Genomic DNA, 56,487 nt, shown 5'->3' with positions numbered 1-56,487 from the left:
ACCGAGCCCCGTCCTCGAGGTCCTGGATCACCGGGCCGGCGTAGGGGCCGGCCGCGAACGCGGAATACGAGGCACCGGTGATGATCCGCAACCGGGCCCCGAGCAGCTCGGCCTCGCCTGCGGCCCAGGTGACGGCGGCTGCAGCAGCGGGCGACCCGTCATACCCGACGACAAGGTCGCTGTGGCGTTCGGTGGTCTCGCGCCTGGACATGTGGGGCTCCTTCCGGGTTGCTTTGATCTATCACCAGCCTGTCGGCAGCCGGCTCGAGGGCACAGGGCCTGAGGTCCTGCTTCTGCCAGGTGTGCCCCGACGGCCGGGACGAGCAGTCCCCAGAGCCATGGACGTCCTTCTCAGCCTGCGAGAGCCCCGTGACGCCGGGGAGTGTCTGCATCGGCCGCCCGCAGGCCGTCGGAGACGAGACGTTGTCCCGTCGCGATCGTCTCCTCCAGGGTCGTCGCAGCCGTGTCGGGTCGGCCGGACTCGAGCGACCACTTGGCGGAGGCCATGCCCTGGATCAGGGAGTCATTGACCTGGACGGCCTGCCGGTGACGCAGTTGGGCGATGGCCAGGCACTGACGCTCCTCGTCGGCGCGCTTGAGCCGATCGGCGGCATCGCCCACCAGCACGCCCAGGAAGAGGAGCGGGCCGATGCGGGACAACCACCCCATCAACGACAGGTTCACACCGTCGATCCAGGCCCACAGCCCGATGAGGCATGCGGCGACGAGACCTGCGACCAGACCGACCCGGGTGCCGAAGGTCAGCGCCAGGAGGCTGATCGGGAAGACGAGCAGGATCAGCAGAGCATCGCTCGCGTCACCGAAGAAGAGGCGGACCACGAACACTGCCATGAACATCGCCGCGCTGGCGCCCACCGTGAGCGGTGGGCGCTCGCGAAACCATGGGCCGGGGCTCTGCTGCTCCGCTTCAGAGGTGTGCTGGGTGCTCATTTCTGTAGTCTGGCCGGTCGCGGCCGGGAGTGGAGGGGCCCAAGGTCCCGTCATGGGGTTCAACCGCGACCGCTGGTCACGTCGAGCACTGCTACGCCGGTCACCCGCCCCTCCCACAGGTCGTCGAGGGCTTCGTTCGCCCGGTCGAAGGGGTATGACGTGACCTGCGGCCTGATCCGCAGTGCGGCGGCCAGCCGCAGCAGCTCGGCACCGTCGGCTCTGGTGTTCGCGGTGACGGACGTGACCGTCTTCTCCAGGAACAGGTGTCGTCCGTAGTCCAGCGGGGGCACGTCGCTCATGTGGATGCCGGCCAGCGAGAGCGTCCCGCCACGGTCGAGTGCCTCGAGGGCCACCGGCACCAGTTCTCCGGCGGGTGCGAACACGATGGCGGAGTCCAGTGGGACCGGTGGGTGGTCGTCGGCAGCGCCGGCCGAGAGCGCGCCGAGCTCCAGCGCGAGCGCGCGAGCCGAGTCGCCACGGGTGAGAACGTGCACCTGTGCCCCCTGGGCGATGGCCAGCTGGGCCGTCAGGTGCGCACTCGCTCCGAACCCGTAGAGCCCGAGCCGGCCCCCGGGCGGCAGCCCTGCCCGCCGCAGAGCGCGGTAACCGATGATGCCGGCGCAGAGCAGGGGCGCCAGGTCGGCACTGGCCAGCTCGTCCGGTAGGGCGTAGGCAAAGGCCGCGGGAGCCACCGTGTAGTCGGCGTAACCCCCGTCCTCGTCCCACCCGGTGAATCGTGCCGCGGGGCAGAGGTTCTCGGCACCGGAACGACACCAGCGGCACTGCCCGCAGGTGCTCCGGAGCCAAGCGATCCCGACCCGGTCGCCCACGGCGAAACCGATGGTTGCCGGGCCGAGGCCGACGACCGTGCCGACGACCTCGTGGCCGGGGACGACGGGCCACCGGTGGCGCGGCAGGTCGTGGTCGGTGACGTGCAGGTCGGTGCGGCAGACCCCGCAGACCTCGACCCGCACCAGGAGCTCACCGGCGGCGGGGGACGGGACCGGGCGGGTGCCGGCGCGCAGGCGAGGGCCTCCTGGGCCCTCGCCGGTGGTCTCCCACACCCGCATCATGGTCGGGAGCTGTCGCCCCGCCTCGGCGCTCATGAGCGTGTGCGACCACTGGTCCCCGGCTCACCGGAGCTGCCGGTCACGGTGCCACCTGGCACGGCGAAGCGCATCCCGGAGATGCTGTCCGGCTCGATGCGGACGTAGCGCGGCTTCGGTGCGTCGTGCCACGGGAAGACGGGAAGACTCAGTGCGTCGAGGACGTCACCCATCTCGAGGATCTCGTGGGCGCGGCCCTTGACGACGACGCTCCACGCGGAGCCGGAGGCGACGTCATACCCGTCCACCTCGAAGGCGACCAGTCGGCCGATCGCGGAGGCGAGCTTGGTGCCCTCCGCCGTGCGGAAGACGATGGTGCCGTGGTCGACGACGTGGTTGACGGGGAAGATGTCCGGGTGGTCCTCGACGACGACCGCCAGGCGGCCCACCACGCTGTCTCGCGCCAGAGCCAGGGCCTGGGAGGTCGACAGCCGGGTGGCCGAGCCGATCTCTGAGGTACTCATGCCTCCACCATCGCCCCTCCCAGCCAGACGCGGCAGGGCAAAAGGTCCTACATGTGGGTCAGCGCAGGCCCTTGCCGGAATGCCTCTGCACGGCGAAGACGGCCGCCTGGGTGCGACGCTCGAGCCCCAGCTTGGACAGCACCGACGTGACGTAGTTCTTCACCGTCTTCTCGGCCAGGAACATGGCGTCACCGATCTGGCGGTTGGTGAGGCCCTGGGCGACGTGCTCCAGGATGCGTTGCTCCTGAGGAGTGAGCTGGCTGAGCAGCTCGTCCGGACCCTCCTTCGGCGACCACTTCTTGCGCAGCTGTTCGGCCCGGTCCTCGTCCAGCAGGTTCTCACCGGCCGCGACCCGTCGGATCGCGTCGATCAGGCCGTTGCCCTTGATGTCCTTGAGCAGGTAGCCCGAGGCGCCGGCGAGGACCGCCGTCGCCAAGGCCTGCTCGTCGTCGTATGACGTGAGGATGAGCCCCTTGATGCCCGGGTCCACCGACCGCACGTCCCGGCACGAGTCGATGCCCGAGCCGTCGGGCAGACGGGCGTCGAAGATGGCGACGTCGGGCCGCAGCGCCGGGATCCGGCGCGTGGCCTCCGCCGCCGAGGCGGACTCGCCCACGACGATGATGTCCGGAGTCGTCTCGAGCAGCTCACGCAGACCCCGGCGGACGACCTCGTGGTCGTCGAGCAGAAACACGCTGATGGTCACCTACAGCTCCTTCACTGGTCCACGACATCATCGTGCCTCGGATGCCGTCGTGTCAGGGCCTAAGGTCCTCCCGTACCTGTGGCCGCGCTCCCCGGCGGCCGGCAGGTCGCTCCGCTCATTGTCGCCGCTCATCGTCGCCGCTCTAGTGATCGCGCTCCGCGGGCACCGTCCACGCCAGCACGGTCCCGGCGGGCGCGGCGGGATTGATCTCGAAAGTCCCCGCACGAGAGGCCGCCCGGCTGCCGAGGTTGACCAGGCCGCTGCGTGCGCTGGCGGGGTCCATGCCCACTCCGTCGTCGGTCACGACGATGCGGACGTGGTTGTCGCACCGCAGGTGCACACGCACGGAAGTCGCACGGGCGTGCTTCACGATGTTGGCCAGGGCCTCGCGGACCACGGCGACGAGGTCAGCCGCCAGGGAGTCGGTCAGGCCTGCCAGCCGTCCCTCGATGAGCAGGGTGGGCTCGAAGCCGAGGAGCTCCGAGGCGTCACCGATCAACCCGGCGATCTCGTCGCGGATCGTGCCGGCCGGCATGCGGTGCAGCTCGTAGATCGTGTGCCGGATGTCCTTGATGGCTCCGTCGAGGTCGTCGACCGCGTCGTCGAGTCGCTCGCGCACGGTCGGGTGGACGGCCAGGCGAGCGGCAGACTGGAGCGAGAGCCCGGTCGCGAAGAGCCGCTGGATGACATGGTCGTGCATGTCGCGGGCGATCCGGTCCCGATCCTCCAGGAGGGCCAACAACGTCTGGTCACGCTGGGACCGGGCGGCGAGCAGGGCGAGTCCGGCGTGCTGCCCGAACTCGAGCAACGGCTTGACGACCTCGGCGTCGGACGGGTCGTGTCCGGGGTCCCAGACCACGACCAGGAAACCCAGGTGGTCCCGGCCGGGCCCGAGGGGCATGATCGCGAACCTGCCGACCGATCGTCCGGCGAGGATCTCGACATCCTTCGACACGGCGGGGTCTCCATCCGTGTCATTCGTCCCCCGGACGAACGGGGAGGTGATCGCGTCCCAGGTCGCGGGATCGATCCTGTTGCCCACGCCGAGAGACGCCGACCAGCCGGCCGCGGAAGCCCTGGCAGGTGAGACGTCCGGCGTCTGCCGGGCGCGCACGACGAGGGCGCCGTCCTCGTCATACAACAGCACGAAGGCGAGGGGCGCGTAGGCGCGTTCGCCTGCGAGCGTGACCATCTTGTCGAGCGCTGGCTGCTCCTGCGGGCCGGAGAGCAGGGTCTGGGTCAGCTCGGCCACCGCGTCGGACCAGGCGCGAAGTCGCTTGCTCGAGGCGTAGAGGCGTGCATTCTCGATCGCGACTCCCGCCGCCGCGGCCAAGGCGGACAGCAGCGTCTCGTCCTCCTCGGAGAACTCCCTCGCGCCCTGCTTCTCGGTGAGGTACAGGTTGCCGAAGACCTCGTCGCGCACGCGCACCGGCGCCCCGAGGAAGCTGTGCATCGGCGGATGGTGGGGCGGGAAGCCGTAGGACTGCGGGTGCTCGGAGATCTCACGCAAGCGCTGCACCCGCGGCTCACGGATCAGCAAGCCGACGATGCCGTGCCCCTGCGGCAATTCACCGATGGCGCGGCGCTCTTCGTCGGTGACGCCGTGGGTGACGAACTCGGCGAGGTACTCGCCATCGGGGCGAAGGACGCCGAGCGCCCCGTAGCGGGCGCCGACGAGGGAGCATGCGGACTCGACGATGCGCGTGAGCACCTCCGGCAGCTCGAGGTCAGAGCTCACGGCGAGGACGGCATCCAGCAAGGCGGCCATGCTCTCGCGCGAGTGGTGCTCCCACCCGCTCGGGCCCTCGTCTTCGCCGGTCATGGAGCGATCGTAGGACGAACGTGGTCAGAGGGACGATGGCGCGGACGGTTCAAGCCCGGTGCGCTGCCGTGAAGGGCCCTCGACGCTCGGCCGGGACGTTGGTCCCGACTTGGGATGAGGGGCCTTTGGTCCCTGCTTGCGGTGCTCCCCAGCGGCCAACATCTGAAGTGCCCGAAGTTCGGGCGGCACTACCAGAAACGGAGATCGGGCCATGAGCACCCACGTCAACCGCATCAACTCCGCCGCGGCCCCCCAGCCCGCGGCCCCCCACATCGCAGCTCCCGCCGTGAGGGCGCAGGCCGAGCCGGTTGCCGCCAGGAGCGCACTGCGCCACGTGGCCGCCGCCCTGCGCCTCAGCCTTGGCTGGGTGTTCCTGTGGGCCTTCATCGACAAGCTGTTCGCCCTCGGCTTCAGCACCGGACGCAACCCGGAGACCGGGGTCGTCGACCGGTTCGGTCCCGACGCCTGGATCAACGGAGGTTCGCCCACCATGGGGTTCCTCAAGTTCGGCACCGACGGACCGCTGGCCGGGTTCTACCAGGGCTTCGCAGGGGCAGCATGGGCCGACTGGCTGTTCATGATCGGCCTCGCCGGCATCGGCCTCGCGCTGATGCTGGGCATCGGAATGCGTCTCGCCGCCGCCGCCGGCACCCTTCTGCTGGTCCTGATGTGGAGCGCCGTCCTCCCGCCGGCCAACAACCCCTTCATCGACGACCACCTGATCTACGCCCTCGCGCTGATCGCCCTGGCTCTCATGGGAGCCGGACGCACCTGGGGCTTCGGCAAGGTGTGGGAGCGCATCCCGTTCGTCCAGCGTCACCCCGTGCTGAAGTAACAGAGCACACCCCCCGGGCCGGAGGAAGCCATGCTTCCCCCGGCCCTCGTCCTGCCCGGGGTGGGCCCCGTCGGGCTCGAACCGACGACCAGCGGATTAAAAGTCCGATGCTCTACCAACTGAGCTAGAGGCCCGGGGACGGGAACCAGCTGGGAGCCCGAGGCATCCCTCGGGAGAGCCGGTCCACGGTCCCGCCGGTGAGCAGCCTACGGCAGGTCGATGGGCTGCTCGCCAACCCCTGTGCCTCCGATGGGGACGCTCAGGCGGTCACCGTGATCTCGTGGACCTCGTCGGCACGGTGACCTGCCCGCTCGTGGATCCGCTGCACCGCCTCGGCACTGGGTGCCTCCGACAGGCAGAAGACGTGGCCGGTCGCCGGATCGGCCCACGCGTGCTTGAAATCGACGCCTTCGTCGTCCTGGATGTCCAGGTCGGCCTGGTGGGCGGCGTGGAGCTGCTCGGCGGTCACTCCAGCCATCGTCGTGTGCACATCCATGAACTGCGGCATCTCGCACTCACCTCTCCTGGCAGTCGAGCGTTCACGGTCCGTCGGCCCGCGCCCTCAACGGTAGACCTTGCAGCCGGGCCCGGGGACGCCTTCTCCCAAACAGGTGGACCGCCTGGCCCGGCCCGGTCCGCTGGTCGCGAGTGGCGCCGGCCGGCCTGGATCACGATCTGGTCAAGACGGCATACAGCAGCCTGTTCCTTCCGTACTCTTCGCCTCAGTCACACTTCTTCGCCGTGGGGGTTTCACCGCAATGCGCCGCATGCTGCCTGTCTCCGTACTGTCTCTTTCCGTGCTCGTGGCACTGTCCGCCACGGGCTGCGCCCAGGTGTCCGACGCGCTCAGCGGACCGGCACCCACGCCGGTCAAGGTGAAGGTGTCCGGTGGAGACCGGCTCTCCCTGAAGCAGGCGCGCGCAAGCGTGCTGACCGAGCGTGACCTGCCCGCACGCTGGACGGCCGTGAAGGCATCGCCCGATCGGTCCGACGCCGAGGCCAAGCCAGAGGTTGGACGCACAGCCTGTGAACGCGCGTTCCTCAAGGTCAGCGCCGACCAGAGCGCCGCACCGACAGCGGAGGCCAAGGGCGAGTTCCGCTCCGGCACAGGTCTTTTCACGATCGCGCTGCGGACCGAGGTCTCCTCCTTCACGCGCGGGAACCAGGCCGCCGACGTGCGGCGGGTTGAGAAGGTGCTGCAGAAGTGCCCGAACATCACCATGAAGGACGGCGGCCAGACGATGAAGGTCACGGTGTCGCCACTGACCTTCCCGACGCTGGGGGAAGAGACGCTCGCGACCCGGATGACGGTGAGGTCTCGCGGGCAGAAGGTGACGCTCGACCTCGTGGCCGTCGGGATCGGGCACAACGTGGTGACCTTCTGGGCCGCCGGCCTGAAGCCGCTCGCCACCCCCGCACTGGAGCAGATCGCTCGGGCCGGGGTCGCCAGGATGGCCGCGACGTCCGAGCCGAGCTGACTCAGGCGGCGCCGACCCGCTCGGCGCTCGCTCCGCGACGGTGCTGTATGACGGTCACAGCCACCCCGACCGCGAGCCAGACCGCACCCACCACCTGGGCCCGACCGCTTGCCTCGACCAGGACGACGACCAGGATCGCGGCGCCGACCAGGGGTGCGACGAGGTGCTTGCCGAGGTGGCGCTGGTCCCCGAGCCGGCGCACCCAGAAGTAGCCGACGACGGAGCCGTGCAGCAGGATGAAGGCGCAGAGGGCTCCGACGCTCACGACGGAGACCAGGGTGTCGAGCCCGTCCGGGCGCCGCGCGGCCCAGACGGCGATCAGCACGTTGAGGACCGCCGCCACCAGCACGCCGACGGCCGGGACGCCGGTCCGCTCGTCGACCTTGGACATGGCCCGGGGCAGCCGACGCTCGCGGCTCATGTCCATCAGGATGCGGGAAGCAGCCGCCTGGCCGACCATGGCCGAGAAGGCTGCGCCGGCCGCCTTGGAGAGGGCGAGCAGGGTCGAGAGCCAGCCGGCGAGCTGGACGTCGACGAGGTGGTAATAGGCCTCGCCCTGGCTCGCCGGGTCGGCAGCGAGCTCGTCAGGAGTGACGGGGGACAGGACGGACCCGACATACGTCTGGGCGGCGAAGAGCAGGCCCGCGATGACGAGGCACGTCAAGGTGGCCCGGCCCACGAGTCGGCTGCTCCCGGTGGTCTCCTCGGCGAACGTCGCGATGGCGTCGAAGCCGAGGTAGGACAACACGGCCACCGACACGGCGCCGAGCACGGCCGCGATGGAGAAGCCGCCCACTCCGGTGAAGGGTGACAGCCAGTCGCGGGTCGGGCCGTCGTGGGCCAGCAGCCAGACCCCACCGACCAGCACCATGCCGAGCACGACGACCTCGGCGAGCACGGTCAGCGCGGCGACCCGGGCGGCCACACGGACACCGGCGAGGTTGAACCCGGTGGTGAAGACCACGGCCATCGCGGTCCAGCCCCACGTGGGGATGGCAGGGAGGAAGGAGTGCAGGGCGATGCCGGTGAACAGGTAGGCGACGCTGGGGATGAGCAGGTAGTCCAGCATCACCATCCAGCCGGTGAGAAAGCCGGTCCGCGGCCCGATGCCGGCGCTCGCGTAGGCGAAGACCGAACCGGCGCGAGGCACCTCCCGAGACATCTGGGCGTAGGAGTAGGCCGTGAAGGACATCGCCAGTGTCGCGACGAGGTAGACCACCGGCACGGCGCCGTGGCTCTCGGCGTCCAGCGGTCCGAAGATGCTGACCGCCGCGGCCGGGCCGATGAAGACCAACCCGTAGACGATGAGGTCGGCGAAGCTGATCCGGCGCCGAAGCCCGGTGCCTGCAGACTGCTGTGGCGGCGCCACGTCCATGCGGCTCCCTTCCGAGGGAATGTTCTGATGGTAGGAGAGGTTCAGGTGACAGGTAGTTGAAACATCAACCATATAACCTACGATGAGGAGCGTTTCATGCAGTTCGGCATCTTCACCATCGGCGACGTGACGGCCGACCCCACGACGGGCCGGACTCCGACGGAGGCCGAGCGCATCAAGGGTGCCATCGCGATGGCCAAGAAGGCGGAGGAGGTCGGGCTCGACGTCTTCGCCACCGGAGAGCACCACAACCCGCCGTTCGTCGCGCCGGCGAACCCGCCCGTGCTCCTGGCCAACATCGCCGCGCAGACGCAGCGGCTCGTCCTGTCGACCTCGACGACGCTCATCACGACCAACGACCCGGTGCGGATCGCCGAGGACTACGCCTACCTGCAGCACCTCGCCGACGGCCGCGTCGACCTGATGATGGGCCGGGGCAACACCGGACCGGTCTATCCCTGGTTCGGCAAGGACATCCGAGACGGCATCCCGCTCGCCATCGAGAACTATGCGCTGCTGCGGGGGCTGTGGACCGAGGAGAACGTGACCTGGGAGGGCAAGTACCGCAGCCCGCTGCAGTCCTTCACCTCGACGCCCCGCCCGCTGGACGGCATACCCCCGTTCGTCTGGCACGGTTCGATCCGCAGCCCGGAGATCGCCGAGCAGGCCGCCTACTACGGTGACGGCTTCTTCCACAACAACATCTTCTGGCCGATGTCGCACACCAAGCAGATGGTGCAGCTCTACCGCCGCCGGTTCGAGCACTACGGCCACGGCTCGGCCGACCAGGCCATCGTGGGACTCGGCGGGCAGGTCTTCATGCGCCCGAACAGCCAGGACGCCGTGCGTGAGTTCCGGCCCTACTTCGACAACGCACCGGTCTACGGACACGGCCCTTCGCTCGAGGAGTTCATGCGGCAGACCCCGCTCACCGTGGGCAGCCCGCAGCAGGTCATCGACCGCTACATGACCATGCGCGACCACGTCGGTGACTACCAGCGCCAGCTGTTCCTGATCGACCACGCCGGCCTGCCGCTCGAGCTGGCGCTGGAGCAGATCGAGATCCTCGGGACCGAGGTCGTCCCGGTGCTGCGCAAGGAGCAGGACGCGCTGCGGCCGGCGCACGTGCCGGAAGCCCCGACCCATGAGTCGCTGCTGGCCGCACAGCGAGAGGATGTCCTCGACACCGACGACGCATTCGAAGGAGCGACTCTGTGACCGAACGCACGCTGACCGTGGTGTCCGCCGGGTTGCGCCAGCCGTCGTCGACGCGGCTGCTGGCCGACCGATTGGCGGCCGCGACGGTCCAGGCCCTGCAGGAGCAGCAGGTCGAGGTCGCCGAGCAGGTGGTCGAGGTGCGCGACCACGCGCACGCCGTGACGGACCACCTGCTGACCGGGTTTCCGTCCGGCGACCTGCAGGCGGCGCTCGACGACGTCGTGCGAGCCGACGGGTTGATCGTCGTGTCACCGATCTTCTCCGCTTCGTACAGCGGGCTGTTCAAGTCGTTCTTCGACGTCCTGGACCCCGACTCGCTCACCGGCAAGCCGGTGCTTCTCGGTGCGACGGGAGGCACCGCCCGACACTCGCTCGCGCTCGAGCACGCGCTGCGGCCGATGTTCAGCTACCTGCGCGCGGTGGTCGTTCCCACCGCGGTGTATGCCGCGTCCGAGGACTGGGGGGTCGGAGAGGGCTCCGGCTCGGGGCTGGTGAGCCGGATCGACCGTGCCGCTGGCGAACTCGCTGAGCTGATGGTGCAACGGCCTGCCCTGGCACCGGCTGACCCGTTTGCCGACCCCACCCCGTTCGCGCAGCTGCTGGGCGACTGATCTGGTTCACCCCGCCTGCCAACGGATCTCGCCGCCGACGACGGTGGCCAGCGCGCGAGTGTCATGGATGCGCCCGGGTTCGTGCGCCATCATCTGCTCGTCCAGGATGTCGGTGTCCAACGCGACGAAGTCCGCCAGTTTCCCGGCCACCAGGCTCCCCTTGCGGCGCTCGTCACCGTCGGCGTAGGCGGACCCTGCGGTGTGTCCCCGCAGCGCCTCGACCATCGTCAGCCGCTCCTGCGGCTGCCAACCGCCTGCCGGTGTGCCGTCGGGACGCCTACGGGTGACTGCGGCATACAGGGCAAACATCGGACTCGGCTCGGCCACCGGCGAATCCGGGCCGAAGGGCGCATCCGATCCCAGCGCCAGGGCAGCGCCGGTGTTCAGCAGGGAACGCCACCCGTAGGACACGACATCATGCTGGGGGAGCAGCGTCTCGACCAGGTCGATGTCACTGGTGCAGTGGGCCGGTTGCATCGACGCGACGACCCCGAGCTCCGCAAACCGGCGCACGTCGGCAGGTCGCAGGTGCTGAGCATGCTCGATCCGCAGCCGCAGCGCAGACGCGGTCTCGGAGCGGACCTTCGCGTAGGCATCCAGCACCGTGGCATTGGCCTGGTCACCGATCGCATGGGTGGCGACCGCGATCCGGGCGCGCAACGCCTTCCGGGTCAGGGCGGCCACCTGGTCGGTGTCGAGTCTCGCGATCCCGCGGTTGCCTTCAGCACCGTGGAAGTCGTGGCACATGTGGCTGGTGCGCTGCCCGAGCGCGCCGTCGCTGAAGAGCTTGACCGGCCCGACCCGCACCCAGTCGTCGCCGTCGCCGGTCGCGCGCCCCTGCGCGATCGCCGCGTCGAGTGCGGCTGCCGGGACCGACTTGGTCACGCGCAGCGCAAGGTGGCCAGAATCCCGCATCGCCAGGTAGGCCGCACGCGCGTCCTCACCGTCGAAGTCGGTGATGCTCGTGAGCCCGACCGACAACAACACCTCCTGGCAGCGCCGCAACAACGGCTCGAGCGCGCCGCCGGCCCCGCCCTCCTGGATCGTCTGGATCGCCACTGCTGCCCGCTCCCTCAGGATGCCGGTCGGCTCGCCGGCCGCATCGCGTTCGATCCTCCCGCCGACCGGGTCCGGGGTGTGACGGGTGATCCCTGCGAGGCGCAAGGCGAACGAGTTGACCCACATGGTGTGGCCGTCCAAGCTGGACAGCGCGGTGGGCCGGTCCGGGGTCGCCGCGTCGAGAGCCTGCCGGTCCAGCGTGCCCGCACCGTCCCAGGCGTTGCTGTTCCAGCCGCTGCCGAACAACCACTCGCTGCCGGAGCCTTCTCCGGCCCGCCGGCGGACCATCTCGAGGGCCTCGTGCAGCGACGAGGCGGCGCGCAGGTCGAGGCCCGCGAGACCCCGCGCCAGGGACGCGGAGTGGATGTGCGCGTCGTGCAGGCCCGGGATGACCAGCGTCCCGGGCAGGTCGACCACCTGCGAGGGCCCGACGTGATCCCGCAGCACCTCCTGCCGGCCCACCGCCACGAGCTGGGCGTCGTCGACGAGCAAGCCGGTCGCCCAGCGGGTCTCGGCGTCGCCCGTCCAGATCCGCGGGTGACGAAACAGCACGGTCACGGGCGCACTCTAGCTCCGGTCGATCGGGCTGCGTTGGTATGTCGTGTGCTTTGTGCGTCTTCGTCGTCGCCCATGTCTCCGGGGACGCGTCGAGGTGGTCAGTCGTCCAGTCGCTCCGGGACGCGCCGGTCGCTGACGTCGGCCGGTCCGGCGCGCCCCACGCGGCTGTGCCGGGCGCCATACGTGAAGTAGATGGCGAAACCGATTGCGAGCCAGATGAGGAACCGCGCCCAGGTCGCCAGGGAGAGGTTCAGCATCAACCAGATGCAGGCGAGAATCGACAGGATCGGCACCCATGGCACGGCCGGCACCCGGAAGGCTCGATGGAGGTCCGGCCGGGTCCGGCGCAGGATGATCACTCCGGCCGAGACCAGCACGAACGCAAAGAGGGTGCCGATGCTCACGAGCTTGGACAACTCTGCCAGCGGCACGATGCCGGCCAACACGGCGACGAAGCACCCGGTGAGCAGTGTGATGACGTGCGGGGTGCCGAAGCGGGGATGCACCGTCGCGAGCTTCTGGGGCAGCAAGCCGTCCCGGCACATCGCGAACAACACCCGGCTCTGGCCGAGCAGCAGCACGAGGATGACCGTGGTGAGGCCGCAGACCGCGCCGAGTGAGATCACCTTGCTGGCCCAGGTGACGCCGTTGGCCTGGAACGCCTCGGACAGCGGGGCGCTGGTGCTCATCCGTGGATCGCTGTATCTCAGCATGCCGGTCACCACGAACGAGACGGCCATGTAGAGCAGCGTGCAGATGGCGAGCGAGCCGATGATCCCCCGCGGGACGTCGCGCTTAGGGTTACGGGTCTCCTCCGCGGCGGTGGCCACGATGTCGAATCCGATGTAGGCGAAGAACACGACTGACGCTGCCGCGATGACCCCGAACGCGCCGAAGTGCGAGGGCGTCATACCGAAGACCGCCTGGATCAGCGGCTGGTCAGAGGCTGCAGCGTCGCTCGCGCTGGGCTTGCTCGGTGGCAGGAAGGGTGAGTAGTTGGCCGCCTTGATGAAGAACAGGCCGGCTGCGACCACGAAGAGGCACACGGCCACCTTGATGACCACGAGGACGCCGGTGAACCGTCCGGACAGCTTGGTGCCGAGGATCGCCACCGCGGTGAGGCCGAGCACGATCAGGATCGCCGCGATGTCGGGCCGCGCGTCGTCACCGGCCAGCCACGACGGCAGGCCGAACAGGTCGTGGAAGTAGGCCGACCAGCCACGAGCCACCACCGCCGCGCCGAGCGCGAGCTCGAGCACGAGGTCCCAGCCGATGATCCAGGCGACCAGCTCACCGAGGGTCGCGTAGGAGAACGTGTAGGCGCTGCCCGCCACCGGCACGGTCGAGGCGAACTCGGCATAGCAGAGCGCGGCCAGCCCACAGGTCACTCCGGCCAGCACGAAGGAGATGACGATCGCCGGCCCGGCATTGAGGTTGGCCTCCTGCCCGGTCAGCACGAAGATCCCGGTGCCGATGATGACGCCCACGCCGAAGAAGGTGAGATCCCAGGCGCTGAGCTCCTTCTTGAGCTGGTGCTCGGGCTCCTCGGTGTCGTGCATCGACTGCTCGACCGACTTGATCCGGAACACGTTCATGACGTTGCCTCCCACGCTGCGGCGTGTCTACGAGCGCTGTGGGGGGAATCATGCTCGCTTCGAGCCATTTCGGGTAGACCTCGGCGGTCGGCATCTCAGTCGCTGGTCCGGACGCACCGAGGAATGAGCAGCCGGCCGATCTGTGGGATCATCTGCTGCGCACCATGGGACCGTCGGTCCTGCCGGGCCTTCGCCGAGGCGTCAGATACCGGAGGAGACGGTCGAAGTGCCGGTGCACTGGTCGAGGACCGAAGGAGCAGTCGGTGAGAATTCGTCGCGCGTTGGCGCGTCTGGTGATGCGTGCCGCGCGATGGACCCCCGTCGGCGAGGTGCCCGAGCACTCGGCCATCGTCGTGGGCGGCCCGCACACCTCCAACTGGGACTGGGTGGCCACGCTGCTCATGATGTGGGGCAACGGCGCCGAGTTCCGGGTGCTGGTCAAGAAGGAGCTCTTCAAGGGCCCGGTCGGCTCGATCCTGCGCGCGACCGGAGGGATCCCGCTGGACCGGCGCAACCCAGGGGGGATCGTCCGGCGGCTGGTCAAGGAGGCGAAGCGGGAGGACGAGCGGTTCCTGCTGGTGCTCGCCGCCGAGGGCACGCGGGAGAAGGCGGAGTACTGGAAGTCCGGCTTCTACCGCATCGCCCAGCAGAGTGGCCTGCCCATCGCGATGGGGTTCGTCGACGGACGAACCCGCAGCTTCGGTTTCGGGCCGACGATCCGGCCGACGGGCGACGTGCGGGCCGACATGGACCTCGTCCGGGCGTTCTACGCCGACAAGTACGGCTTTCGCCCCGAGAACCGCACAGAGCCCCGGTTGCGTGAGGAGCTGCCCCGCGCCAACGAACCGGGGGACCGGCCGCCCGAGGCCGGCTGAGCGCTGCCGCTCGGCGCGCGACCACCGCGACCACACGGGCACCGCTGGGGCCATTGCTCGGTCGGCCTGCGGTTAGGGTCGTGGAGGCACCACACGGACGGAGGCGCGCCGATGACCGACTACGGGCACCAGCTGGAGTTCGGCATCTTTCCCAGCCCCGATGCCCAGCGGGCGCAGCAGACGATCGAGTTGGCGCAGCTGGCCGACGTGAGCGGCCTCGACCTGGTGAGCGTTCAGGACCACCCCTACCAGGCCAAGCACCTCGACACCTGGACGCTGCTCTCGGTCATCGCCGCGCAGACCAGCGCCGTCCGGGTCGCGCCCAACGTCGCCAACCTGCCGCTGCGGCCACCGGTCGTCCTCGCCCACTCGGTCGCCACGCTCGACCGGTTGAGCTCCGGCCGCGCCGAGCTCGGCCTCGGCACCGGTGCGTTCTGGGACGCGATCGTCGCTGCCGGGGGACGACGGCTGACGCCCAAGGAGTCGGTGGACGCGCTGGTCGAGGCGATTGGCGTCATCCGCGGGGTGTGGGGCGGCGGCACGGTGTCCGTCACCGGCGAGCACTACCACGTCAAGGGGTTGCACGCCGGCCCGCCGCCCGTGCACGACGTGGGCATCTGGCTTGGCGCCTACAAGCCGAGGATGCTGCGGGTCACCGGGCGGCTGGCCGACGGGTGGATCCCGAGCATGGGGTATGCCGATCCGTCGGCTCTCGCTGCGATGAATGCGGTCATCGACGACGCGGCCCTCGCGGCAGGGCGCGGGCCGGAGGCGATCCGGCGCATGTACAACATCTTCGGCCGGTTCGGGTCGGGCGGCGGCCTGTTGCAGGGAAGCCCCCGGGACTGGTCCGAGCAGCTGGCGGCGCTCGCCCTCGACGAAGGCATCAGCACCTTCATCCTCGGGACCGACGACCCCACCGACGTCCGCCGCTTCGCCGATGAGGTGGCGCCCGCGGTGCGTGACCTCGTCGAGCGTGAGCGGGCGCTCCTTGCCGGTGCCGCTGCCGGGAAGGGAACGAGCGAACCGGCCCCCGGAGACGGACGGGGTGGGGCGGACCACGGTGCCGGCCCGACGTCGGTGCTCGAGACCGGTCGACGACGAGCTGCGGAGGCGCGCGGGGAGGTGCCGCTCTCGGTCACACCGACACCGGACGACGGCACGCGGCTGAGCGTCGAGCTGCCGTGGGACGAGTCGAGCCGGCCGGTGGCGGCCAAGCCCGACGACGCGGCATACACGCGTGAGCAGCAGGCCCATCCGCAGCACCTCGTGGACATCCACGATGCGTTGCGCGACGAGCTGGCCCAGGTGCGTGGCGTGGTGGAGCAGGTGCGCCAGGGCCACCTGACCGTCGGCGCCGCGCGATCGGTGGTCAACACGATGACCATGCGGCAGAACGACTGGACCCTCGGCGCCTACTGCCAGTCCTACTGCCGCATCGTCACCGGGCACCACACCCTGGAGGACCGCAGCGTCTTCCGCCACCTGCGTCGTGCCGATCCCGCGATCACCGACGTCATCGACCGTCTCGAGGAGGAGCACCACGTCATCGCCGACGTGCTCGAGCAGGTCGACCGGGCGCTCGTCGGACTGGTGGAGGCGCCCGGCTACGGCTCGGACGGCGCTGCACGGCTGGAGGAGCTCCAGCGCAGCATCGATCTGCTCACCGACACGCTGCTGTCGCACCTGGCCTACGAGGAGCGCGAGCTGCTCCACCCGCTGGCGCGGTACGGACTCAACTGACGCGGGTTGAAGCAGCGGCTGAGCGGACCCGGCTGAGCCGATCCCGACGATTTCGGCACGCGCCGCGGGTGCGGGAGGATGGGGAGCCCATGACCCTCTCCGACCAGCTGCCCAGCGAGCCCGATCCCGACGCGCTCTATGACACCTTCGCCTCGTGGGCCGCATCGCGTGGGCTCGAGCTGTACCCGGCACAGCAGGAAGCCCTGATCGAGCTCGTGTCGGGCTCCAACGTCATCCTGTCGACGCCCACCGGGTCGGGCAAGAGCCTGGTGGCGACGGGAGCCCACTTCGCTGCGCTCGCGGAGGACCGGGTGTCGTTCTACACGGCACCGATCAAGGCCCTGGTGTCGGAGAAGTTCTTCGCGCTCTGCGAGATCTTCGGCGCACAGGATGTCGGCATGCTCACCGGCGACGCCTCGGTCAACGCCGACGCTCCGATCATCTGCTGCACCGCCGAGGTGCTCGCCAACATCGCGCTGCGGGAGGGGGCGGCGGCCGACGTGGGACTGGTGATCATGGACGAGTTCCACTTCTACTCCGAGCCCGAACGAGGCTGGGCGTGGCAGGTGCCCATGCTCGAGCTGCCGCAGGCCCAGTTCCTGCTGATGTCAGCGACACTCGGCAATGTCGACCGCTTCCAGGAGGATCTCACCCAGCGCACTGGGCGGCCGACCGCCCTGGTCACATCCGCCGAACGCCCGGTGCCACTCAGCTTCGAATACGTGCTCACGCCCTTGCACGAGACCCTGGAGGAGCTGCTCTCGACGCATCAGGCGCCGATCTACGTGGTGCACTTCACCCAGGTGGCCGCGCTGGAGCGGGCCCAGGCGCTGATGAGCATCAACGTGTGCTCCCGGGCGGAGAAGGACGCCATCGCCGAGCTGATCGGCGGCTTCTCCTTCCGCCCCGGTTTCGGCAGGACGCTGTCCCGGCTGGTGCGTCACGGCATCGGTGTCCACCACGCGGGGATGCTGCCGAAGTATCGGCGGCTCGTCGAGCAGCTCGCCCAGGCCGGCCTGCTCAAGGTCATCTGCGGCACGGACACCCTCGGCGTCGGCATCAACGTCCCGATCCGCACCGTGGTGCTGACCGGATTGACCAAGTTCGACGGCAGCCGGCAACGGGTGCTCAAGGCCCGCGAGTTCCACCAGATCGCCGGTCGAGCCGGACGCGCTGGCTACGACACGTCGGGGACGGTCGTGGTGCAGGCGCCGGAGCACGTCATCGAGAACACCAAGGCTCTCGCCAAGGCGGGCGAGGACCCCAGGAAGCGCCGGAAGGTCCAGCGCAAGAAGCCGCCGGAGGGATTCGTCAGCTGGAGCCAGGACACCTTCGACAAGCTGGTGAGCGCGGAGCCGGAGGTCCTGGTGTCGCGCATGCAGGTGAGCCACTCGATGCTGCTCAACGTGATCAGCCGGGCCGGTGACCCCTTCGCCGCCATGCGCAAGCTGCTGCGCGACAACCACGAGGAACCGCGCTCCCAGACGAGACTCGCCCGTCGCGCCATCAACATGTATCGGGCGCTGCTCACCGCTGGTGTCGTGGAGCGCCTCGCCGAGCCCGACGAGAGCGGGCGCACCCTGCGGCTGACGGTGGACCTGCAGGCGAACTTCGCGCTCAACCAGCCGCTGTCGACCTTCGCCCTCGCGGCCTTCGACGTGCTCGACCCGGAGTCCGACACGTTCGCGCTGGACGTGCTCTCGGTGCTCGAGTCGACGCTCGACGATCCCCGGCCGGTGCTGCGGCAGCAGCAGTTCAAGGCACGCGGCGAGGCCGTCGCGCAGATGAAGGCCGAGGGCATCGAGTATGACGAGCGGATGGAGCTGCTCGAGGACGTCACCTGGCCGATGCCCTTGCAGGAGCTGCTCGAGGGCACCTTCGCGATGTACCGCCAGAGCCACCCGTGGCTGGCCGAGGACGACCTGTCGCCGAAGTCGGTCGTGCGGGACATGTTCGAGCGGGCCATGACCTTCGGTGAGTTCGTCGCCTACTACGGCCTCGCGCGCTCGGAGGGGCTGGTGCTGCGCTACCTCAGCGACGCCTACAAGGCTCTGCGCCACACGGTGCCGGACAGCCTCAAGAGCGAGGAGCTCGTGGACCTCATCGAGTGGCTGGGGGAAGTGGTGCGACAGACCGACTCGAGCCTGCTGGACGAGTGGGAGCAGCTGACCGACCCGGAACGGCAGGGCGAGGCCGTCACCCCGCACGCCGTGCCGGCGACGCCCAAGCCGATCACCGCCAACACCAGGGCGTTCCGGGTGCTGGTGCGCAACGCGATGTTCCGCCGGGTGGAACTTGCCGCACTGCGCAGGTGGATCGACCTGGGGGAGCTCGACGCCGAGTCGGGGATGGACGCGGACGAGTGGCAGGCGGGGCTGGAGGACTACTACGCCGAGCACGAGGACATCGGCACGGGGCCGGAGGCTCGTGGCCCGCAGATGCTCCAGATCAGCGAGTCACCGGGCGTCTGGCACGTGCGTCAGGTGGTCGACGACCCCGAGGGCGACCACGACTGGGGCATCACCGCTGAGGTGGATCTCGGGGCGAGCGACGAGGCGGGAGAGGCGATCGTGCACGTCACCGGTTTCGACCGCCTGGGTGGCTGACCCGGATTCGCGGTCCCTGGCTGTTGCGTCTATGATAGATACAACATGTCCACAACAACTCGTTCTCCGTCCGCGGCCGAACGTGTCTACGAGCACGTCAAGGCCGGAATCCTCGACGGCACCCTGACCCAGGGCTTGCTGTTGACCGAGGGCGACATCGCCGAGGACGTCGGCGTCTCCCGCACTCCCGTCCGCGAAGCCCTCCTCCGTCTCGAGGTCGAGGGGCTGATGGCGCTCTACCCGAAGAAGGGGGCCCTGGTCATCCCCGTGACGGCCGACGAGGCAAAGGACGTCGTGGAGGCCCGGTCCGTCATCGAGATCTGGGCGGCCGGAAAGGTCTGGCCGAGCCGACACGAGCTCGCGGACGCGCTGGCGACGCACCTGGAGGAGATGAAGGAGGCCCGCGAGAACGAGGACGTGTCCGCCTTCACCCTCGCGGACCGGACCTTCCACGAGGAGATCGTCGCGGCCGCGGGCAACGCCATCCTCACCAAGCAGTACCGCAGCCTCCGCGAGCGGCAGCTGTGCATCACGGCGACGGTCATGCGCATCTCCGGACCGCGGATGCGCCGGGCCGTCCAGGACCACGCCGGGCTCGTCGAGACGCTGCGGCACGGCACCAGGGCGCAGTTCGTCGCCCAGACCCGCGAGCACCTCGAGGTCGCACGCAGGCAGGCCGGGATGGCCCTGTGACCACCATCGACCAAGTCGGCTCGGACCGGCTGCTCGTCGACCCCGCCCTGCGCCACCCCCTCGGGGGCCGCCGGGCCTGGCTGGTCTACGGCGGAGCCCTGTCGATCTACATCCTGGCCATCTTCCACCGCAGCTCGCTCGGCGTGGCCGGCCTCATCGCCGCCGACCGGTTCCACATCTCCTCGGCGCAGCTGGCGACCTTCACGATGGTCCAGCTCGCGGTCTATGCGGCGATGCAGATCCCCGTCGGAGCGCTGCTCGACCGTTTCGGTTCCAAGCGGATGCTGCTGATCGGCGTCTCGCTGATGACGATCGCGCAGTTCGGGTTCGCCTTCGCCACCACGTTCGGTGAGGGGGTCGCCGCGCGCATCTTCGTGGGCATGGGTGACGCCATGGTCTTCATCAGCCTGATGCGCATCGTGGCGCTCTGGTTCCCGCCCGCACGCTCGCCGATGGTCACCCAGCTGACCGGTCTGATGGGGCAGATCGGTGCGCTCGTCGCCGCGGCGCCCCTCAGTGCCGCCCTGCACGGCCTCGGCTGGACCTGGTCCTTCGTGCTGGCGGCCAGCGTGGGCGTCGTGCTCGTGGTCGTGCTCCTGCTGGTCGTGCAGGACTCGCCCTACCAGGACAGTGTGCGAGAGCAGATCAAGATCCGCGAGGTCGGGCTGGCGGTCAAGCAGTCCTGGCGGTCTCCGGGCACCCGGCTCGGGTTGTGGTCGCACTTCTCGTCGCAGTTCGGCAGCAACATCTTCATCCTGCTGTGGGGGTTCCCGTTCCTGGTGTCCGGCCAGGGCCTCACGCCCGCCGCGGCCAGCAACCTGCTCATGCTCATGGTGGTGACCACCGTCGTGAGTAGCCCGATCATCGGCTCGGCCGTCACCCGGTGGCCCTTCTCCCGCTCGACGCTGATCCTGGGCATCGTCACGGCGATCATGGGTGTGTGGGCGGTCGTGCTGCTCTGGCCGGGGCGTGCCCCGTTGTGGCTGCTGGTGCTGCTCGTCGTGGTGACGGCCCTCGGTGGTCCCGGCTCGATGATCGGCTTCGACCTGGCACGGACGTTCAACCCGCCCAGCCGCATCGGCAGCGCGACGGGCATCGTCAACGTGGGCGGGTTCGTCGCCTCGCTGGGCGCGGTGATCCTCATCGGCCTCGTCCTCGACCACGTGGCCCCGGGCGGCCCGAGCACCTACACGGTGGACTCGTTCCGGGCCGCGATGTCGGTCCAGTACCTCGTCTGGGGGCTGGGCGTGGCGCAGATCCTGCGCTACCGGCGCAAGGCGCGCCACAGCCTGTGGCTGAACGACCCGGGGACCTACGCCGAGCTGCGTGCCGGGACGACGCTGGACTGAGCGTCTGCGAGCATGTCGGGGGCGGGGCTCGACCAGCGCTCACAGCATGAACCCTGCGTGACCACCGTCGCGCAATGGGAGGGCACCACAGGGAGGAGGAGCGTCGTGAACAACCGAACCGTTCCGGTCGTCACCGGCACCTACCGGCTGCAGCTGCACGCCGGCTTCGGGTTCGAGGACGCCCTGGCGCAGGTGCCCTACCTGTCCCGCCTCGGGGTCTCCCACCTCTACCTGTCCCCGATCCTGACCGCCGTGCAGGGGTCCATGCACGGGTATGACGTGCTGGACCACTCGCGCGTGTCCGAGGCCCTCGGCGGCGAACGGAGCTTCCGCGAGCTGTGCGAGGCGGCACACGCCCGCGGGCTCGGGGTGGTCGTCGACGTGGTGCCCAACCACATGGCCGTGCCGGCACCGGAGTGGGCCAATGCGCCGCTCTGGCAGGTGCTCCGGGAAGGCCGGACCGCGGCGACGGCCGGTTGGTTCGACATCGACTGGGACGCAGGTGAGGGCCGGCTCGGTCTGCCGATGCTCGGCGACACGCTGGAGCGCACTCTCGCGGCGGGGGAGCTCACCCGTGACCAGCACGACGGTGAGCCGGTCATCCGCTACCACGAGCACGCGTTTCCGGTGTCGCCCAGCACCGACTCCGGTGACCTGGCCACGGTGCTCGCCCGGCAGCACTACCGCCTCGCGAGCTGGCGTGAGCGGGATCAGGTGATGAACTACCGGCGGTTCTTCGAGGTGGACCAGCTCATCGGGGTCCGGGTCGAGGACCCCGCCGTCTTCGAGGCCACCCACCGGCTCCTGCTGGACCTGCACCACGAAGGGCTCATCGACGGCTTCCGGATCGACCACCCGGACGGACTGGCCGATCCGGAGGGCTACCTGGCGCGGCTCGCCGACGCGTGCGTCGACGGCACACCGGTGTGGGTGGAGAAGGTTCTCGAGGGCGAGGAGGAGCTGCCCGCCCCCTGGCAGACGGCAGGGACGACGGGTTATGACGCGCTGCAGGCCATCTCCAGCGCGCTGGTGGACCCGGGCACCACGGCGGTGCTCAGCGGCACCTGGGCCGAGGTGGGCGGTGCGCCAGACCTGGACGGGGTGATCGAGGAGTGCAAGCGCCACGCGGCTGCGGATCTGCTGCAGCCCGAGGTGAACCGGCTGCACCGCCGCGCGGTGGAGTCGATCCCGCACCTGGCGCCGGACCGGTTGCGCGAGGCGCTCGTGGAGCTGCTCGTGGCCACGGACGTCTACCGTGCCTACGTGCGCCCGGGCCACCCCACGAGCGTGCTGGCGCGGGCGCACGCCGAGGAGGCCCTGTCGCGGGCACGCGTCCGGCGCCCCGACCTGGGTGACGCCCTGGACGCGGTGGCCGGGGTGGCACTCGAACCGGACCCGTCGGACCCGGCAGCCGTCGACCTCGCCATTCGCTTCCAGCAGACCTGTGGCCCTGTGATGGCCAAGGGCATCGAGGACAGCGCCTTCTACCGCTGGCACCGCCTCACGGCCCTCTGTGAGGTCGGCGGTGACCCGACCGTCGCGGAACATCCCGACGCCGAGGAGCTGCACCGCTGGGCCAGTCGCCAGCAGGACGACTGGCCCGCCGGGATGACGGCCCGCTCGACGCACGACACCAAGCGCAGTGAGGACGTGCGTGCCCGGATCCTCGCGGTCGCCGGCGACGCGCAGGCGTGGGAGCGGTGCTCGGCAGCCTTCGCCGACGCCGCGGCGGCCGCCGGCGTCGACGGGCCCACCGGCCACCTGCTCTGGCAGACGCTCGTCGGCGCCGGGCCGCTCGAGCCCGAGCGGCTCCGCGACTACCTGCTCAAGGCGGTGCGCGAGGCCAAGGAGCACACCGCGTGGATCGACGGCGACCCCGATTACGAGCGCCGCGTCCTCACCCTGGCCGAGCGGGCCTGTGCCCCGGGACCATTGCGGGACGTCGTGGCAGAGGCCGTCCGCAGCAACGCCGACGCCATCCGGGCCACGGTGCTCGCAACCACCGTCCTGGGCCTGTGCCTGCCCGGCGTGCCGGACACCTACCAGGGATGTGAGGTCGTGGACCTGTCGCTGGTCGACCCCGACAACCGCCGTCCGGTCGACTACGCCGACCGGTCACGCCGGCTCGAGGCCCTCGAGCAGGGGATCCCGTCGGACGACCTTTCCGGCGAGAAGCTGCTGGTCACCAGCCGGACGCTGCGGCTGCGCCGCCAGCACCCCGAGTGGTTCGGCGCCGAGGCGACCTACGCGCCGCTCGCCACCCCGTCGCACCTGTTCGGGTTCCTCCGCTCCGGAGGGGTGGCCGTCCTGGTCAGCCGGCTCCCACACGCCGCCGCCTCCGGTATCGACCCGGTCGAGCCGACGATTGCTCTGCCCGAAGGACGCTGGCGCGACGAGCTCACCGGCCGAAGCCTGGCCGGCGGCCCGGTGACGCCGTCGGATGTCTTCACGGACCTGCCGGTCGCCCTCCTCGTGTCGGCAGCCGACGGCGCGGATCGATGAGCAGCTCGCGCGACGACCTCCAGTCGCTACGGCAGTTCGCGGTCTGGGCGCCGGACCGCGAGCGGGTCGAACTGCTCCTCGGCACCGATCGGCTGCCCATGTCCCGAGCCGGGGACGGCTGGTGGCGACTGGAGGCGCCGGGGGCGACCGGCACGGCATACGCGTTCAGCCTCGACGGCGGCGAACCACGGCCGGACCCGCGCGCGCGTCACCTGCCCGACGGGGTCCACGGCTGGTCGGTGGTCTTCGACCCGGGCGAGTTCGAGTGGAGCGACGGCGGCTGGCCCGGCACCGATCTCGCCAGTGCGGTGGTCTACGAGCTGCACGTCGGGACCTTCACGCCGGCAGGCACCCTCGACGCCGCCACCGAACGTCTTGACCACCTGGTGGCCCTGGGCATCGACCTGGTCGAGCTGATGCCGGTGGCGGCATTCCCGGGCCGGCACGGCTGGGGTTACGACGGCGTGGCGCTCTATGCGGTGCACGAGCCCTACGGCGGCCCTGCGGCGCTGCAACGCTTCGTGAACGCCTGCCACGCCAAGGGACTCGGCGTCTGCCTCGACGTCGTCTACAACCACCTCGGTCCGAGCGGCAACTACCTGCGCGAGTTCGGCCCCTACTTCACCGACCGCTACTCCACGCCCTGGGGCGACGCGGTCAACCTCGACGGCGCGGGGAGTGACGGGGTCAGGGAGTTCTTCCTCGACAACGCGCGCCAGTGGTTCGTCGACTTCCGTCTTGACGCGTTGCGCCTCGACGCGGTCCACGCGTTGTACGACACGCGAGCGCAAATTCTGTTGGAAGCGTTGTCCGCACAGGCAGATTCGTTGTCCGAGCAGGCCGGTCGCCCGCTCTGGCTGATTGCCGAGTCCGACCGCAACGATCCGGCCACGGTGTTGCCGAGAGCATCCCGCCCAGGCCTCCCGGGTGGCACGGGCCTGCACGCGCAGTGGGCCGACGACGTCCACCATGCACTGCACGTCCAGCTCACCGGCGAGACAGACGGCTACTACTCCGACTTCGCGGTCGACGGGGCGCTCGCCAAGGTCCTGACGACGCCGTTCTTCCACGACGGCTCCTGGTCGTCGTTTCGGAGACGTCACCACGGCGCTCCGATCGACCCGGCCGAGACGCCCGGGTGGCGCTTCGTCGCGTCCCTGCAGACCCACGACCAGGTCGGCAACCGCGCTCACGGAGAACGGATCTCGGCGATCGCCTCGTCCGGTCGGGTCGCCTGCGGCGCGGCGCTGCTGCTCACCGCGCCCTACACGCCGATGCTCTTCATGGGGGAGGAGTGGGCGGCGTCCACGCCGTGGCAGTTCTTCACCGACCACCAGGAGCCCGAGCTCGTCGAGTCGATCCGCGAGGGTCGCCGGGCGGAGTTCGCCTCCCACGGCTGGGGCGACGGGGTGCCCGACCCCCAGCACCCGGACACCCTCGCCCGGTCCCGGCTGGACTGGGACGAGCGCGCGGCTCCCGAACACGCTCGCATGCTGGCCTGGTATGCCGAGCTGGTCGCCCTGCGCCGTGCCCGCGCCGACCTGCGGGACCCCCGGCTCGACCGGGTGGGAGTGACGCACGATGTCACCGAGCAGACCGTGCTGGTGCACCGCGGCAGGCACCGGGTGCTGGTGAACCTGTCGACTGATGAGCGGGCGTTCACCCTCGGGGAGCAGGACTCTGCCCTGCAGATCCTCGCTGCCTGGAGGGACGGTGCGGTCCTGACTCCCGGCGGCGTGGTGGTGCTCGAGGCCGAGACGGCCTGCGTGCTCGGACCGGAGTGACCGAGCCGCCGGTCGGGCGTGCCGCCGGGCCGGCACGCCGTCGGGCCGCCCCTGCTCCGACGCACCCTGCTGGCGCCGGCTCGTCATACAGCTCTCGTCTCGCAGGATTGCCCCGTGGCGTGAAACAATCTGTCGCAATGCCTGCAGATCATGGAGAGCGGTCCGTCCCTCGGCGACCGGTGCTGTTCGGACCGGACGCGCTGGACGCGCAGTCGGGTGCCTCGGACCCGGCCCAGGTCAGTGAGGTTGCGCACGAGACCGCCGCGGTCCTGGTCGGCACCGGGCGCGCGGCGCACGACCCCGAGGTCACCAGCCGGCTGGTCGGGCTGGTGGAGGAGCTGGGCCTGTCGACGGTGGCCGAGCTGTGGGCCGACCGTCCGGCGCGGAGTCTGCCGGGGGCGCTGTGGCGGCTCTACTGCCTGCAGGAGTGGGTGCGGCGCGACCCGGTCGGCGCGGCGGGGGACTACAGCGCCGGCATCCGTTTCGCGGACGTCTCCCGCGTCGTGGCGGGGCTCGCCGAACCACCCGGGCCCGACGAGCTCAAGGCGCTCACCGACGCGATCCTCCGGGGAGTCTTCGACGGCGACCTCGCGATCGCGCTGGAACGCGCCGCCGCCTTCTGCCGGGTCGTGTCCGCCGGACGAGCCAACCGGGCCGACGACAGCGATGCCCACGACCCGCTGGGCGCGAGCAGCCAGACACGCCGGGCGGCGGCGATGCTCACCACGGCCGAGGACCTCGAGATCTGTGCCCGGCTGTGGCGGGCCGGCAACCTGACCTGACGGCGTGGCCCGAGAAACCTGTGGGTAGCGGGAACAGCGAGGGGCATCGGCGGGTTACAGTGCTCGTGCGCCGGGCCGCGGCAGCCCCGGGTCCCACATTATGCCGCTACGAGCGGCCACGCACCGAGAGGTGCTCCCGGCCCGGCGCAACTTCTCACAGGGCAACCCCTATACGGACGCCTCCTCGCGCAGCGAGCTCTCGCCCGGAGCGACTTCTCGCAGGGCGCACCGACCCGCAACGGACCCGGCGCAGTCCCGTGGGGCGTTTCAGCCCCGGCTCACACTTTCGCCCCGTACATTGACCTCCATGGCAGTTGACCGCAATCCACCGTCGGAAGAGACGGCTGGGCAGCACGGCGACCTCGTCGACAGGCCGCTGCAGGAGGAGATCGAACTGGTCGGCGCACTCGTCGCTGCGGTCAGCGCGCACCGGGGGACCCTCAGCGAGGAGGAGATCGACCGGCTCCTCGGCGTCCGACGCCCGGGAGAGGCGCCGTCGGGGGGCACCGAGCCCGCCCAGCAGGCGCCCACCGACCCCCTCTGAGGCGCATCAGCGAGGCGCGAGGGGGTGTGAGGAACCTGACGCTGGGGCGGGTCGCCGCCCACCGTGGGACGGGTGCCGCCGCAGGGGGAGGGCGCCCGAGTTGTGTTTCGGGGCCATCATGGCTCTAGCATCATGCAGGCCACCTTCCCGATGACCGGAGTCTCTTGTGCGCTTCAAACTCACGCCGCAGGACACGAGCTTCTACGACTTCTTCGCCACCTCGGCGTCCCACCTGGTGGATGGCGCCCGCGAGCTGACCGCGATGCTCGGCGTGCCGGTGGAGGACCGCAAGGGCTCCGCCCAGCGGATGAAGGACCTCGAGCACGCGGCGGACGAGTCCACGCATGCGATCATGCGCAAGGTCAACAGCTCGTTCATCACGCCGTTCGACCGCGAGGACATCTATGACCTCGCCTCCAACCTCGACGACTGCATGGACCACATGGAGGCCGCGGTCGACCTGATCGTGCTCTACCAGATCGGTGAGTTCCCCTCAGGCATCTCCGGGCAGGTCGAGGTGCTGGAGCGGATGGCGGAGCTCACCGCCGAGGCGATGCCCCGGCTGCGGTCGATGAAGGACCTCGCGGAGTACTGGATCGAGATCAACCGGCTGGAGAACCAGGCCGACCAGACCTATCGCCGGCTGCTGGCGGAGCTGTTCAACAACGGCACCGAGGCGATCACGATCCTCAAGCTCAAGGAAGTGATCGACGAGCTCGAGGCCGCCGCCGATGCGTTCGAGACCGTGGCCAACACGGTCGAGAGCATCGCGGTCAAGGAGTCCTGACGGACCGTGGAATGGCTCCCCGTAGCGCTCGTCATCGCCCTGGCGATGGGGTTCAACTACACCAACGGATTCCACGACGCCGCCAACGCGATCGCGACGTCGGTGTCGACCAGGGCCCTAACCCCGCGCATCGCCCTCGTCATGGCGGCGGCCTTCAACCTGCTCGGCGCGTTCCTAGGTGAGGGTGTCGCCAAGACGGTCGGGTCGGACATCATCGACCCGCCCGCCGGCCACCAGGGGCTGATCATCGTCGCGGCCTCCCTCGTGGGCGCGATCGGCTGGAACCTGCTGACCTGGTGGTACGGCCTGCCCTCGTCGTCCTCGCACGCCCTCATCGGAGGCATGGCCGGGGCGTCCCTGGCCGCGGGGACGGCGGTCATCTGGAGCGGCATCTTCTGGAAGATCATCGTGCCGATGATCGTGTCGCCCGTCGTCGGCATCATCCTGGGGTTCCTTGCGATGACCGTCATCCTGTGGCTGTTCCGCCGGGCCCAGCCGGGACGGGTGTCGCGCGGCTTCCGGATCGCGCAGACGGCGTCTGCGGCCGCGATGGCGCTGGGCCACGGCCTGCAGGACGCTGCCAAGACGATGGGCATCGTGGTGCTCGCCCTCACGGTCGGCGGCTACCACGAGGGGAGCACGATCCCGTGGTGGGTCAAGGTCTCCTCGGCCCTGGTCATCTCCGCAGGCACCTACTCCGGTGGCTGGCGGATCATGCGCACCCTGGGCCGCAAGATCATCCACCTGGACCCCCCACAGGGCTTCGCTGCCGAGTCCACGGCCGCCGCGGTCCTCTACGTGGCCGGGCTCACCTTCCACGCGCCGATCTCGACCACGCACACCATCACGTCCTCGATCATGGGCGTCGGGGCGACCAAGAGGCTCTCCGCGGTGCGCTGGGGCGTGGCCGGCAACATCGTGGCGGCCTGGGTGGTCACCTTCCCCGGAGCCGGCATCGTGGCCGCCTTCGCCTACCTGATCCTCCAGTTCTTCTGACCCACCCGCCCCAACCTGCTCACCCCCGGCCGCTTTGCTCGCTGAGGGCCGCCTTCGGGCCGCGCGGGAGCGGTCTGGGTTGAGCATGCCGAACCGTCAGTGCTCACGGTCGGCCGCTTTGCTCGCTGAGGGCCGCCTTTAGACCGCGTGGTAGCGGTCTGGGCTGAGCACGATCCGGCGCGAACCCACGCACAGCACGTCCAGCGGGTCGGCTCAACCAGCCCTGCCCACCGCCGGCATCAGCCACGGGGGCGCCGGCAGGTATTCCGCGTGTCCGACGAAGGGTCGCCGGCTCGCCCGTTCGGCGGCCCGTTTGATCCGGTCCGCGATGGTCTCCGGGCTGCGGTGCACTTCGGACGTTCCCCAGCGGACGACCTCCGGACCCAGATCGCGCAACCACTCCTCGCGGCGCTTCTCGGACTCCATCCTGCGGGCCAAGAGCCGCTGGGCGTCCTGGACCGCGGCTGGATAGGTGCGCACCACCGGCGTGTCGAGGTCGGCCATGAAGTACTTCTCGCGACCGTCGCACTCGAGCACTACGCCCCAGTCGTGGAGCCAACCGTCTACTCGTGCGACGAACCGGCCGTGTCCGTCGCGAATCGTGACCTGGGGCTCAGGCATCGGGATGCCCAACTGGTGAAGACGGGCGAAGGAATAGCTCTCCAGCCAGGTCTCTCGGCGGGGATCCAGCAGGGGAAGCGCGAGTTTGCCGCGATCGGCGTAGGGCCATCTCTCCTGACGCGTCAGTACCTCGGCCACCGCGTCGTGGGTGGTGATGCCGCGGCGGAGCGCCCCGTCCCCGAGGGCTACTGCGTCGGGCAGGCCCAGGTGCCGCAAGTTGTCGGCGACAGTGCGCGCCGGGGAGGTCACCGGGACACCCCAGGTGGTGCCGCAGCACGACACGGTGCGGTGGGTGCGGTCGCGCTCAGGCAGACTGGCGACCTGGCGAACGAACCGTTCCGACGCTCGTGTGCAGTCGTCCAGGTCGGGGCTGGTCAAGGTCACCCGGCCGGCACCCGTCAACGGCAGTGGCAGGTCGTACACGACTGCAGCGCTGAGATGACTGGCCACCTCGTCGCCGCGCCGCGCGAGCAAGGTGCCAACCAGCGCAAGACGATGCTGGTCGCGGTCGGACAGCCCGTCATACAGGTCGGAGCGGGCGTAGACACCGCGACCCAGGGTGACCCACCGTCCCGCTCGACTGCGGTGGGACACCTGATGACGGCTCATGCCGGCCGCCAGCGCCATCGAACGTGTGAAGACGGGAGGCAGCTGTGGATCCACGGGCATCTCGCCAGTCTGGCTCTCCGAGGCGGTGGCCCGCGGCTGCCATCCACAGGCCTCGGCGCCCGGCCGGGACACCGCCTGACGTGCTCGCCAAAGTCCGCTTCGCCGCGGGCCGGGAGCGGCCTCAGGTGAGCAAAGCAGCCCGACGTGAGCACGGAGGGTGCGGCGTGCTCACGAAGGGCCGCTTCCGGCCGGGTGAAAAACGGCCTCAGGTGAGCAAAGCAGTCCGACGTGAGCACGGACGGTGGGTGGGGAGCCTGGGGGCGCCGCGGGTCAGCCGAAGCGGCCGGAGATGTAGTCCTCGGTGGCCCGCTGCGTCGGGTTGCTGAAGATCTTCTGCGTGTCGTCCATCTCCACCAACCGACCGGGCCTTCCCGTCGCCGCGAGGTTGAAGAACGCCGTGCGGTCGGACACCCGGGCCGCCTGCTGCATGTTGTGCGTGACGATGACGATCGTGTAGTCGGACTTGAGCGTGCCGATCAGGTCCTCGATCGCCTGGGTCGAGATCGGGTCCAGCGCCGAGCACGGCTCGTCCATCAGCAGCACCGACGGCCGCACGGCGATGGCCCGGGCGATGCACAGCCGCTGCTGCTGCCCCCCGGAGAGGCCGGCGCCGGGCTTGTCCAGCCGGTCCTTGACCTCGTTCCACAGGTGCGCGCCGCGCAGGGACGTCTCGACCCGCTCGGCGAGCCGCTTCTTGTCGCGCAGGCCGTTCAGGCGCAGACCGGCTGCCACGTTGTCGAAGATCGACATGGTCGGGAACGGGTTGGGCCGCTGGAAGACCATGCCGACCGTGCGGCGCACCGCGACGGGGTCGACCTTCGGGGAGTAGAGGTCCTGGTCGTCGAGCATGACGTGACCCTCGACCCGGCCGCCGGGGACGACTTCGTGCATCCGGTTGAGGGTGCGCAGGAAGGTCGACTTGCCGCATCCCGACGGGCCGATGAACGCGGTCACCGATCGCGGCTCGACCGTCATGGTGACGTCCTCGACCGCCTTGAACGCCCCGTAGTAGACGTTGAGGTCCTTGACGTCGATTCGCTTGGCCATGTGATGTGTTCGCTTTCGTGCGGGGTGGTCTTCAGGTCCAGTCCGGTATGCCGTGTCAGTCGTCAGGTGCGCACCGCGCCGAAGCGCGCGATGATCCGGCCGACGACGTTGAGCAGGAGGATGAGCAGGATGAGGGTGAGCGCTGCGCCCCAGACCCGGTCGAGCGCCGGCTGGAGGGCCTCGACGCGGTCCTGGTTGATCATGGTCGGGAGGGTGGCCATGTTGCCGCTGAAAAGGTTCGTGGCGATGTTCTTGGTGTAGGGGCCGAGGATGAGCAGCGGCGCGGTCTCGCCCATGATCCGCGCGAGACCCAGCAGGACCCCGGTCACGATCCCGGAGAAGGCGGTCGGGATGACGATCCGCGCGATCGTCTTCCACTTCGGCACGCCGAGCGCGTAGGAGGCCTCGCGCAGCTCGTTCGGCACCAGCTTGAGCATCTCCTCGGTGGAGCGGACGACCACGGGAACCATCAGCAGCACCAGGGACAGCGCCACGGCGAACCCGACCCGCTGGAAGCCGAAGGTGGTGACCCACACGGCATAGATGAACAGCGCGGCGACGATGGAGGGGACGCCGGTGAGGATGTCCACCATGAAGCTCACCGCCCGGGCGAGAGCCCCGCGGCCGTACTCCACCAGGTAGATGGCGGTGAACACGCCGATCGGGACCGCCATCAAGGCGGTGGCCGCACCCTGGATCAGGGTGCCCTGGATCGCGTGGATCGCGCCGCCGCCCACGTCGCTGGAGGTGATGTTGCGCTGCGAGTGGGTGAACCAGGTGGACTCGAACAGCATGTGGCCGCCCTTGACGAGCACGCTGCCGAGGATCCAGACGAGCGGGACCAGGGCGACCAGGAAGGCAAGCCACATCACGACGCGGGCCAGCTCGTCGCGCACCCGTCGGCCCGCGGCCTTCGGGCCGAGGCCGGAGGTGAGCCGTCGCCGAGCCGACCCGTCCCGGGTCTCCTGGACTGCGGTGTCCATGCCGGTGTCCACGATGGTCATTCGGTGAACGCCTTCCTGCGGTTGATCACGACGCGGGCGATCGCGTTGACGACGAAGGTGAGGACGAACAGCACCAGCCCGGCCGCGATGTAGGCCCCGGTCTGCAGCGGCGTCGTGAACTCGGGCGCCCCGTTCGCGATCTTGGAGGCGAAGGTCTCGCCGCCGTTCAGCAGCGACCAGGACCAGGCGGTGCCGTCGGCGAGAGCCGACAGGATGATCATGACGGCCACGGTCTCGCCGAGCGCCCGTCCCAGACCGAGCATCGCGGCGCTGATGACACCGGGCTTGCCGAAGGGCAGCACCGTGGTGCGGATCATCTCCCACTTCGTGGCGCCCAGAGCGAGGGCGCCCTCGCGGTGCGTTGTCGGGGTCTGCGCGAAGATCTCACCCGACATGGCGGTCACGATCGGCAGCACCATGATGGCGAGGACCACTCCCGCGAACAGGATCGTGCTCGACCCGCTCACGGTGGTGTCCGAGAACAAGGGGGTCCACCCCAGGACGCTGTTCAGGAGGTTCTGCACAGGTTCGAAGTAGGGCCCCACGACGTAGGCACCCCAGATGCCGAACACGATGGACGGGACGGCCGCGAGCAGCTGCACCAAACCGGCGGCGGGACGTGCCAGCCAGGTCGGCGCGTACTGGGTGATGAACAGCGCCACGGAGACCCCGAGCGGCACCGCGATCACCATCGCGACGACGGAGCTGGCGACGGTGACCCACAGCATCGTGGCGATCCCGAACCGCTGGCTCTCCCCGCCCACGCTCCACTCGGTGGAGGTGAGGAAGTTGGCTCGGTTGTCGAGCAGGGCCGGGACGGCCCGGGACAGCAGGAATACTCCGACCAGGACGACGATCGCGATGACCAGCAGGCCGGCGCCGCGAGCCGCTCCGCCGAAGAGGCGGTCGCCGAGCCGTCCGGTCTTCCTCGTCCCCTGCGGGTCGGACGGGCCACCCCCGAAGGGGTCGCGCCTGGCGGTGGGTGCTGCGCCGGTCGTACCGGACATCGTGGCCTGCCTCTCGAGGTGTGTGGCCGGCTCAGGAGAGGGCGTCGACCGAGGCGGACACCTTGGTGCGGACCTCCTCGGGCAGCGGCGCGTAGCCCGCGGCCTCGAGCGACTTCTGGCCGTCCTTGGAGGAGAAGTAGGACAGGAACGACTTGGTCAGCTTGGTCTTGGCCTCGTCCTGGCCCTTGGAGCAGACGATCTCGTAGGTCACGAGCAGGATCGGGTAGGCACCCTTTTCCTTCGTCGCGTAGTCGAGCTCGAGCCGGATGTCGTGGCCCTTGCCGACGTTCTTCGCCGCGTCGACCGCCTTGCCGACCGTCCGGCTGTTCAGCTCGACCGGGCCGGCACCGTTGTCGATCTGGGCGATGTCGAGCTTGTTGTCGACCGCGTAGGACCACTCGGCGTAGGTGATGCCGCCCTCCGTCGACTTGACCGCGCTGGCGACACCCGCCGACTTGTTCTTGCCCTCACCCTTGCCGGACCAGACCTTCGAGGGGTCTGCGGTCCAGAGGTCCTTCGCGGTGGCCGACAGGTACTTGGTGAAGTTCTCCGTGGTGCCCGACTCGTCGGCGCGGAAGAATACCGAGATCCTGGTGCCGGGCAGCTTCACGCCCTGGTTGATCTTGGCGATCGCGGGGTCGTCCCACGTGGTGATCCTGCCTTGGAAGATCTGGGCCGCCACGTCGGGGGTGAGGACCAGCTTGTCGACGCCGGGGACGTTGTAGGTGATGGCGATCGGGCCCGTCACCATCGGAAGGTTCCAGGCGGGGGAGCCGCAGGTCTTGGCCGCGTCCTCGGTCTCGACGACTCCCTCCTCGGGCTGGTCGGACAGCACCGAGTCGGAGCCGGCGAAGTCGACCTGTCCGGCGATGAACTGCTTGATGCCGGCACCGGATCCCGTCGGGTTGTAGCTCAGGGTCGCCTCCGCGCAGGCGGACTGGTAGTTCTTGATCGCGAGCTCGATGGCGTTCTTCTGGGCCGACGACCCCTCGGCCTGGACCTCACCGGCGGCGCAGTCGATGTTGGCCGTCGAGCCGCCGCCTCCCGCGGTCCCGCTGGCCGACGTCGTGTTGTTGTCCGAGCCGCAGGCAGTCAGAGCGAGCGCACCCACGAGGGCGACGGCCGACATCCGGCCGAAACGCTGGATCTTCACGGTGTTCGTACCTCTCGATCTTCGGGGCAGACCAGTTGGCCTGTCGAGAGGGACGCTAGGCAGGCCCGGTGACGCGATCCCCTCTCGCAGGTGAACGCCGCGTGAATGACGCGAGAGCAGTCGTCGCCGGGCGGCTGGCCGCCGGGGGATGATCCGGTGAACGAGGCCGCCAGGGTCTGGCGTCAGTGGAGCCGGTGGTGATAGGGGGTCACGCGGCCCCGTGACGCTCCACGGCGACCACCTGAGAGGCCTCGCCGGTGCCGCGCAGGTGCGCGACCAGGACCTCCCCCTTGCCCATGCCGTGCTCCGCGGCACCGGTGAGCGCGTCCCGCGTGACGTCGTCCCCGGCCGAGGCGGCGAGCGCCGACAGCAGGTCTGGCAGCACGGGGCGGTGGCTGCACAGCGCCGCCGGCTCGCCCCGCCCGATCGTCTTGGCGAGGTGCCGCGCCGCGCGGTCGGGCGCCGCGGCATACCCCTCCTCCGACAGCCCGTCCCGCAGCCGCATCCGCAGGCCGGCGCGCTCCGCGAACGGCGCCAGGGTGTCGGTGCACCGCACCGACGGCGAGGTCACCACGCGGGAGACGCCGTATGCCGTCACGAGGGGCACGAGCGCGGCCGCCTGCGCCGCTCCCCTCGCGTCGAGCGGCCGGAGCCGATCGTCCTTCCTCCAGTGGCCGCGACCGACGGCGTGCGCGTGCCGCACCACGAGCAGCGGCCAGGTCTCGAGCTGCCCGGCCTTGTCATGGACGACGACGGCACGCAGCTGCTCCCGGTCGCGCGCATAGCTCAGCCGGCTCGATGCCTCGCCGACGGGGAGCCAGGCCACCTCGTCGATCTCGTGCTCCAGCCGGCCGTCACCCCCGATGACCTCCGCTGCCCAGTAGTGGACCCGTTTGCGTTGCGGGCCCAGGGATCGCCGGACCACCGTGTAGCACGCGGTGGGCAGGGGGCGCCCGAGCCGCACGAGCAGCCCCGTCTCCTCGCCGACCTCCCGGACCGCCGTGGCCGGCAGCTGCTCACGGTAGGGCGACTGGTCGACCTTCCCCTTGGGCCAGGACCAGTCGTCGTAGCGGGGACGGTGCACCAGGGCCACCTCCAGCCGTCCGTCGCGCCGGCGCCACGGGACCGCCCCGGCCGCCTCGACGACGGCGTCGGGGTCCACGAGCTCCGTGGCCGTCGGCACTCGGGCGGGGTCGCTCACCGACGGCGGGCCTTGCGCCGGCGGCGGGCGAAGCGGGCGATGACCGACTCCTGCACGTCGGTGAGGGGTGAGCCGTCCCCGTCCAGGTGGTGGCGGGTCCAGCGGCCGTCGCCGTCGAGGTGCCAGCTCGAGGTCTTGTCGCTCATGCCGCGCTCGAGCAGGTCGCGCAGCGAGGCGATGTGGCCCTCGTCCTCGACCCGCAGGAGGGTCTCCACCCGGCGGTCGAGGTTGCGGTGCATCATGTCGGCGCTCCCGATGTAGACGATCGGGTCGCCGTCGCCCCCGAAGATGAACACCCGGGAGTGCTCGAGGAACCGGCCGAGCACCGACCGGACCCCGATGGTCTCGGACAAACCGGGCACCCCGGGACGCAACGAGCAGATGCCGCGCACCCAGACGTCCACGGTCGCGCCCGCCTGCGACGCGGCATACAAGGCGTTGATGACCTGCTCGTCGACGATGGAGTTGACCTTCATCTGGATCAGACCGGGGCGGTCCGACCTGGCCAGCTCGGCCTCCGCGTCGATGTGCTCGATCAGCCCGGTGCGCACCGAGCGCGGAGCAACCAGCAGCCGCTTGAACTTGCTCCGTGGCGCGAGGCCGGACAGCTGGTTGAACAGCCGCGTCAAATCCTCGCCGACCTGGGGGTCACAGGTGAGGATGCCGAGGTCCTCGTAGAGGCGGGCCGTCTTGGGGTTGTAGTTGCCGGTGCCGACGTGGCAGTAGCGTCGCAGGCCGTCGCCCTCCTGACGGACCACGAGGCAGAGCTTGGCGTGCGTCTTCAGCCCCACCATGCCGTAGACCACGTGCACCCCGGCCTGCTCCAGCTTGCGCGCCCACGTGATGTTGTTCTCCTCGTCGAACCGGGCCTTGAGCTCGACCACGGCCAGCACCTGCTTGCCGTCCTCGGCCGCGTCGATGAGGGCGTCGACGATGGGCGAGTCGCCGCTCGTGCGGTAGAGGGTCTGCTTGATCGCCAGCACCGCCGGGTCGTTCGCCGCTTGGTCGATGAAGGCCTGCACTGACGTGGAGAACGAGTCGTAGGGGTGGTGCAGCAGGATGTCCTTCTCCCGGATGGCCGCGAGGACGTCACTCGGCGCGGAGCGTTCCACCGGGGCCAGGTCGGGATGGGTCAGCGGGACGAAGTTGGGGTAGCGCAGGTCGGTCCGCTCGAGGTCGGCGACGAGGTTGAGCCCGGTGAGGTCGAGCGGGGTGGGCAGCCGGTAGACCTCGTCGGCGCTGACGCCGAGTTCGCGCACCAGCAGGTCCATCACGTGGTCGCCCATGTCGGAGGCGACCTCGAGGCGCACCGGCGGCCCGAACCGGCGCCGGGTCAGCTCGCGCTCGAGCGCGGTGAGCAGGTTCTCGGCGTCGTCCTCCTCCACCTCGAAGTCCTCGTTGCGGGTGACGCGGAAGGTGTGGTGCTCTCGCACCTCCATGCCGGCGAAGAGCATGTGCAGGTGCGCGGCGATGACGTCCTCGAGCGGCACGAACCGCGCGTGGTAGCGGTCGGACAGTCCCGACTCCTCGGTCGGGTTGGCCAGCTGGATGAAGCGGGGCAGCAGCGGCGGCACCTTGACCCGCGCGAAGTGCTCCTTGCCGGTCTTGGGGTGGACCAGCACGACCGCGAGGTTGAGGGACAGCCCGGAGATGTAGGGGAACGGGTGGGCCGGGTCGACCGCCAGTGGCGTGAGCACCGGGTAGACCTCGGCGCGGAACATCCCGTGCACGGTCTCCTGCTCGGCCGCGCTCAGCTCCTCCCACCGCATGATCTCGATGCCCTCGTCGCGCAGCTGCGGCCGGACCTGCTCGTGGAAGACCTCGGCGTGGCGACCCATCAGCTCGTGCGCCGCCACCGAGATCTGGTCGAGCACCTCGCGCGGCTCGAGCCCGGCGGGGGAGGCGATGGCCAGGCCGGTGGCGATGCGGCGTTTGAGCCCGGCCACCCGCACCATGAAGAACTCGTCGAGGTTGCTGGCGAAGATGGCGAGGAACCGGGCCCGTTCGAGCAAGGGCACCGCAGGGTCCTGGGCGAGTTGCAGGACGCGGTCGTTGAACTGCAGCCAGGACACCTCGCGGTCGAGGAAGAGCTCGGCGGGTGACTCGGTGGCCAGCACGTCCGGCTCGTCGGCGACGACCCGCATGAACCTGCCGTTGGACGAGCGTGGACGGGCCGAGGCGAGCGCCGAGATCGTGGACTCGACCGGCGCCTCCTCGCTGCCCGTCGCGGCATCGAGCTCGGCGGTGCCGTGCCGCTGCGTGTCCCCGTGTTCTGCCGTCATGTCCTCATGCTCCCACCGCGGGGTGCACCGGACGTGCGTACATCACGTCCACCGTGGTGCGGTGGAACCCGAGCTTGCCGTAGGTCGCTACGGCCGCCTCGTTGTCGCCGTCGACGTAGAGGGTGGCCTCGGACAGGCCGCGGTCACGCAGGTGCTCCAGCCCGAGGACCGTGACGGCCCTGCCCAGCCCGAGCCCCTGGTATGCCGGGTCGACACCGACCACGTAGACCTCACCACTGTCCTCACCCGGCACGACCTTGGTCCAGTGGAAGGCGGCCAGCGGCAAGGCCGCGGCGCCCTCGACGTGAGTGTCACGGCGGTCGTCCACGAGGATGAACCCCGAAGCGTCAAACCAGGTTTCGGCGATGCGTGCGTCGAGGTCCCGTCGGTCGACCCGGCCCTGCTCGGGGTGGCTGGCAAACGCCGTGGCGTTGACCGCCAGCCATCGCTCTTCGTCCGCGCCCACCTCGAAGGTGCGGGCGGCGAACCCCTCCGGCAGCCGCGCCTCGGGCAGCTCGGACCCGTCGCCCGACAACGGCCGGCTCATCTGCCACAGGTCGCGCACCGTCACCAGGCCCAGCCGCCCGGCCAGGCCGCGCGCCGCCTCGCCGTCGCCGTGGGCCCAGACGCGGACCCGTGGGGCCGCCTCGAGCAGCGACTCCACCAGCGCCGTCCCGTGGCCGCGCCGGCGGTGCTCCGGGTGTACCAGCAGCTCGGCCGAGCCGCCCTCCTCGTCGCCCACCAGCTGGGCGTAGGCAACGAGCACCTCCGGTGCCCGCTCGTCATACCCGAGCAGGTGTCGCACGCCCTCGGTGGCGGAGCCGTGGTCGAGGACCCGCCGCAGGACGAGGAGGGTCTGCTCGGACAGCGCCGGCTGCGGTCCGGTGTCGGACACCGCGAGTGCGAGCACCGCCCGGGCCTGGTCCGGCGTGAGGGTCTCCTGGGGATCGGCGCGCATGGACGTATTCCACCACGCAGGTGACGATCGTGCCCCGATCCGGCCGAGCCCCTTCCCAACGGCGTCGGGGATGGCTAGGTTCTGGGACTCCCCGGACCCACCACCCTTGGGCCCCCGACCTCCCTGGAGCACACGTTGACCCCACGAAGGATCTCGCGACGCCGCACGATCGGCGTCCTTGCGGTGACAGCCGCGACCGCCACCTCGATGGTGGCCGCGGCCGGCATGTCACTGGCGCAGCCCGCCGCGACGGCGAACCCGGCCGGCCACGGCAAGGCCCACAGCCCGACGATGGACATCCAGCTGCTGTCGTTCAACGACTTCCACGGCAACCTCGAGGCCCCCAGCGGGTCGAGCGGCCGAATCACCACGGGTCACGAGCTGGATCCGGCCACCAGTTTGCCCAAAGACGTCACGGTCGACGCGGGCGGCGTCGAGTACCTCGCCACCCACCTGCGTGATGCGCGCAAGGGCCACCCCAACTCGCTGACCGTGGCGGCTGGCGACATCGTCGGTGCGTCCCCGCTGCTGTCGGCGGCGTTCCACGACGAGCCGAGCATCGAGGCGATGAACAAGCTCGGCCTCGACGTCACCTCGGTGGGCAACCACGAGTTCGACGAGGGCTACCAGGAGCTGCAGCGCCTGCAGAACGGCGGCTGCGTCGACGACGGTGACGGCGAGAACAACCAGAACTCTTGTGCCGCAGGCCAGTTCGAGGGGGCAAACTTCGACATCCTCGCGGCCAACGTCAAGGTGAAGGCGACCGGCAAGACGATCCTCGCGCCGTATGCGATCAAGAACGTCAGGGGCGCCAAGATCGGGTTCATCGGGATGACCCTCAAGGACACTCCCAACATCGTCACCAAGTCCGGCGTCGAGGGGCTGGAGTTCACCGACGAGGTCGAGACCGCCAACGCGCTCGTGCCGGTGCTGGAGGAGCAGGGCGTCAAGGCCATCGTCGTGCTGGTCCACCAGGGTGGCGTGCCGGACGTCGAGAAGTGGACCGGCCCGGACGGCAAGACGTATGACGTCAACTCGACCTACGACTACACGTGCGGCAAGGGCGGCAACCTGACTTCCGACTCGCCCATCCTGCCGATCGCCGCCGGCCTCTCGCCCCAGATCGACATGGTCATCTCCGGGCACACGCACCAGCCCTACGTCTGCAACATCCCGGACCCGGCCGGCAACGACCGCCTCGTGACGTCGGCGTCCTCGTTCGGGCGGCTCTACACCGAGACCACTCTCGAGTACGACCGACGCACGAGCGACATCGTGCGTAGCTCGGTCGACGGCAGCAACATGGTCGTGACCCGCGACGTGCCCCGCGCCGCCGACCTGACCCGGCTCATCAACACCTACAAGGAGCTGGTCGCACCGATCGCGGGCAAGGAGCTCGGCTCGATCACCACGGACGTCACCCGCACCGCGAACGACGCCGGTGAGTCGCAGCTCGGCGACCTGATCGCCGACGCGCAGGTCAACGACCCGTCGGTGGTGACGAACGGCAAGACCCCCGTGGTCGCCTTCATGAACCCCGGCGGCATCAGGGCCGACCTGACGTATGCACCTACCGGTCAGGAGGCGCCCGGCGTGGTCACCTACGCGGAGGCGTTCACGGTGCAGCCGTTCAACAACTACCTCGTGTCGATGGACCTGACCGGTGCCGACATCTACGACCTGCTCGAGCAGCAGTGGACCGGCAAGAACAGCGCCAGCTCGCCCAAGGTGCTGCAGGTCTCGAAGGGCTTCACCTACAGCTGGACCGGTGACAGCTCGAGCCGCACGGTCGTGCCGGGAAGCGTGATGATCAACGGTGAGGTCGTTGCCGACGACGCGAACCAGACCTACCGGATCGTCACCAACAACTTCCTCTCGGACGGTGGCGACGGCTTCTCGGCGTTCATCAACGGCGCGGACAAGTACTTCGGCGGACTCGACATCGACGGTTTCGCCGCGTACCTGCCGGGCGTCTCGCCGTACACCCCGGCGCCGCTGGACCGCATCACCAAGCAGTAGGCGTCACAGCGCGATCGCCAGCGGCGGCGAGCAGGCCCGAGAGGGGTCCGCTCGCCGCCGTCGGCGTGCTGGACCTGGCACCGGCCGGCGGCTGCTCAGGAGGGGGCGGAGACGTCCGAGCGCTCGCGCTGGTCGCCGGGCACGAAGCGGTAGCCGACGTTGCGCACCGTGCCGATGAGGGCCTCGTGCTCGGGCCCGAGCTTGGCCCGGAGGCGGCGGACGTGCACGTCAACGGTGCGGGTCCCGCCGAGGTAGTCGTAGCCCCAGACCTCCTGCAGCAGCTGGTCGCGGCTGAAGACCCGCCCCGGGTGCTGGGCGAGGTACTTGAGCAGCTCGAACTCCTTGTAGGTCAGGTCCAGGGAGTTACCTCGCAGCCGGACGGCATACGCCGCCTCGTCGATGACCAGGTCTCCGGCAGTGATCGGGGCACCTTCCTCGTCCGCCGCGACGAGGGTGCGCGTCGTCGCCAGCCGGAGCCGGGCCTCGACCTCGGCCGGGCCGGCGGTGTCGACGACGACGTCGTCCACCTGCCACTCGGCGGTCAACGCCGCGAATCCGCCCTCGGACAGGATCACGAGCACCGGTGCGGTGACTCCGGTGGTGCGCAGCAGTTGGCACAGCGATCGCGCCGCACCGAGTGCCCGGCGGCCGTCGACCAGGACGACGTCGGCCTCGGGGGCGTCGACGAGCGCGGCCGGCTCCGGAGACAGCGTGCGCACCTCGTGACCGAGCAGGTCCAGCGCCGGCAGCACCTCCGTGCTGGCCGCAGGCGGCTGGGTGAGCAGCAGGAGTCTGGCCACAGCAGGCAGGATAGTGGGGGAGGGCCCGGTCCGGCCGGACCCTTCCGGCACCCGAGACCACGGGCGCCCACGGCCAGGATCCCATCGGGAAGGCAGGACGAGCGCGTATGACGACCGCGGACGACCGCACCGAGTCCACGAGGGCGCGGATCACCGTGCGCTACTGGGCGGCCGCACGCGCCGCCGCCGGGCTCGATACCGAGGAGCACTCGGGCGACACGGTGGGAGACGTGCTGGCGGCAGCGGTGGGCGCGCACCCCGCGCTCGAGCCGGTCGTGCAGGTGGCCTCGGTGCTGCTGGACGGCCGCCCGGCGGCGCGGGAGGCACCGGTGGCCGACGGGATGCGGCTCGAGGTTCTCCCGCCCTTCGCCGGGGGGTGATGCGAGGATGCGGTCCGTGACCGAGTCCGCCAGCCCCGTGCCGAGCAGCGGTCACCCCTCCCCGACTGGCGATAGCGCGCCGGCTACGCCGGTGTTGCTGCTCCCGCTGCTCGTGGCCGTGTCCACCGTGGTCGCTGCGGGACTGCTCGCCGTCACCGGACACGCGAGCGCCGACCTGCTGGCGGTGGCCGTCGCGCTCGCGGGCGCCGTGCTCTCGTGGGGGTGGCCCGGCACGCTGTCGGTGCCGAGTCCGCGCGGCAGCACCGCCGTGCTCCTGCTGGGCACGGCCGCCGTGGTGCTGACCGTCGCGCTGGAGTCGGAGCCGCCCTACCTGGAGCTGCTCCCGGTGGCGATGGCCGGAGGAGTGCTGGCCTGCTTCGTGCACCAGCTGGCGCGCCGCGACGGTCGGCCCCGGCTCGTCGAGTCGATCGCCTCCACCGTCACCGGGCTGGCGGTGATCGCGTCGGGAGCCTGCACGATCGCGCTGCCCCACCTCGAGGACGGCCCCTGGCTGCTCACGGCCGGGATGGCCGCGGTGGCCGTGTCGGCGGTGGTGGACCTGCTCGGCCGGTGGCCCGCCCTGCTCGTCTGGTCGTTGCCGATCGGCATGGTGCTCGGCGCTGCCGCTGCCGTGGCGGCCGGGCAGGCGGGCGGCGTGGACTGGCCCCCGGCGCTCGTCCTCGGGGTCGCCGGTGCCGGGGTGTCCCACGCCGTGCGGCGCGTGCTCAGCGTGCTGCCGACCCTGGCCGGCGCGCGGCCGCAACTGGTCTCCGGGACCGCGTCCGTGCTCCTCACCGGCGTCCTCGTCGTGGTGGTGCAGCGCGCCTTCGCCGGCTGACCGGCATACCCCAAAGGAGTGGTCGCGGGGTCGGTCGGAGGGACGGGTCAGTAGACGAGGGCCTGCGCGTCCGGCGTGAGGACCTCCTCGACGAAGGAGGCCGAGCCGCTGATGACCACGCCGGCGACCAGGTCGGCCTCGGTCAGGCCTCGCCGCGCGGCGCACTGCGTGCACACGGTGAGGGTGCCGCCGGCGAGGACACCGTCGCGCAGGTCGGCCAGCGGCGGACTCTCCGGCAGCACGAACTCCTCCGCGCGGCCGGGCACGGCGAGCCAGACCGCCTCGCCGGTCAACCAGAGGCTCACCCCGGCGCCGCTGGCCACCGCCGTGGCCGCGACCGTGAAGGCCTGCGAGAGGCGTTCGGGCGCCTCGATGCCGTGGGTCAGCTTGATGATGAGGCGCCGTGCCGGGTCCGTCATGCGCTCAGGCTACGATCTGCCCCGTGGAAACGTTCTTCATCACGCTCCTGGCGATCAGCTCGCTGCTCATCGTGTGGTTCGCGGCCTACGTGGTCTACCGCCTCGTGCGCAGCGTGCGCTGATGCCGTTCGAGCTCGACGCCGACCTTCCTCGGGAGCTTGCGCCCCTCGCCTGGCTGATCGGCCGGTGGGAGGGCGCAGGGGTGGTCGGCTACCCGACGATCGAGTCCGCCAACTTCGGCCAGGAGATCGTCGTCACCCACGACGGCCGGCCGTTCCTGGAGTGGCAGAGCCGCACCTGGCTGCTGGACGAGGAGGGCAACCAGGTCCGACCGCTCGCCACCGAGCTCGGTTTCTGGCGCCCTGCCGAGGACGGCGAGGTGGAGCTGCTGCTCGTCCACCCCACCGGCATCGTGGAGATGTACTACGGCAAGACCGAGCCGGCCAAGATCGAGCTGCAGACCGACGGAGTCCTGCGCAGCCCCAGGGCCAAGGACTACTCGGCGGCCGCGCGCCTCTACGGCCTGGTCAACTCCGACCTGATGTGGGTGATGGACATGTCGGCGATGGGTCAGCCCATGACCAGCCACGTGTCGGCCCAGCTCAAGCGGGTCGGCTGACGGCCGGTCCCACCGGTTTCGCCCCGACGTAGGCTGGTGGGGTGACCGGCCCCGGCACGGGGCCCGGTCGGTACCTGCCACCCAGGCGACTCCCCGGAGGGTGCACCACCGTGCTCGACCCCATGACCGACTCCCCAGCCGTGACCACGAACACCGAGCCGGCCACCAGCTGGCGCAGCCCTCTGCTCGACGTCCACGGCGCGGTGGCCGACCAGGGTCCGGACGCGGGCGTCGCGGCCCACTACGGCGACCCGCTGCGCGAACAGCGCCTGCTCGCCGAGGGGCTGGCCGTCGTCGACCTGTCGCACCGTTCGGTCGTCACCGTGACCGGACCCGACCGGCTCTCGTGGCTGCACTCCATGACCACGCAGACGCTCACCGGGCTGGCTCCCCGCGTGTCGGCCGAGTCGCTCGTGCTGTCGCCGAAGGGCCACATCGAGCACGACCTGCACATGGTGGACGACGGCGAGACCACCTGGATCACCGTCGAGCCGGGCACCGCCGGGTCGCTCGTGGCCTGGCTCGACTCGATGCGGTTCATGCTGCGCGTGGAAGTGGCCGACGTCACCGCCGACCATGCCGTGCTCGGTGAGCCGGTGCGGCGCGAGTCGGCCGAGGGTGAGCCGCTCTCCTGGTCGGACCCCTGGCCCGACCTGGCAGGTGACACCGCGGCATACAGCACCGTCGTCGAGCACCCAGGCCGCGAACGGGACTGGCGCGAGGTGATCGTCCCCCGCAGCGAGCTCCAGGGCGCCGTCGGGGACCGTCCGCTGGCGGGCACCTGGGCCGCCGAGGCGTTGCGGGTGGCGGCGTGGCGGCCGCGGCTCGGCTTCGAGACCGACCACCGGACCATCCCGCACGAGGTCGACTGGCTGCGGACCGCCGTGCACCTGCACAAGGGTTGCTACCGCGGGCAGGAGACCATCGCGCGGGTGCACAACCTCGGACGCCCGCCGCGCCGGCTCGTCTTCCTCGACCTCGACGGCTCCGGCCACGTGCTGCCCGAGCGCGGAGCCGAGCTCGAGACTGGTGGCCGCGTCGTCGGGCGCGTGACGTCGGTGGCACGCCACTTCGAGGACGGCCCGATCGCCCTGGCGGTCATCAAGCGCAACACCCCGCTCGACGCCGAGCTGGTCGCCTCGGGCATCGCCGCCAGCCAGACCGAGATCGTCACCCGCTGAGGGCATTCCCCCGCACCCGTGTGAGTGGAGACACGCTTGCTGAGTTTGCAAAGTGCTAACTAGAGCAAGCATACTGGGGGCATGACCCCGATCCCCGTACCCGACCTCGGCGGCTACCTGCGCGAACAGCGCCAGGCAGCGCGGCTGTCGCTGCGGCAGCTGTCCGACGTGGCCGGGGTCAGCAACCCCTACCTCTCACAGATCGAGCGGGGCCTGAAGAAGCCCAGCGCCGAGATCCTGCAGCAGCTCGCCAAGGGCCTGCGCATCTCCGCCGAGTCGCTCTATGTCCGCGCGGGAATCCTCGAGGAGAAGGCGGAGTCCGAGGCAGGCCACCAGCCCGACGTCGCCGCCGCGATCCTCGCCGACCCCCGCCTGTCCGACCGGCAGCGCCGGGTCCTGCTCGACGTCTACGCCTCGCTCGTCGGCGACGACGACGAGCCGCAGTCCTCGCACGCTTCCAGGTCCACGGCCGCGACCGGCAGGAGCCGCACTGCCGGCGCCGGCGCGCCGGCCACCCCCCGGCGCAAGCCCGCGACCGCCAAGTCCACCCGGGCCGCCAAGACCACCAAGGCGGCCAAGGCCGCCAAGACCACCGCAGAAGGAGCATCACGATGACGTTCATCACCGACTTCACCAAGGACCTGACCAAGACGGTCAAGGACGCGACCCCGGTCTACGCCGCCGTCGGCGTGACCGACCTGGCCGCCGAGAAGCTGCGCGCCGCGCGTGAGCGTGCCGCGGCCCGCCGCGCCGACCTGTCCGTGGACGCGCTGCAGAAGCAGGCCGAGCAGGCAGCCGAGCAGGCCCAGCAGGTGCCCGCGCTCGTGCTGAACCGCACCCTCGTCCTGGCCGGCCAGGCCCAGGAGTCCTACGAGGAGCTGGCCGAGCGCGGCCAGCAGCTGGTCACGCGGATCCGCAACCAGAAGGCCACCAAGGACCTGCTCGACCAGGCCGAGACCGCGATCGCCCAGGGCAAGGGCGCCGTCACGACGGTGCGCAAGGCCGCGGAGGACACCCAGCGTGCGGCCAAGGCGACGCTGACGACCGGCCGCCGCCAGGCCGAGAACGTCGTGGAGTCCGTCGTGGACGACGCGGTGACCGAGACCCAGGCCGCCACCAAGGCCACTCGCACCTCGACCAGGCGCACCGCCACCACGGCCAAGAAGCGCGCCGCGGCGAGCAAGCGCGCGACCAAGGCCTCGTCCACGAGTGCGCGCAAGACGGCCTCGAAGGCCGCTCGCGCCACCACGGCGGCTGCCAAGAAGGTCGGCGACTGACCGACCTGCACCACGGCGAGAGTTCGACCGGGCCAGTCGGCCAGCACGATCCGACGTCGCAGCCCGACCAGGTATGCCGCCCGCTCACCGCAGCGGGCGGCATCCTGTGTCTGTGAGTCCGTGCTCGGATCGGACCGGTTTCGAGGTGCTCGGAGCTGCCCGAGTCGGGTGCGGGCCGGGCCCGTCCGCGCCCACCCCGCCGGCGGCGACGCCCTAGAGTGCGGAGCGTGACCGACGCACCCGCCTCGCCCGCACCAACCTCGCCCGCCGACACCGGCCCGTATGCCGTGCCCGTGGCAGAGGTCGTCCGGTCCGGCTTCGTCGAGTCGGTGCACCACGGTGTGGTCGTGGCGCTCGATGCCGACGGCTCGGTGCTGCTCGAACGCGGCAACCCGTCGGCGCCGATCTTCCCGAGGTCGGCGGTCAAGCCGATCCAGGCCGTGGCCATGCTGCGCCACGGCCTGGACCTCGACGGCGAGCTGCTGGCGCTGGTGTCCTCGAGCCACTCCGGTGAGGCCTTCCACCTCGACGGGGCGCGCCGCATCCTCGCCGCGGCCGGCCTCTCCGAGTCCGACCTGCAGAACACGCCGGGGCTCCCGATCGACCCGGTGGAGCGAGACGCCTGGGTGGCCGCGGGCCGGCCTGCGTCCTCGATCGCGGCCGACTGCTCGGGCAAGCACGCCGGGATGCTCTCGACCTGCGTGGCGGCCGGCTGGGACCTGGCCACCTACCGGGACCCGCGGCACCCGTTGCAGCAGGCGATCGCCGAGTCCCTCACGGAACTGGCCGGCGAACCGATCTCCGCCACCGGTGTCGACGGCTGCGGCGCCCCGGTCTTCGCCGTCCCGCTGACCGGTCTGGCGCGCGCCTTCGGTCGGCTCGCGACGGCCGCGATCGGGACACCGGAGGGGCGCGTGCGTGACGCGATCCGGGCCCACCCACAGTGGCTCGGCGGCACCCGGCGCGACGTGACCACCCTGATCAGGGGCGTCGACGGGCTCGTCTCCAAGGACGGTGCCGAGGCCGTGCAGGCCGTCGGGCTCGCCGACGGACGATGCCTCGCGGTCAAGATCCTGGACGGCGGCAGCCGCGCAAGAGCCGTGGTGACCGCCTCCGCCCTGCGGGCCCTCGGCCTCGACGACGACGTCCTCAGCACGATGCAGAGCGCCCCGGTCCTCGGCCACGGCGAACCGGTGGGCGCCGTGACGGCGACGGGTTTCTGAGCCGTGCGGGCGGTGTTGCAGCGGGTCACCCGCGCCAGCGTCACGGTCGGGGCGCAGGTCATCGGGGCGATCGAGCGCCCCGGCCTGGTCGTGCTGGTGGCCGCCACCCACGACGACGGACCGGAGCAGGTGGCCCGGATGGCGCGCAAGATCGCCGAGCTGCGCATCCTGCGCGACGAGCAGTCCGTGGTCGACACGGGCGCCCCGGTCCTGGTCGTCAGCCAGTTCACCCTCTATGCCGACACCCGCAAGGGCCGGCGCCCCTCGTGGAGCGCCGCCGCGCCCGGGCCGGTCGCCGAGCCCTTGGTGGACGCCGTCGTGGTGGCCCTGCGCGCACGCGGGATCGAGGTCGCCACCGGCCGCTTCGGGGCGATGATGGAGGTGTCCCTGGTCAACGACGGACCGTTCACCCTCGTCGTCGACACCTGACCTGCGACGCCTGCACCGTGATTCGGCCCACGGACCGACACCTGATCCGGCCGGTCGGCAGCGTCGGCTCCGCCGCCTCGACGTAGTCTGGTGGCATGGAGTATCTGTTGGGCCAGGCGCAGGTCGGCGTCGCCATGATCCTCGGGATCGCGGCGTTCCTGCTCGAGCTGTTCGCGCTGGTCGACGCGGTCCGGCACCCGAGCAACGCCTATCCCGCGGCCGGCAAGCGCACCAAGACCTTCTGGGTCGCGATCGTGGCCGTCAGCGCGGCCGTCGGCTTCATCTTCTTCGCCAACCCGCTCAACCTCCTCGGGATCGCGGCCGTGCTCGGTGCCGCGGTCTACCTCGCGGACGTGCGCCCCGCGTTGCAGCAGGTGCGTGGCCGGGGGTCCTCCTCGTCGGGTCCCTACGGTCCCTGGTGAGCCTCGGCTCGGCCTCCCTCACCTCACTGCTCGCCGGTCCCGACGGGCCGATCGAATACCTCACCACCGGATCCGGCAGCCCGTCCACGGTCTTCGCCCACGGCCTCGCCGGGTCGATCGACACGACCCGCCCCTTCGGATCCGGCGTGCCCGGCAGCCGGACCTTCCTGCACTTCCGCGGCCACGGCGCCTCCGCCGCTCCCGAGACACCCTGGACGTATGCCGCGCTCGCGGCCGAGCTGCGCGCCGTCGCCGACACGGTGGGCGCCGCCCAGGCCCTCGGCGTGAGCATGGGAGCCGGGGCACTGTGCCACTGGCTCGAGCAGGAACCGGCCCGCTTCGAACGACTCGTCTTCGTCATCCCCGCGGTCCTCGACCGTCCCCGGGAAGACGTCGCCCTCGAGCGCCTCGTGGCCATGGCCGACCGCGCCGACGAGCGCGACGTCGACGGGATGACCGAGCTCCTGCTGCTCGAGCAGCCCGAGCCGGTCCGAGCGGACCGGGCGGTGCGGACCTGGTGCCGCGGTCAGGCGACCCACCTGGTCGGCACCCCCGTCTCCCGGGCGCTGCGGACGCTGCCCCACGCGGTGGCGATGGACGACCGCGAGGCGCTACGCGGCGTACGGGCTCCGGCTCTGGTGCTTGCCCAGGAGGACGATCCGGCCCATCCGGTCTCCGTGGCCGAGCAGTTGGCCGGCCTGCTTCCGGACGCTCGACTCGAGGTGCTGCCGCCGGGTGGTCTCATGTGGCGGCACCGGGCCACGGTGCGCCGCTTGATTGGTCTGTTTCTCACTCCTTCGACGGCGTGGTGAGGCACAATCGCAGGACACGCCACCGCGACGGAGGAAGCCATGTCCACGACGACAGGACGGACCGGGGAGATGACCGACCGCACCGCCGACGTGTTCGTCGCCGAGCGGCCATGGGGTGAGTTCCAGCAGTTCGTCTCCAACGAGCGAGTGACGGTCAAGATCATCACGGTGCAGCCGGGGCACCGGCTCTCCCTGCAGACCCACGGTCACCGCGACGAGATGTGGCAGGTGCTCGACGTGCCGATCGACGTGGAGATCGACGGCCGGGCGTGGAGCGCGGGGCCCGGCGAACGGGTCTGGGCCGGGCAGGGGAGCCGGCACCGGATGGGCAACTCCGGCTCCCGACCGGGCCGCGTGCTCGAGATCGCGTTCGGTGACTTCGACGAGTCCGACATCGAGCGGATCGAGGACGACTACGCGAGGCGCAGCGCCGACTGACCGCTCGGTGCCGCCCCGGGTCGGACGGGGTAGGACGCCTCCGACTACGCCGAGCTGACCGCGGGCTGATCGGGCCCGACGGATCGGCCAAGCCGCCGGCCGGCAAGGTGTTCCAGCCAGGCGACACCGAGGAGCTCGCCGTCGACGTCGCCGTAGTGGGCCAGGGCGCGTCGATGCACCTGCGCGACGCGCTCCGACACCGACCAGGGGGTGCCGGCCGACTCGGCGAGGCGCGCCAAGGAGTCCAGCTCCTCCACCACTCGGGCGAGCCCGAACGTCGGAAGGTAGTCACCGGCCAGAAGCGACGAAAGGTGGGTGTGGACGAAGTCGCTGCCGGCAGGGCTCGTGTCGAGCACGTCGGCCAGCCGGTCGGTCGCAAGACCGGCCTGGGCCCCCAGCAGCAGGGCCTCGCCCACGGCGACGGCCTGTCCGAACCACAGCTGGTTGATCAACAGCTTCGTCAGGTAGCCGGCTCCGTGATCCCCCATGTGACGGATGCGTGTCGGGTCGGCGAACGTCTCGAGCAACGGGCGCAGGCGCTCCACATCCGAGTCCTCACCGCCCACGTAGAGCGCCAGGTCGCCGCGCCGGGCGTCCTGCGGGCCACCGCCCACTGCGGCGTCGAGGTAGCGCACACCGCGCTCGTTCGCTGCCGCGGCCAGGTCTTGGGCAAGGCCCGGAGCCGTGCTCGTCAGGTCGATCCAGCTGCCTCCGGGGGCCAGCTGCGCGAGCGCCCCCGGAGCAGAGCCGCCTGACGGGCCGAGCATCAGCTCGCGCAGCTCGGGGCTGCCGGGCAGGACCGTGACCAGCACGTGGTCCGCGGGCAGCCGCGTCAGCGACGAGCTCCAGTGCGCCCCGGCCGCCTCGACGTCGACCTGTCGGTCCTCGCGGAGATCCACGACCTCGACCCGGTGGCCGGCGGCAACAAGGTGCCCGGCAACCGGGAGCCCGATCCTGCCTGCTCCCACGAGGGTGACTGCCACCATCCTTGAAGTCTGGCGCACTGCGACCGGAGCGGCGCAGGCACCCATCACCTCGTCGCGCCGAGGATTCCCCCTCGGGCGACGCCTGCACCGTCGTGGCAGACTCGAGCGCGTGACGACAGCAGGCGCGCGACCGGGTCGGGTGGCCATGATCAGCGTGCACACCTCACCGCTCGAGCGTCCCGGGACCGGTGACGCGGGAGGGCTCAACGTCTACGTCCTCGAGAGCGCGCGACGGCTGGCCCGTCGCGGCGTCGAGGTCGAGATCTTCACGCGGGCGACGACCGGGGCCCTGCCCCCGCAGGTGGAGGCCGCGCCCGGCGTGCTGGTCCGGCACGTCGCCGCCGGCCCCTACGAGGGTCTGTCCAAGCAGGACCTGCCGGGGCAGCTGTGCGCCTTCGCCGCCGGCGTCATGACCGCCGAGGCGGCGCGCGCCGAGGGCTGGTACGACCTGGTCCACGCGCACTACTGGCTCTCCGGCCAGGTCGGGTGGCTGGCGGCCGACCGCTGGCACGTCCCCCTCGTCCACACCATGCACACCATGGCGCGGGTCAAGAACGCCCGGCTGGCGGAGGGCGACAGCCCGGAGCCGCCCGGGCGCGAGATCGGCGAGGCCCAGGTGGTCGAGGCCGCCGACCGGCTGGTGGCCAACACCACTCGCGAGGCCCGTGAGCTGGTCGACCTGTATGGCGCCGACCCCGCCAAGGTGCGGGTGGTGCCACCGGGCGTCGACCTCGACCGGTTCACCCCCGGGGACCAGCGGGCCGCCCGAGCCGAGGTCGGTCTGGCCCCGGACGCCAAGGTCGTCCTGTTCGTCGGTCGCATCCAACCGCTCAAGGCTCCTGACGTGCTGCTGCGCGCCGCCGCCGAGCTGCTCACCCGACGACCGTCGCTGCGGGACGACCTCGTCGTCGCGGTCCTCGGCGGCCCGAGCGGCACCGGCCTGGATCACCCACAGGCGCTGCAGGACCTGGCCGCCCGGCTCGGGTTGCAGCCGCACGTGCGGTTCGTGCCCCCGGTCGGCCGCGCCGAGCTGGCACAGTGGTATCGCGCAGCCGACCTGGTCGCCGTCCCCTCCTACAACGAGTCGTTCGGGCTGGTCGCCGTCGAGGCCGAGGCCAGCGGGACCCCCGTCGTGGCCGCGTCCGTCGGCGGCCTGCCCACCGCGGTCGGCGACGGTGGAGTCCTCGTCGAGGGACACCGCACGCAGGACTGGGCCCGCGAGATCGGTGACCTGCTGCAGGACCCCGATCTACGAAGCGCCTTGCGCCGCAGGGCGATCGCCCACGCTGCACAGTTCAGCTGGGAGGCCACCACGGACCGCCTGCTCGAGGTGTATGCCGAGGCGCGGGCCGCGCACCGCAGCTCGCCCATCGACGACTCCCGGACCTTGGCGGGCGTGCCGTCGTTGGTGATCCCGTGACCAGTGCCGAGACGACCTACGAGGTGGTCCGCGGCTTCCTCGAAGAGGCCGGGATCGAGTGGGAGCTCGGTGGCCGGCCGGGCGAGCTCGTCGTCAGCCTGCCGGGGGAGAAGAAGCTCAAGACGGTCTGCTCGGTGGTCGTCGGGCAGCAGTCGGTGTCGCTGTCGGCCTTCGTGGTGCGCAACCCCGACGAGAACCACCTCGAGGTCTACCGCACCCTGCTGCGGCGCAACCTGCGGTTGCCGGGGCTGTCCTACGGCATCGACGTCTCCGGGGACGTCTACGTGCAGGGGCGCGTCCCCCTCGCGGGGGTCGACCCGGCATACCTCGATCAGCTCTTCGGGGTCGTCCTCGACGCCTCCGACGGTGCCTTCAACGAGCTGCTGGCGCTCGGCTTCCTCGACTCGATGAAGAAGGAGTGGGACTGGCGCATCTCGAGGGGGGAGTCGACGGGCAACCTGGAGGCGTTCCGGCACCTGCTCGACGGGACGGAGCGGTGACGACGGCGCGAGGACACGAGCGCAGCGAGGCCCGCAGCGGCAAGGAGCGCGACACAGGGGACGCAGCGGCGGGAGCGGCACCGGAGGCTGAGCGGCCGCCCCTAGACTTCCGGCATGACGACCGCAGACAGTGGACACACGCTGATCCTCGTCCGGCACGGTGAGAGCACCTGGAACGCCAAGAACCTGTTCACCGGCTGGGTCGACGTCGACCTGTCCGAGAGGGGCATCCAGGAGGCGGTCTCCGCCGGCAAGCAGCTGCGTGAGGCGGGGCTGTTGCCGGACGAGCTGCACACCTCGCTGCTGCGCCGCGCGATCACCACGGCCAACGTCTCGCTCGACGTGTGCGACCGGCACTGGATCCCGGTGCACCGGTCCTGGCGGCTCAACGAGCGGCACTACGGCGCGCTGCAGGGCAAGAACAAGAAGGAGATCCTGGAGAGGTTCGGCGAGGAGCAGTTCATGCAGTGGCGGCGCTCGTTCGACGTGCCGCCGCCGCCGCTCCCGGCCGATTCGGAGTTCAGCCAGGCCCACGACCCGCGCTACACGCGGTTGCGCGACACCATGCCCGACACCGAGTGCCTCAAGGACGTGGTCGCCCGCATGCTGCCCTACTGGGACAGCCAGATCAGCGCCGACCTGCTGGCCGGCAAGACCGTCGCCGTGATCGCGCACGGCAACAGCCTGCGCGCCCTGATCAAGCACCTGGACGGCATCAGCGACGAGGACATCGCGGGCCTCAACGTCCCGACGGGTATGCCGCTCGTCTACCGGCTCGACGCCGACCTCAAGCCGCTCGTGGCGGGCGGGGAGTACCTCGACCCCGATGCGGCTGCGGCGGCCGCCGAGGCGGTCGCCAACCAGGGTCGCTGACGGGGGTCAGCGAGCGCCGATCTGCTCGAGATCCTCGTCCGGCTCGGTGTGCCACTCGCCCGTGACCAGGTAGACCACCCGGCGCGCCACCGAGACGGCATGGTCGCCGAACCGCTCGTAGTAGCGGCCGATCAGGGTCAGGTCCACGGCGGCCTCGGTGCCGTGCTTCCACTTGCCCTCGAGCAGCATCGCGAAGACCTCGCGATGCAGCCGGTCCATCTCGTCGTCGTCCCGGTCGAGGGCGACGGCCGACTCGACGTCCCGGCCGGCGATCACCGATCCGGCCTTGGCAACGATGCGCTCGGCGACCTGGCCCATCTGCAGGATGGTCGAGCGCAGCACGGGTGGCACGGCCGACTCCGGGTAGCGCAGCCGGGCCACCTTGGCGACGTGCCGGGCCAGGTCGCCCATGCGCTCGATGTCCGCGCTCATCCGCATCGAAGTGACGACCATGCGCAGGTCGGTCGCGACGGGTTGCTGGCGGGCGAGCAGGTCGATGGACAGGTCGTCGAGCTCCGACCGCATCCGGTCGATCTGCTGGTCCGCGGCGATGACGCTCTCCGCCAGGTGGATGTCGGCGTCCAGCAGAGCGGTCGTGGCCCGGGCCATGGCCGAGCCGGCCAGCCGCGTCATCTCGACCAGTTGGTCGGAGATCCGCTCGAGGTCCTCGTGGAATGCGTCGCGCATGGGTTCCTTGTCCTTGCCGTGTCTGCCGTGTGTGCCATGTCTGTCGTGTCTGCCGTTGCGGGTCGTGCCTGACGGCGCTGCCGATGGACGGCCGCCTGCCGACCCGTTGCCAGCGGTGCGGCCTCCGCCGAAGAGCAGCGTGGCAGCCCGCGGTGAACGGGTGCCGGACCGCAGGTGAACACTCGGCGTCGCTCCCACCGCACCGCTCCGGCGGCGGATGATCGGGCCCGTGGACTGCGTACGCTGAGCACGTGGACTCCACGACCGCGGCCGTGCTCGGTGGTGCCGTGGGCCTGCTCATCGGCGCCCTCGCCGTGACGATGGTCGCCTGGACCGACCGGGCCCGGCGCCGGGTGCCCGACGACGAGCTGCCCGAGGCGCGCGTGCCCGAGGGCGTGGCCGACGTCCTCGCGGTCCTGGGCTCCAGCGCCATCGTCCTCGACCGCGACGACGCCGTCGTCAGGACCAGCCCGTCGGCGGTGGCCCACGGACTCGTGCGCGACAGCGAGCTGGTCCACCCCGCCCTGCGGGACCTCGCTCGCCGGGTGCGCCGTGACGGCGAGATCCGCGAAGCCGAGCTGGAGCTGTCCCGCGGTCCGATCGGCACCGGCGTCATCACCGTCGCCGCGCGGATCGCCCCGCTCGGGAGCGCCTACGTCCTGCTGCTGGTGGAGGACCGCACCCACGCCCGTCGGCTCGAGGAGGTCCGGCGTGACTTCGTGGCCAACGTCAGCCACGAGCTCAAGACGCCGGTGGGTGGTCTGGCACTGCTCGCCGAGGCCGTCCAGGGGGCCAGCGACGACCCGGAGGCGGTCACCCGCTTCGCCTCGCGGATGCAGGTCGAGAGCAGCCGGCTCACCACCTTGGTCACCGAGATCGTCGAGCTGTCCCGGCTCCAGGTGGCCGACACGCTGCACGACCCGGAGCTCGTCGACGTCGGGCAGGCTGCGGTCGAAGCGGTGGACCACACCGAGCTGCTGGCCCAGGACCGGGGCACGAAGGTGACCCTGGTGCGCGAGGATCCCGGGTCGCCGCAGGTCTTCGGTGACACCCACCTGCTCACCACCGCGATCCGCAACCTGGTCGCCAACGCCATCACCTACTCCGACCCCGGCACCAGCGTGACCCTGGCGGTGCGCACCCGCGGCGAGCTCGTGGAGGTCGCCGTGACCGACCAGGGGCACGGCATACCGGCCAGTGAGCAACCACGCATCTTCGAGCGCTTCTACCGGGTCGACGCCGCCCGCTCGCGGGCCACCGGAGGCACCGGCCTGGGCCTCGCCATCGTCAAGCACGTCTGCGCCAACCACGGCGGAGACGTCACCGTGTGGAGCGAGGAGGGGCACGGCTCCACGTTCACCATGCGGCTGCCGGCCGCACACCGGCCATCCCGGCCGGGCCCCGACCTCCGGATCGCGACGAGAGGTGACTCCATGACCACACCCCACGAAGGGCACCCCGCATGACGCGCATCCTGGTCGTCGAGGACGAGGAGTCCTACTCGGACCCGCTGTCCTACCTGCTGCGCAAGGAGGGCTACGACGTGGACGTGGCCGAGACCGGCCCGGCGGCGCTGGAGCGGTTCGACCGGGCGGGAGCAGACCTGGTGCTGCTCGACCTGATGCTCCCGGGTCTGTCCGGGATCGACGTGTGCCGTGCGCTGAGGCAGCGCTCGTCGGTGCCGGTGATCATGCTCACCGCCAAGGACAGCGAGGTGGACAAGGTCGTCGGCCTCGAGATCGGCGCGGACGACTACGTCACCAAGCCCTACTCGAGCCGCGAGCTGCTGGCCCGGATCAAGGCCGTGCTGCGTCGTCTGCAGGAGCCGGACGAGCTGCTCCCGCCGAGCCTGGAGGCGGGGCCGGTGCGGATGGACGTCGAGCGGCACGTCGTGACCGTCCGGGGTGAGCAGGTCTCCTTCCCGCTCAAGGAGTTCGAGCTGCTGGAGATGCTGCTGCGCAACGCGGGCCGGGTGCTGACACGGGGGCAGCTCATCGACCGCGTGTGGGGGAGCGACTACGTGGGCGACACCAAGACGCTGGACGTCCACGTCAAGCGGCTGCGGGCCAAGATCGAGACGGACTCGTCCGCCCCGGAGCACATCGTCACGGTGCGGGGGCTGGGCTACAAGTTCGAGAGCGCCTGAGCGGATCGGAGGCGCCGGTCGGTGGGATCAGCCGCCGCTGCCGGAGGTCGGCGTCACGGTCGCGTAGTAGCCGTCCGGCAGCAGGACCGGCACCGGGACCTCCTGGGCACCGAAGTCCGGTGTCTTCAGCTGCAGGTCGAGCATCGAACCGGGCGCCACCGCGACCGTGCTGACCTGGACACTCTCCGTGTCGCCGCCCGAGAGCTTGACCGTGCTGTGCGGCGGCAGCTTGGTCTGGGTCGCTTCGGCGTTCGGGGCCTTGAGCTGCAGCGTGACCTCCTGGTCGCCGCTGTTGACCACGTAGCCGGAGACCACGCCGGCGGCTCCCTTGGACCCGGCGACCACGAGCAGGTCGTGCACGGCGACGTCACCGAGGGTGGCGGAGACCCCGTCGGCCGGGTCGTAGTGCAGGTCGGTGGTGATCGGCGAGAACCGCTGGCACCCGGAGATCGCCAGGGTGCCGGCCGCCAGTGCGGCAGTGAGCAGCAGGGCACTCCTCTTCGGGAGCGCGGTCTTGGAGGTGGCCCGGGCCGGTCGACGCTTCACGCGGGTCAGCCTAGCCTCACCGTTTCATCGGGTTGGGTGAACGGGCGGGCTCTGGGCGGCGGCGGGGTTCGGGGGTGCGAAGCTGGGTCAG

The 56,487-nt window shown here is 70.7% G+C and carries 55 protein-coding genes and 1 tRNA gene (1 of these 56 only partly in view); 32 read left to right on the top strand and 24 right to left on the bottom strand.

Annotated elements, in window-relative coordinates; translation table 11 throughout:
* From FCN22_RS11840 to FCN22_RS11815, 6 genes are all read right to left on the bottom strand, one after another.
* Positions 1-211, bottom strand: the 5' end (the start) of a protein-coding gene (locus tag FCN22_RS11840) for a universal stress protein (protein WP_137121758.1). The gene continues 686 nt to the left of window position 1, outside the view; the window shows 211 of its 897 coding nt (coding positions 1-211); the start codon lies at positions 209-211; its stop codon lies off the left edge, out of view.
* A gap of 140 nt (positions 212-351) precedes the next feature.
* Positions 352-951, bottom strand: coding sequence for a hypothetical protein (locus tag FCN22_RS11835; protein WP_137121757.1), 600 nt, complete (start codon positions 949-951; stop codon positions 352-354).
* A gap of 59 nt (positions 952-1,010) precedes the next feature.
* Positions 1,011-2,057 carry a zinc-dependent alcohol dehydrogenase family protein gene (locus FCN22_RS11830; RefSeq protein WP_338016657.1) on the bottom strand — a complete coding sequence of 349 codons (1,047 nt, stop codon included), beginning with the start codon at positions 2,055-2,057 and terminating at the stop codon, positions 1,011-1,013.
* Positions 2,054-2,521 carry a pyridoxamine 5'-phosphate oxidase family protein gene (locus FCN22_RS11825; RefSeq protein WP_137121756.1) on the bottom strand — a complete coding sequence of 156 codons (468 nt, stop codon included), beginning with the start codon at positions 2,519-2,521 and terminating at the stop codon, positions 2,054-2,056. Before FCN22_RS11825 ends, FCN22_RS11830 begins: the two co-directional genes overlap by 4 nt.
* 58 nt (positions 2,522-2,579) lie before the next feature.
* A complete protein-coding gene (locus tag FCN22_RS11820; protein WP_137121755.1) occupies positions 2,580-3,227 on the bottom strand; it encodes a response regulator in 648 nt (215 codons plus the stop codon).
* 142 nt (positions 3,228-3,369) lie between these two features.
* The gene (locus FCN22_RS11815; protein WP_137121754.1) at positions 3,370-5,049 is read right to left on the bottom strand and encodes a GAF domain-containing sensor histidine kinase; all 1,680 of its coding nucleotides are present in this window, start codon (positions 5,047-5,049) and stop codon (positions 3,370-3,372) included.
* 211 nt (positions 5,050-5,260) lie between these two features.
* On the opposite strand from FCN22_RS11815, the gene FCN22_RS11810 reads away from it, so the two are divergent.
* Positions 5,261-5,884 carry a DoxX family membrane protein gene (locus FCN22_RS11810; protein WP_137121753.1) on the top strand — a complete coding sequence of 208 codons (624 nt, stop codon included), beginning with the start codon at positions 5,261-5,263 and terminating at the stop codon, positions 5,882-5,884.
* A 61-nt stretch (positions 5,885-5,945) separates the two neighbouring features.
* Here FCN22_RS11810 and FCN22_RS11805 read toward each other — a convergent pair.
* A tRNA-Lys gene (locus FCN22_RS11805) sits at positions 5,946-6,018 on the bottom strand.
* A 125-nt stretch (positions 6,019-6,143) separates the two neighbouring features.
* Positions 6,144-6,392, bottom strand: coding sequence for an SCO4226 family nickel-binding protein (locus tag FCN22_RS11800; RefSeq protein ID WP_137121752.1), 249 nt, complete (start codon positions 6,390-6,392; stop codon positions 6,144-6,146).
* Positions 6,393-6,651: 259 nt separating this feature from the next.
* Here FCN22_RS11800 and FCN22_RS11795 point away from each other — a divergent pair, with 259 nt between their 5' ends.
* Positions 6,652-7,362 (top strand): hypothetical protein, encoded by a 711-nt coding sequence (locus FCN22_RS11795; RefSeq protein WP_137121751.1) that lies wholly within the window; start codon positions 6,652-6,654, stop codon positions 7,360-7,362.
* 1 nt (position 7,363) lies between these two features.
* On the opposite strand, the gene FCN22_RS11790 is transcribed toward FCN22_RS11795, so the two are convergent.
* The gene (locus FCN22_RS11790; protein WP_137121750.1) at positions 7,364-8,737 is read right to left on the bottom strand and encodes an APC family permease; all 1,374 of its coding nucleotides are present in this window, start codon (positions 8,735-8,737) and stop codon (positions 7,364-7,366) included.
* 96 nt (positions 8,738-8,833) lie between these two features.
* On the opposite strand from FCN22_RS11790, the gene FCN22_RS11785 reads away from it, so the two are divergent.
* Positions 8,834-9,955, top strand: a complete 1,122-nt coding sequence (locus FCN22_RS11785; protein WP_137121749.1) for an LLM class flavin-dependent oxidoreductase — start codon at positions 8,834-8,836, stop codon at positions 9,953-9,955.
* Positions 9,952-10,566, top strand: coding sequence for an FMN reductase (locus tag FCN22_RS11780; RefSeq protein WP_137121748.1), 615 nt, complete (start codon positions 9,952-9,954; stop codon positions 10,564-10,566). Before FCN22_RS11785 ends, FCN22_RS11780 begins: the two co-directional genes overlap by 4 nt.
* 6 nt (positions 10,567-10,572) lie before the next feature.
* Here FCN22_RS11780 and FCN22_RS11775 read toward each other — a convergent pair whose 3' ends face one another.
* Positions 10,573-12,183, bottom strand: coding sequence for an amidohydrolase (locus FCN22_RS11775; protein ID WP_137121747.1), 1,611 nt, complete (start codon positions 12,181-12,183; stop codon positions 10,573-10,575).
* Between the two features lie 98 nt (positions 12,184-12,281).
* Positions 12,282-13,778, bottom strand: coding sequence for an amino acid permease (locus FCN22_RS11770; protein ID WP_137121746.1), 1,497 nt, complete (start codon positions 13,776-13,778; stop codon positions 12,282-12,284).
* Between the two features lie 263 nt (positions 13,779-14,041).
* On the opposite strand from FCN22_RS11770, the gene FCN22_RS11765 reads away from it, so the two are divergent.
* The 11 genes from FCN22_RS11765 to FCN22_RS11715 all read left to right on the top strand — a co-directional run bounded on the left by FCN22_RS11765 (position 14,042) and on the right by FCN22_RS11715 (position 28,439).
* Positions 14,042-14,653, top strand: a complete 612-nt coding sequence (locus FCN22_RS11765; protein WP_238384695.1) for a 1-acyl-sn-glycerol-3-phosphate acyltransferase — start codon at positions 14,042-14,044, stop codon at positions 14,651-14,653.
* A gap of 111 nt (positions 14,654-14,764) precedes the next feature.
* Positions 14,765-16,396: an LLM class flavin-dependent oxidoreductase gene (locus tag FCN22_RS11760; RefSeq protein ID WP_137121744.1), complete on the top strand. Its 1,632-nt coding sequence runs from the start codon at positions 14,765-14,767 to the stop codon at positions 16,394-16,396.
* An 89-nt stretch (positions 16,397-16,485) separates the two neighbouring features.
* Positions 16,486-19,002, top strand: a complete 2,517-nt coding sequence (locus tag FCN22_RS11755) for a DEAD/DEAH box helicase (protein ID WP_137121743.1) — start codon at positions 16,486-16,488, stop codon at positions 19,000-19,002.
* Positions 19,003-19,047: 45 nt separating this feature from the next.
* A complete protein-coding gene (locus tag FCN22_RS11750; RefSeq protein ID WP_137121742.1) occupies positions 19,048-19,695 on the top strand; it encodes a GntR family transcriptional regulator in 648 nt (215 codons plus the stop codon).
* Positions 19,692-21,044 (top strand): MFS transporter, encoded by a 1,353-nt coding sequence (locus tag FCN22_RS11745; RefSeq protein WP_238384694.1) that lies wholly within the window; start codon positions 19,692-19,694, stop codon positions 21,042-21,044. Before FCN22_RS11750 ends, FCN22_RS11745 begins: the two co-directional genes overlap by 4 nt.
* 105 nt (positions 21,045-21,149) lie before the next feature.
* A complete protein-coding gene (treY, locus tag FCN22_RS11740) occupies positions 21,150-23,546 on the top strand; it encodes a malto-oligosyltrehalose synthase (RefSeq protein ID WP_238384693.1) in 2,397 nt (798 codons plus the stop codon).
* Positions 23,543-25,330, top strand: coding sequence for a malto-oligosyltrehalose trehalohydrolase (gene treZ, locus FCN22_RS11735; RefSeq protein WP_137121740.1), 1,788 nt, complete (start codon positions 23,543-23,545; stop codon positions 25,328-25,330). Before treY ends, treZ begins: the two co-directional genes overlap by 4 nt.
* 137 nt (positions 25,331-25,467) lie before the next feature.
* Positions 25,468-26,112, top strand: coding sequence for a hypothetical protein (locus FCN22_RS11730; RefSeq protein ID WP_137121739.1), 645 nt, complete (start codon positions 25,468-25,470; stop codon positions 26,110-26,112).
* Positions 26,113-26,419: 307 nt separating this feature from the next.
* A complete protein-coding gene (locus FCN22_RS11725; RefSeq protein ID WP_137121738.1) occupies positions 26,420-26,656 on the top strand; it encodes a hypothetical protein in 237 nt (78 codons plus the stop codon).
* 166 nt (positions 26,657-26,822) lie between these two features.
* Positions 26,823-27,443, top strand: coding sequence for a DUF47 domain-containing protein (locus FCN22_RS11720; protein ID WP_137121737.1), 621 nt, complete (start codon positions 26,823-26,825; stop codon positions 27,441-27,443).
* Positions 27,444-27,449: 6 nt separating this feature from the next.
* Entirely contained in the window at positions 27,450-28,439 is a 990-nt protein-coding gene (locus FCN22_RS11715) for an inorganic phosphate transporter (RefSeq protein ID WP_137121736.1), read from the top strand.
* Positions 28,440-28,652: 213 nt separating this feature from the next.
* On the opposite strand, the gene FCN22_RS11710 is transcribed toward FCN22_RS11715, so the two are convergent.
* The 8 genes from FCN22_RS11710 to mshD all read right to left on the bottom strand — a co-directional run bounded on the left by FCN22_RS11710 (position 28,653) and on the right by mshD (position 38,381).
* Positions 28,653-29,729, bottom strand: a complete 1,077-nt coding sequence (locus FCN22_RS11710; RefSeq protein ID WP_137121735.1) for a type IV toxin-antitoxin system AbiEi family antitoxin domain-containing protein — start codon at positions 29,727-29,729, stop codon at positions 28,653-28,655.
* Between the two features lie 270 nt (positions 29,730-29,999).
* Positions 30,000-30,776: a phosphate ABC transporter ATP-binding protein PstB gene (gene pstB / locus FCN22_RS11705; protein WP_137121734.1), complete on the bottom strand. Its 777-nt coding sequence runs from the start codon at positions 30,774-30,776 to the stop codon at positions 30,000-30,002.
* Between the two features lie 62 nt (positions 30,777-30,838).
* Complete coding sequence (gene pstA, locus FCN22_RS11700; RefSeq protein WP_238384692.1) at positions 30,839-31,780, bottom strand: phosphate ABC transporter permease PstA; 942 nt, start codon at positions 31,778-31,780, stop codon at positions 30,839-30,841.
* On the bottom strand, positions 31,777-32,787 hold the full coding sequence (gene pstC, locus FCN22_RS11695) for a phosphate ABC transporter permease subunit PstC (protein WP_137121733.1): 1,011 nt from the start codon (positions 32,785-32,787) through the stop codon (positions 31,777-31,779). Before pstC ends, pstA begins: the two co-directional genes overlap by 4 nt.
* A 31-nt stretch (positions 32,788-32,818) precedes the next feature.
* Positions 32,819-33,940 carry a phosphate ABC transporter substrate-binding protein PstS gene (pstS, locus tag FCN22_RS11690; protein ID WP_202911542.1) on the bottom strand — a complete coding sequence of 374 codons (1,122 nt, stop codon included), beginning with the start codon at positions 33,938-33,940 and terminating at the stop codon, positions 32,819-32,821.
* Positions 33,941-34,148: 208 nt separating this feature from the next.
* Positions 34,149-35,141, bottom strand: coding sequence for an NUDIX hydrolase (locus FCN22_RS11685; protein ID WP_238384691.1), 993 nt, complete (start codon positions 35,139-35,141; stop codon positions 34,149-34,151).
* Entirely contained in the window at positions 35,138-37,423 is a 2,286-nt protein-coding gene (locus FCN22_RS11680; protein WP_137121732.1) for an RNA degradosome polyphosphate kinase, read from the bottom strand. The genes FCN22_RS11685 and FCN22_RS11680 overlap by 4 nt, the downstream gene beginning before the upstream one ends.
* Positions 37,424-37,427: 4 nt before the next feature.
* Positions 37,428-38,381, bottom strand: coding sequence for a mycothiol synthase (gene mshD, locus FCN22_RS11675; RefSeq protein WP_137121731.1), 954 nt, complete (start codon positions 38,379-38,381; stop codon positions 37,428-37,430).
* 135 nt (positions 38,382-38,516) lie between these two features.
* On the opposite strand from mshD, the gene FCN22_RS11670 reads away from it, so the two are divergent.
* A complete protein-coding gene (locus tag FCN22_RS11670) occupies positions 38,517-40,400 on the top strand; it encodes a bifunctional metallophosphatase/5'-nucleotidase (protein ID WP_238384690.1) in 1,884 nt (627 codons plus the stop codon).
* Between the two features lie 95 nt (positions 40,401-40,495).
* Here the strand turns inward: FCN22_RS11670 and FCN22_RS11665 are convergent, their stop codons facing one another.
* Positions 40,496-41,200, bottom strand: coding sequence for a winged helix-turn-helix transcriptional regulator (locus FCN22_RS11665; RefSeq protein ID WP_137121730.1), 705 nt, complete (start codon positions 41,198-41,200; stop codon positions 40,496-40,498).
* A 107-nt stretch (positions 41,201-41,307) separates the two neighbouring features.
* Here FCN22_RS11665 and FCN22_RS11660 point away from each other — a divergent pair, with 107 nt between their 5' ends.
* Together FCN22_RS11660 and FCN22_RS11655 are read left to right on the top strand one after the other, a co-directional pair.
* A complete protein-coding gene (locus FCN22_RS11660) occupies positions 41,308-41,580 on the top strand; it encodes a MoaD/ThiS family protein (protein ID WP_137121729.1) in 273 nt (90 codons plus the stop codon).
* A gap of 16 nt (positions 41,581-41,596) precedes the next feature.
* Entirely contained in the window at positions 41,597-42,418 is an 822-nt protein-coding gene (locus FCN22_RS11655) for a hypothetical protein (protein ID WP_137121728.1), read from the top strand.
* Positions 42,419-42,465: 47 nt separating this feature from the next.
* Here the strand turns inward: FCN22_RS11655 and FCN22_RS11650 are convergent, their stop codons facing one another.
* Entirely contained in the window at positions 42,466-42,837 is a 372-nt protein-coding gene (locus FCN22_RS11650) for a DsrE family protein (protein WP_137121727.1), read from the bottom strand.
* 121 nt (positions 42,838-42,958) lie between these two features.
* On the opposite strand from FCN22_RS11650, the gene FCN22_RS11645 reads away from it, so the two are divergent.
* From FCN22_RS11645 to FCN22_RS11605, 9 genes are all read left to right on the top strand, one after another.
* Complete coding sequence (locus FCN22_RS11645) at positions 42,959-43,456, top strand: heme-binding beta-barrel domain-containing protein (RefSeq protein WP_137121726.1); 498 nt, start codon at positions 42,959-42,961, stop codon at positions 43,454-43,456.
* Positions 43,457-43,578: 122 nt separating this feature from the next.
* Positions 43,579-44,637, top strand: a complete 1,059-nt coding sequence (gene ygfZ / locus FCN22_RS11640; RefSeq protein ID WP_137121725.1) for a CAF17-like 4Fe-4S cluster assembly/insertion protein YgfZ — start codon at positions 43,579-43,581, stop codon at positions 44,635-44,637.
* Positions 44,638-44,718: 81 nt separating this feature from the next.
* Positions 44,719-45,252 (top strand): helix-turn-helix domain-containing protein, encoded by a 534-nt coding sequence (locus FCN22_RS22550; RefSeq protein WP_137121724.1) that lies wholly within the window; start codon positions 44,719-44,721, stop codon positions 45,250-45,252.
* Complete coding sequence (locus FCN22_RS11630) at positions 45,249-45,914, top strand: hypothetical protein (protein ID WP_238384689.1); 666 nt, start codon at positions 45,249-45,251, stop codon at positions 45,912-45,914. Before FCN22_RS22550 ends, FCN22_RS11630 begins: the two co-directional genes overlap by 4 nt.
* 227 nt (positions 45,915-46,141) lie before the next feature.
* A complete protein-coding gene (locus FCN22_RS11625) occupies positions 46,142-47,137 on the top strand; it encodes an asparaginase (protein ID WP_202911541.1) in 996 nt (331 codons plus the stop codon).
* A gap of 3 nt (positions 47,138-47,140) precedes the next feature.
* On the top strand, positions 47,141-47,566 hold the full coding sequence (gene dtd, locus FCN22_RS11620) for a D-aminoacyl-tRNA deacylase (RefSeq protein ID WP_137121722.1): 426 nt from the start codon (positions 47,141-47,143) through the stop codon (positions 47,564-47,566).
* Positions 47,567-47,661: 95 nt separating this feature from the next.
* A complete protein-coding gene (locus FCN22_RS11615; RefSeq protein WP_137121721.1) occupies positions 47,662-47,988 on the top strand; it encodes a DUF2516 family protein in 327 nt (108 codons plus the stop codon).
* Positions 47,985-48,800, top strand: coding sequence for an alpha/beta fold hydrolase (locus tag FCN22_RS11610; RefSeq protein ID WP_202911540.1), 816 nt, complete (start codon positions 47,985-47,987; stop codon positions 48,798-48,800). The genes FCN22_RS11615 and FCN22_RS11610 overlap by 4 nt, the downstream gene beginning before the upstream one ends.
* Before the next feature lie 39 nt (positions 48,801-48,839).
* On the top strand, positions 48,840-49,238 hold the full coding sequence (locus FCN22_RS11605) for a phosphomannose isomerase type II C-terminal cupin domain (protein WP_137121720.1): 399 nt from the start codon (positions 48,840-48,842) through the stop codon (positions 49,236-49,238).
* 44 nt (positions 49,239-49,282) lie between these two features.
* Here the strand turns inward: FCN22_RS11605 and FCN22_RS11600 are convergent, their stop codons facing one another.
* The gene (locus tag FCN22_RS11600) at positions 49,283-50,224 is read right to left on the bottom strand and encodes an NAD(P)-dependent oxidoreductase (RefSeq protein ID WP_162308192.1); all 942 of its coding nucleotides are present in this window, start codon (positions 50,222-50,224) and stop codon (positions 49,283-49,285) included.
* Between the two features lie 145 nt (positions 50,225-50,369).
* On the opposite strand from FCN22_RS11600, the gene mshA reads away from it, so the two are divergent.
* The 3 genes from mshA (at position 50,370) to FCN22_RS11585 (ending at position 53,017) form a co-directional block, all read left to right on the top strand.
* On the top strand, positions 50,370-51,644 hold the full coding sequence (gene mshA / locus FCN22_RS11595; RefSeq protein WP_137121787.1) for a D-inositol-3-phosphate glycosyltransferase: 1,275 nt from the start codon (positions 50,370-50,372) through the stop codon (positions 51,642-51,644).
* Positions 51,641-52,144: a type III secretion system chaperone family protein gene (locus FCN22_RS11590; protein WP_137121718.1), complete on the top strand. Its 504-nt coding sequence runs from the start codon at positions 51,641-51,643 to the stop codon at positions 52,142-52,144. The genes mshA and FCN22_RS11590 overlap by 4 nt, the downstream gene beginning before the upstream one ends.
* A gap of 114 nt (positions 52,145-52,258) precedes the next feature.
* Positions 52,259-53,017: a phosphoglyceromutase gene (locus FCN22_RS11585; RefSeq protein ID WP_137121717.1), complete on the top strand. Its 759-nt coding sequence runs from the start codon at positions 52,259-52,261 to the stop codon at positions 53,015-53,017.
* Between the two features lie 6 nt (positions 53,018-53,023).
* On the opposite strand, the gene phoU is transcribed toward FCN22_RS11585, so the two are convergent.
* Complete coding sequence (gene phoU, locus FCN22_RS11580; protein WP_137121716.1) at positions 53,024-53,704, bottom strand: phosphate signaling complex protein PhoU; 681 nt, start codon at positions 53,702-53,704, stop codon at positions 53,024-53,026.
* 251 nt (positions 53,705-53,955) lie between these two features.
* Here phoU and FCN22_RS11575 point away from each other — a divergent pair, with 251 nt between their 5' ends.
* Together FCN22_RS11575 and FCN22_RS11570 are read left to right on the top strand one after the other, a co-directional pair.
* On the top strand, positions 53,956-55,170 hold the full coding sequence (locus tag FCN22_RS11575; protein WP_137121715.1) for a sensor histidine kinase: 1,215 nt from the start codon (positions 53,956-53,958) through the stop codon (positions 55,168-55,170).
* Positions 55,167-55,850 (top strand): response regulator, encoded by a 684-nt coding sequence (locus tag FCN22_RS11570; protein ID WP_137121714.1) that lies wholly within the window; start codon positions 55,167-55,169, stop codon positions 55,848-55,850. Before FCN22_RS11575 ends, FCN22_RS11570 begins: the two co-directional genes overlap by 4 nt.
* 27 nt (positions 55,851-55,877) lie before the next feature.
* On the opposite strand, the gene FCN22_RS11565 is transcribed toward FCN22_RS11570, so the two are convergent.
* A complete protein-coding gene (locus FCN22_RS11565) occupies positions 55,878-56,396 on the bottom strand; it encodes a hypothetical protein (RefSeq protein ID WP_137121713.1) in 519 nt (172 codons plus the stop codon).
* Between the last annotated feature and the right edge of the window lie 91 nt (positions 56,397-56,487).

It is taken from the genome of Segeticoccus rhizosphaerae (assembly GCF_005222685.1).
In the GTDB taxonomy this organism is placed as follows: Bacteria; Actinomycetota; Actinomycetes; order Actinomycetales; family Dermatophilaceae; genus Segeticoccus; species Segeticoccus rhizosphaerae.
This window is presented reverse-complemented; position numbering and strand designations above follow the sequence as displayed.

Excerpts from the sequence above, each read along its gene's own strand:
- FCN22_RS11795 (WP_137121751.1), top strand. The coding sequence starts at position 6,652 with ATGCTGCCTGTCTCCGTACTGTCTCTTTCCGTGCTCGTGGCACTGTCC.
- FCN22_RS11650 (WP_137121727.1), bottom strand. The coding sequence starts at position 42,837 with ATGACGGACCCGGCACGGCGCCTCATCATCAAGCTGACCCACGGCATC.
- FCN22_RS11605 (WP_137121720.1), top strand. The coding sequence starts at position 48,840 with ATGTCCACGACGACAGGACGGACCGGGGAGATGACCGACCGCACCGCC.
- FCN22_RS11825 (WP_137121756.1), bottom strand. The coding sequence starts at position 2,521 with ATGAGTACCTCAGAGATCGGCTCGGCCACCCGGCTGTCGACCTCCCAG.
- FCN22_RS11755 (WP_137121743.1), top strand. The coding sequence starts at position 16,486 with ATGACCCTCTCCGACCAGCTGCCCAGCGAGCCCGATCCCGACGCGCTC.
- pstB (WP_137121734.1), bottom strand. The coding sequence starts at position 30,776 with ATGGCCAAGCGAATCGACGTCAAGGACCTCAACGTCTACTACGGGGCG.
- FCN22_RS11760 (WP_137121744.1), top strand. The coding sequence starts at position 14,765 with ATGACCGACTACGGGCACCAGCTGGAGTTCGGCATCTTTCCCAGCCCC.
- mshD (WP_137121731.1), bottom strand. The coding sequence starts at position 38,381 with ATGCGCGCCGATCCCCAGGAGACCCTCACGCCGGACCAGGCCCGGGCG.
- FCN22_RS11730 (WP_137121739.1), top strand. The coding sequence starts at position 25,468 with ATGCCTGCAGATCATGGAGAGCGGTCCGTCCCTCGGCGACCGGTGCTG.
- FCN22_RS11815 (WP_137121754.1), bottom strand. The coding sequence starts at position 5,049 with ATGACCGGCGAAGACGAGGGCCCGAGCGGGTGGGAGCACCACTCGCGC.
- FCN22_RS11710 (WP_137121735.1), bottom strand. The coding sequence starts at position 29,729 with ATGCCCGTGGATCCACAGCTGCCTCCCGTCTTCACACGTTCGATGGCG.
- FCN22_RS22550 (WP_137121724.1), top strand. The coding sequence starts at position 44,719 with ATGACCCCGATCCCCGTACCCGACCTCGGCGGCTACCTGCGCGAACAG.
- FCN22_RS11615 (WP_137121721.1), top strand. The coding sequence starts at position 47,662 with ATGGAGTATCTGTTGGGCCAGGCGCAGGTCGGCGTCGCCATGATCCTC.
- FCN22_RS11785 (WP_137121749.1), top strand. The coding sequence starts at position 8,834 with ATGCAGTTCGGCATCTTCACCATCGGCGACGTGACGGCCGACCCCACG.
- FCN22_RS11645 (WP_137121726.1), top strand. The coding sequence starts at position 42,959 with ATGCCGTTCGAGCTCGACGCCGACCTTCCTCGGGAGCTTGCGCCCCTC.
- FCN22_RS11680 (WP_137121732.1), bottom strand. The coding sequence starts at position 37,423 with ATGACGGCAGAACACGGGGACACGCAGCGGCACGGCACCGCCGAGCTC.
- FCN22_RS11790 (WP_137121750.1), bottom strand. The coding sequence starts at position 8,737 with ATGGACGTGGCGCCGCCACAGCAGTCTGCAGGCACCGGGCTTCGGCGC.
- treZ (WP_137121740.1), top strand. The coding sequence starts at position 23,543 with ATGAGCAGCTCGCGCGACGACCTCCAGTCGCTACGGCAGTTCGCGGTC.
- pstC (WP_137121733.1), bottom strand. The coding sequence starts at position 32,787 with ATGTCCGGTACGACCGGCGCAGCACCCACCGCCAGGCGCGACCCCTTC.
- mshA (WP_137121787.1), top strand. The coding sequence starts at position 50,370 with ATGATCAGCGTGCACACCTCACCGCTCGAGCGTCCCGGGACCGGTGAC.
- FCN22_RS11585 (WP_137121717.1), top strand. The coding sequence starts at position 52,259 with ATGACGACCGCAGACAGTGGACACACGCTGATCCTCGTCCGGCACGGT.
- FCN22_RS11570 (WP_137121714.1), top strand. The coding sequence starts at position 55,167 with ATGACGCGCATCCTGGTCGTCGAGGACGAGGAGTCCTACTCGGACCCG.
- FCN22_RS11800 (WP_137121752.1), bottom strand. The coding sequence starts at position 6,392 with ATGCCGCAGTTCATGGATGTGCACACGACGATGGCTGGAGTGACCGCC.
- FCN22_RS11835 (WP_137121757.1), bottom strand. The coding sequence starts at position 951 with ATGAGCACCCAGCACACCTCTGAAGCGGAGCAGCAGAGCCCCGGCCCA.
- ygfZ (WP_137121725.1), top strand. The coding sequence starts at position 43,579 with ATGACCGACTCCCCAGCCGTGACCACGAACACCGAGCCGGCCACCAGC.
- FCN22_RS11750 (WP_137121742.1), top strand. The coding sequence starts at position 19,048 with ATGTCCACAACAACTCGTTCTCCGTCCGCGGCCGAACGTGTCTACGAG.
- FCN22_RS11770 (WP_137121746.1), bottom strand. The coding sequence starts at position 13,778 with ATGAACGTGTTCCGGATCAAGTCGGTCGAGCAGTCGATGCACGACACC.
- FCN22_RS11725 (WP_137121738.1), top strand. The coding sequence starts at position 26,420 with ATGGCAGTTGACCGCAATCCACCGTCGGAAGAGACGGCTGGGCAGCAC.
- FCN22_RS11630 (WP_238384689.1), top strand. The coding sequence starts at position 45,249 with ATGACGTTCATCACCGACTTCACCAAGGACCTGACCAAGACGGTCAAG.
- FCN22_RS11600 (WP_162308192.1), bottom strand. The coding sequence starts at position 50,224 with ATGGTGGCAGTCACCCTCGTGGGAGCAGGCAGGATCGGGCTCCCGGTT.
- pstA (WP_238384692.1), bottom strand. The coding sequence starts at position 31,780 with ATGACCATCGTGGACACCGGCATGGACACCGCAGTCCAGGAGACCCGG.
- FCN22_RS11810 (WP_137121753.1), top strand. The coding sequence starts at position 5,261 with ATGAGCACCCACGTCAACCGCATCAACTCCGCCGCGGCCCCCCAGCCC.
- FCN22_RS11830 (WP_338016657.1), bottom strand. The coding sequence starts at position 2,057 with ATGAGCGCCGAGGCGGGGCGACAGCTCCCGACCATGATGCGGGTGTGG.
- FCN22_RS11660 (WP_137121729.1), top strand. The coding sequence starts at position 41,308 with ATGACGACCGCGGACGACCGCACCGAGTCCACGAGGGCGCGGATCACC.
- phoU (WP_137121716.1), bottom strand. The coding sequence starts at position 53,704 with ATGCGCGACGCATTCCACGAGGACCTCGAGCGGATCTCCGACCAACTG.